Here is a 56825-nt window from a genome sequence, read left to right on the forward strand (position 1 = left end):
CGGGCGCGAGACGCCGCGTAGCCGGGAGCGGTGGCAGGAGCGGGTAGCGTACGGCTGGCGTCGGGTGCCGCCCGGCCGGTGGCTGCAGCGTCGGGGACGGAGGACACGCGGGGTGGAGACCGGGCTGACGGCCTGGAGGCGAGTGGCCTGGACGCGACGGCTCGCCCGGGCGTCGCGCGACGCGGCGGCGAGGGCGCGGAAGGCGGCAGGCCCGTGGGCCCGGCGGCACCGCTGGTTCCTGGCCGTGTTCGCGCTCGGCGCCCTGCTGCGGGCGATCACGATGCTGGGCTACCGGCCCGCGCTGTGGTTCCCCGACTCCTACACCTACATCGTCACCGTCTTCCACCCGCGCCCCGACCTGGTGCGCCCGGCGGGCTACTCGCTCTTCCTCAAGCTGCTGCAGCCCTTCCACAGCTTCGCGGCCGTGACCGCCGTTCAGCACCTGCTGGGCCTGGCCACCGGCGTCCTGGTCTACCTGGCCGCCCGCAGGGTGCCGCGGTGGGCGGCCACGCTGGCCGCCGTTCCCGTGCTGCTCGACGCCTACCAGATCGAGCTGGAGCACCTGCTGGTCTCCGACGCGCTGTTCACGTTCCTGGTGGTGGCGGCCGTGGTCCTGGCCATCAGGAAGAACCTGACCTGGCGTACGGCTCTCGCCATCGGGCTGCTGCTGGCCTTCGCCTCCCTCACCAGGACCGTCGGCCAGCCGCTCGTCGTGGTCATCGGCGCGTGGCTGCTGCTGCGCAGGCGGATCGGACCGGCCGGCGTCATGGCGGCGGCCGCGCTGCTGCCGGTGCTGGCCTACGGAGCCTGGTTCCACGCCACCTACCAGCGGGTCGGCATCGTGGGCGCCAACGGCGTCTTCCTCTACGCCCGCACGATGTCGTTCGCCGACTGCGCCAGGATGGATCCGCCCGCCGACCTGGCCGTGCTGTGCGACCCGCGTCCGGCGGGCCGGCGGCCGCCGTCGCAGGAGTACATCTGGGCCAAGGACGCGCCGCTGGTGAAGCTGCCCGGCATCACCTTCTCCCGGGCCAACGACGACCTGGCGGGCAGGTTCGCACTGCTGGCCATCCGCGCCCAGCCGCTCGACTACGCGGGCTCGGTGCTGTCGGAGCTGGCCCGCACGTTCGAGCTGGGCAGGCCGGTCTATCCGGACGCGGAAATCTACGGCTACTACGAGTTCCCTGTGAATCCCCCGGGACCGCCGGGCCGTTATCCCGCCCAAGTAGGCGCACAATTCGCACAAAAATACGAAAATGGCGCTATTGGCACGGACATCGTGGAGCCGTTCGCCGGCTGGATGCGCGCCTACCAGGACGTGGCGCACCTGCCGGGCGCCGCCCTCCTGGTGATCCTGCTCGTCCCGCCGGTCATGGCGATCAGGCGCAGGAGCTACCAGGGCGCGTGGCTGCTGCCCTGGTCGACGGCATGGGTGCTGCTGATCGTGCCGCCCGCCGTGGCCGAGTTCGACTACCGCTACACGCTGCCGGCCGTACCGCTCGCCTGCCTGGCCGCGGCGCTCTCCGGCAGCCCCAAACCGTAAAATTTTGCACATCCACATTCCATGAAATGTCCGAGTCTGAGTAAGCTCTGGGTCTGGATCATCACGCTCGGGTCACGACCGATTAGGTCGATCATGGCTCCGGCAACGCTTACAGTGACTTAGTCTCATGGCGCGATGAGCGATCGACCGAGCCAGCATGAAGCGGGCTCCGAATCTCCGGACGAGGAGGCCGTGGTGAGCAGCACGCCGAACACGGACTCCCCGCCCTCGGGTGAGGGGATCGTATGAGCAACCACAGGAGCGTCGACGTCCAGGATCGCCTGGTCGTACCGGCCGGTCCCGGCCACCGGTCCTCCCGCAGGGCCGGCGCCGCGTCCCCGCCCCCACCACCCCGTCCACCGGAGGAGCCCCGCGGCCACCGCGGCGGTGGCGGCGGCCGCAGGAAGCTGAGCGGCATGGCGTGGGCCAGCATCGCGGTCACCGGCCTGATGGTCGCCGGCTCGCTGACCGGCTACACGGTCTATCGCAGCGCGTTCAGCAACATCAAGACCGATGACGTCGACGGCAAGATCGTCAACAAGCGCCCGGTGAACGCCACCGGCGCGCTCAACGTGCTGATCGTCGGCTCCGACACCCGCCACGGCGACGGCAACGCCAAGTACGGCAAGATCGACTCGATGCGCGACTCCGGCAAGCGCACCGACACGATGATCCTGATGCACATCTCTCCAGCGCGCGACAAGGCCACGCTCGTCAGCTTCCCGCGCGACTCGATGGTCGAGATCCCCAGGTGCACGAAGGACGGCCAGCCCGGCGTGATCATGCCGGCCACCCGAGGCATGATCAACTCGGCCTACAACACCGGCGGCATCGCCTGCACGATCACCACGATCGAGAGCCTGACCGGCATCCCCATCGACCACCATGTCGAGATCGACTTCAACGGCTTCAAGAGCATCGTCGACGCCCTCGGCGGCATCGAGATCTGCCTGGCCAACCCCGTCGACGACCGGAAGTCCAAGCTCAAGCTGCCGGCGGGCCGCTCCACGCTGAACGGCGAGCAGGCCCTCGGCTACGTCCGCCTGCGCGCCTACGGCAACGGCAGCGACCTCCAGCGCATCAAACGGCAGCAGATCTTCGCCAGCCAGGTGGTCAAGAAGGTCACCAGCGGCGGGGTGCTGACCAACCCCACCGAGCTGATCAGCCTGATCAACGCGGCGGCCTCCTCGGTCACCATGGACAAGGAACTGGCCAACAACACCACCAAGCTCCTCGAGATCGCCCAGAGCGCCAAGTCGCTCACGGCGAGCAAGGTCCAGTTCTACACGGTTCCCGTCCTGGACGACCCCCAGGACAAGAACCGCGTCATCTGGAACACCGCCACCGCGCCGGCGCTCTTCTCGGCCATCAAGAACGACACCCAGTTGCCCGATCCGGCCCCGTCGACCACGGTCAAGAAGGTCGTGCCGAAGGTGCAACAGGTCAAGGTCCAGGTCATCAACGGCACCACCACCGTCGGCAGGGCGGGCGAGGTGGCCAAGCAGCTGTCCGACCTGGGCTTCCAGGTCGTCGGCACGGGCAACGCCCTCACCGCGGCCGGCACCAGCCAGCCGACCACCAAGCTCCTGTACGGCAAGCGCGACACCACCGGCCCCGACTACGCCGACGTGCTCGCCGGCAAGCTGTCCGGCACCAAACGGGCCGCCACCAAGGGCAAGGTCAAGGTCGTCAACCCGGCACCGTTCACCGGCGGCGGCGCCTCGACCCAGACCGTGTCGGACACCGGCGCCGACGCGGCCCCGGTCATCCAGCTGCTGATCGGTGACGATTTCACCGGTGTCCGCACGGAGATCCCCGACGGCATCAAGGAGACGGCCATCAAGGCCGATACCAAGAACATCTGCTCCTAGCGCCCGTCGATGGACGACCGTCACGGACGGGCACGGAGCGGGTCTTCTGACTCGCTCCCTGCCTGCCAGTCAACCTCCAGATTCCCTGTGGATTCCCTCCGTTTCCCCCGTCTCCGCCGCGACATCCGCCGCACAGGCCATTACTGTTGTCAGACCGCCAACGCGATTCGGCATCCTGCTAGGCGTGTGCATGAAGCCACGGTTACCGTGGCTTGCGATCACCGGCCCCGATAGATAGCTGAGCGTCCCCACCGTGAGTGACCCCCGATCGCCCTTCCCGGTTCCGGCCCACAGCAGCAACGGCACCGCGCGCGCCGCCGCGGGGGCGCCGCCTGCCGAGACGGGACGGGTGGACACCCGCCGGCCAGGGCCGGGCGAGCCGCCCCAGCAGGGCGCGATGTGGGGCGAGCAGCCGGCGGAGGCCTCCTTCTGGGGTTCGGCCCCCGCGCCACAGCAGCAGCGGCCCGGCGAGCCCGCGCAGGAGCGTCCCGCCGAAGGCGCGCAGGAGGGTCCCGGCGAGAGCGAGCCCGAACGGCCGAAGCCGCGCAAGCGCGAGCCGTACCTCGACAACGTCAAGTTCCTGCTGATCTCGCTCGTGGTGGTGGGCCACTCGCTGGTGCCCACGCTCGACGCCGACTCCTCCAAGGCGCTCTACGTCTTCGTCTACACCTTCCACATGCCGCTGTTCGTCATCATCAGCGGCTACCTGTCCAGGAACTTCTGGAACTCCAACGCCAAGACCAACAAGCTGGTCGACACCTTCGTCATGCCGTACGTGATCGTGGAGATCGGCTACGCGGCGCTGCGCTTCTCCCTCGGGCAGAAGTGGAGCCTGACGATCATCGACCCGGCCTGGCTGAACTGGTACCTGCTGGCGCTGCTGTTCTGGCGGCTGTCCACACCGGTGTGGAAGCGGATGCGGCAGCCCGTTCCCGTGGCCATCGCGATCTACCTGTTCGCCGGGTTCTCGCAGATCTCCGGCGACTTCAGCATGGACCGCTTCTTCGGCCTGCTGCCGTTCTTCGTGATCGGCCTGGTGATGCAGCCCGAGCACTTCGAGATGCTCAACCGCGTCTGGGTCAAGGTCGTCGCGGCCGTGACGCTGCTGGCCGCCGCGGGCGTGGCGATCTACATCGGGCTCGGCCCGTGGTCGCTGAAGCCGTTCTACTTCAAGCACAGCTTCCAGGACATGGACCTGTCGTGGTACATGGGTCTCGGGCTGCGGGCGGGGCTGCTGCTCGCCTCGCTGGCGATGTGCTTCGCCTTCCTCGCGCTGGTGCCGCGCGGCGAGACCTGGTACACCGACCTCGGCACCCGCACGCTCTACTGCTACCTGCTCCACGGCATCCCCGTGCTGATCGCCAAGGAGATGGGCTGGCTCGACCTGCCCTGGCTGCACGGGCCGCTGGGGGTGCTGGCGATCAGCACCAGCGCGTTCGCGCTCGCCATCGTGCTGTGCCTGCCCGAGACGCGCACGGTGTTCAAGTGGGTGCTCGAGCCGCGCCTGACGTGGCTCTACCGCCGGCCGTCCGGAAGTTAAACGGCAGTTCCCTTCGCATTCACGCAGGTGATGGCATAGCCGCGCACCATCGCCTTTATGCGCGTTTGCGTCGGCACCACCCTTCATCATCCCGAGGACGCCCGGATCATGCACCGGCAGATCAGGGCGCTGCTCGACGCGGGCCACGAGGTGACCTACGTCGCTCCTTTCACCCACTTCAACGTGACGCCCGTGCCGCCGATCACCGCGATCGACGTCAGGCGGGGCGGCGTGCCGCGGGCCGCGCTCAGGCGCGGGGCCAAGGACGCCGACCTGCTGATCCTGCACGAGCCCGAGTTGCTGCTGGCGCTGCCGTTCCGGCATCCGCCGGTCGTGCTGGACATCCGCGACGAGCCGGTGGGGACGCTGGGCCGCGGGCTCGTCACCCGGGCCCGGCGGCTGCACCACGTGCTCGAACCCGACGCCGCCGAGGCCACCCAGGCCGCCACCGCGCCGCCGCCACCCGGTGACACCAGGATCGTCCACATCGGACGGCTGACCACACCCAAGGGCGTCCAGGAGCTGATCGACCTGGCCCATCGGCTGGTGCCCCACGGGATCAGGCTCGACCTCATCGGGGCCGCCGACCGCGAGGTCAGGCCCCTCCTGCGCGACGCCCAGCGGGTTGGCCTGCTCGACTGGTACGGCTACGTGCCCAACCGGCACGCCCTCCGCATGGCCGAGGGCGCTCTCGCGGGGGTGTGCCTGTGGCGCGAGCCCTCCGCCAGACCGCCCACCAAGGTCCTCGACTACATGGGCCGCGGCGTGCCCGTCGTCACGACGCCCGTGGCCGCCGCTGTGGTGGAGCAGGCGGGCTGCGGGTCGGTCGTGCCGTACGGGGACGTTGACGCCGCCCTGAACGCGCTGCTGGACCTCAAGGAGGACCCCGAGCGGCGCGCGAAGCTGGGCGCGGCGGGCAACGCGCTCGCCCGCCGCCACCACCACTGGCCCGACCAGGCGGCGGCGTTCGTCGGGCGCCTGGAGAACTGGGCAGGCGTCGCCCACGAGCTGGCCGTCTGACGCCTTCCCCCGGCGGAGTTGCGGCAAGACGTGGACGGAGGGCCTGATGGTCACATGTACTGGAGCCATGGCTTCGCATCTGATCCAGGGCCGCACGATCACCATGCCCGTGAGGGTGACCGACGCCACGGTCTGCAGCGCCATGTACCCGGTCCGCGCCGACGCGGCCCGCGCGGTGATCGCCTACTCGGGGCTCGACGTGGCCGAGGTACTGCCCGGCAAGGCCATCTGCACGCTGGTGTTCGTCGAGTACCGCGACAGCGACCTCGACTCCTACCACGAGTTCGGCGTCACCTTCCTGGTGCGTCCGCCGGGCAGCCCGCGCCCGCGTACCGCGGGGCCCGCCACGCTGAGGTCGGCGGGCGCGTTCGTCCACTGGCTGCCGGTGGACCAGGGCTTCACGCTGGAGGCGGGCCGGACGATCTGGGGCTTCCCCAAGGAGCTCGCCGACATCGAGCTGCGCCTGTCGTCGCCCTACAAGCGGTGCATCCTGCGCAAGGACGGGCGGCTGGTCATCGACATGCTGGTGAAACCCGGGCTGCCGGTGCCCGGCGCGGCGGCGCCGCTGACGGCCTACACCCACCAGGACGGGGTCACCCGCCGCGTCCCCGCCAGGATGTGGGGCAGCGCGATGCGTGTACGTCCCGGCGGGGCACTCGTCCGGCTGGGCAACCATCCCGTCGCCAAGGAGCTCAGCGAACTGGGCCTGCCGAAGCGGGCGCTCATGTCGACGACCCTGCGGGCGTCCATGACCTTCGACGCGGCGAGCGCCGAGGATCCGGCAGCCGGCTAGTCGCGGGACCGGGTCAGACGATCGGGGGACGGCCCAGCTTCACCATGCGCCATGCCGTACGCCACGCCATCGGCCTGCGCTCGCCCGCCGGAGTGCGCAACCCCTCCAGGAAGCCCTCGAACCAGGCCCGCAGCGCGACCGGCGAACGCCGTTCGCGCCAGAGGGTGAGCACCACCCAGTCGAGCAGGTACCACGCCGCCAGCGGCCACGGCAGGTTGCGCCGCGCCAGCCACACCCGGTTGCGGGCGTTGAGCCGGTAGAAGTCCGCGTGCCTGGTCGGCGGCACCTGCGGGTGGTACATGACGGTCTGGGCGTCGTACTCGATGCGGTAGCCCTCGCCGAGCAGCCGCCAGGCCAGGTCGGTCTCCTCGTGGGCGTAGAAGAACCGCTCCGGCAGCCCGCCCACCTGGAGGAAGGCCGACCTGCGGATGGCGGAGGCGCCGCCGAGGAAGGTCGTGACGGGTGAGGAGCGCTCCGGGTCGCCCGCGCGCAGGCGCGGCACGTGGCGGCGCTGGCCGATGCCGCCGTCGGGGTCCATCACGCGGAAGGAGATGACGGCCAGGTCGGGCTCGGTGGCGAAGCGGTCGCGGACGTGGGCGACGACCTTCTGGCTGGCGTACCAGCCGTCGTCGTCGAGGAAGAGGACGACGTCGCCCGAGCACTCCTCGACCCCGCGGTTACGCCCCGCGGGAATGCCGGTGTTGTGCGCCAGGCGGACGGTTTTGACGGTCGCGGCAGAGCCCTCGGGCGGTGTCGCCGACAGCGCGGGCACGTCGGCACCGTTGCCCACGATGACCACCTCGACGTCGCCGTCGATCTGGTTGAGCGCGGACTCGACCGCCCGGTTCAGCTCGGCGACCCGGTTGCCCATGGTGAGGATGACGCACGAGATCTTCAACGGGTCATCGCCTTGACGCGTCGAGAGCACGAGCGGAGCATTCTTTCATGATCACCGAGTCTGCTGGGGTCTGCCAATATGCGGATTGATGGAGACAAGAGTATCGGAACCGTCAGTGAACCCCCACCGAACAGCGGGCGTCTGATCCCTTCGACGGGTACGGCGCCCCGACGGTTCCGACTCACGCTAGCCGCCTCGAAGCCAGAATGCTGACCAGATGAAGAATGACCTGGATGCCCGCGGCGACCACGCACGCCACGGTAAGCACCTTGGTGGCGGTGATGTCGCCGACGACCAGGTCGATCACGGCGGCCAGCACCGCGAGGATCGACAGCTCCACCGCCTGGACGATGCGGTGGAACTTGGTGGCGCCGATGACCCTGCGCGCCAGCCCCATCAGCCCTGACCGGAACTGCCCGGCCGACGACTCGGTCGCCGCCGGCAGGCCCGAGCGCGCCCTGGCCACGTCGACCAGGTCGGTCTCCGCCTTGATCAGGATCGCACCGAGCGCGGCGGCGACGCCGAGCACGGTGTACCAGTCGGGCAGCGTAGTCGAGGCCCGGAAGCCGAGCCCGATCAGCAGGGCCGCCTCGCAGAAGTAGTGGCCCACGCGATCGAGGTAGACGCCGGTGATCGAGGTGCGGCGCGTCCAGCGGGCCAGCTCGCCGTCCGAGCAGTCGAACAGCAGGTAGAGCTGGACGAGCAGGAAGGACGCGACAGCCGCGGCCAGACCAGGCAGCGCCAGCACCGCTCCGGCGACGAGCCCCGTGACGATCATCAGCCCGGTGGTCTGGTTGGGCGTGATCGGCGTCTTGGCGAGCGCCCAGGTCACGTAGATGGACAGCTTGCGCATGTAGAGCGAGCCGGCCCAGTGCTCGCCGCTCTGGCGGTCCATCGTGCCGGCGGGTTGGGCGACCGCCCGCAGCTCAGCTACCGAAGGCCCGGACATAGCTCTCCACCCGATCACGAACCTCGGTTTCCGACAGACGCAGGTGCTCCAGGATCGTGTAGCGACCTGGACGGGTGGCCGGCGCCAGCATGACGGCCTCGGTGAACTGCTCGGCGCTGAGACCGATGTCGCCCGGCGTGACAGGGAGCTGGTGCTGCCTGAGGCAACTCACCACCTGCGTCAGCCTGGCCTGGTCCTCCCTGAGGAAGAAGCAGAAGGCGGCACCGATCCCGGCGAGCTCGCCGTGGTTGGAGGTGCCCGGAAAGAGCTGATCCACGGCATGAAGGATCTCATGATCTCCGCCGCTGGAAGGACGGGATGATCCGGCGATCACCATGGACATGCCCGACAGGATCAGCGACTCGGCCAGAACGGTGAGGAACGCGTCGGACTCGATGGAGTCGGTACGGCCGATCAGCGCCTCGGCCGACGTGCGCGCCATCGAGCAGGCCAGGCCGTCGATCGGCTCGCCCCGCTCCACGTTGCCCAGCTGCCAGTCCTCGATCGCCGACAGGTTGCTGACCACGTCGCCCACCCCGGACCGCACCAGCGCGTCGGGCGCCGCGTGGACGAAGTCGAGGTCGACCAGGATGGCCAGCGGCATCGGCACGCCGAAGGAGCCCTTGCCGCCCTCGTAGACCAGCGACGCGGTCGGCGAGCAGATGCCGTCGTGGGAGAGGTTGGTGGCCACGGCCACCATCGGGATCCCCGCCAGCGAGGCGGCGTACTTGGTGGCGTCGATGGTGCGGCCGCCGCCCACGCCGACGACCACCTCGTAGGCGCCCTTGCGCAGGTCGGCGCCGAGCGAGACGGCCGCCTCGACCGAGCCGTCCGAGACGCGGAACACCTCGGCCTCGGTGAGGGTCGGCGCGATGAGACCCTCGATGTGGTCACCCTGGCCCGGGCCGACCGCCACGGCGACCCTGCCCGAGGTGGCCACCCTGCTGTCGGCGAGCAGCGCGCCGAGCTGGGCGACGGCGCCCCGCCGTACCTCCATGGTGAGGGGCGCCGGCAGCATCCTCGCTAGAAGCGGCATCGAGCCTCCTCTAGTAACGGGTGGCGATGTCGCGGGCCTTGGTCAGGTCGTCGTGGTTGTCGACCTCGACCCACTCGACCTTGCCGATCGGCGCGACGTGGATCTTCTCGCCGCGCCCGACCATCTCCTGGTAGCCGTCCTCGTAGTAGAGCTGCGGGTCGCGCTCGAAGGTCGCCTGCAGCGCGTCGGCCAGGCGCGCGGCGGCGCCGGGCCTGATCAGCGTCGCGCCGATGTACTCGCCGTAGGCCTCGGCGGGGTCCATGAGCTTGGTGATCCGCTTGAGCGCGCCGTCGTCGAGCGTGACCTTCATCTCCTCGTCGGCCAGGCTCTTGACGTCGTCGACGGCGAGCAGGATGTCGCTGGTCGCGGGCGCCGACAGCAGCGTCTCCTCGACCGAGACCGGGTGCACGGTGTCACCGTTGACCAGCAGCGCCCCCTGGGCGAAGTAGTCGCGCGCGCACCACAGGGAGTAGGCGTTGTTCCACTCCTCGGCCTTGTCGTTGTGCACGAGGGTGAGCTTCACACCGTGCCGCTTCTCCAGCTCGGCCTTGCGCTCGTGTACGGCCTGCGCCGCGTAACCGACCACGACGACGACGTCACGCAGGTCCACCGCGGCGAGGTTGCGCAGCGAGATGTCCATGATCGTCGTCTCTCCGTCGACCGGCACGAGCGCCTTGGGCAGCGTGTCGGTGTACGGCCGCAGGCGTCGTCCGGCCCCGGCGGCCAGCACCATTCCCAGCAACGTGCACTCCTCAGTCGAGCATGACTATGTAAGACCCCAAAGGTTAGTTCCCTCGAGGCCCTGATCGTGTCATCCGCACTTAGTCCGGAGTTCCCGTATCGGCCGCATCCAGCCCGGAACGCGGCGCGGCCAGCCAGCACGTCAGCGACTCCCACCCGAACAGGCACCACAGGTACAGGGCCAGCAGCACGCACACCGCGGTCACCTGGCCGACGAGGGCGCCCGCCGCCACGACCAGCATCCTGCCGTCCCATCCCAGGCCCGCGGTCGACAGCCACGGCGGAGGGTAGACGTGCTGCCGTATCCGGTAGACCACGTCGTAGTGGTGGAAGGCCATCGCGCCGAGCAGCATGAAGACGATCAGCGGGTGGACGTCGTGGCCGAAGCACACCGAGGCGATGAAGACGTACTCCGTCAGCCGCAGGATCGGCGGCACCAGCCAGTCGAGCCTGCCGTCGTGCGGGTGGGAGCTGCCCGGCCCGGACAGCAGCAGCGTCACGGCGGGCGCGAACACCGCCAGCCCGTCGGTGCCGCCCACCCCGACCAGCAGCAGGATGCCGATGACGAACGCGCCGGCGACCGCGGGCGGCAGCGGCGGCAGCTGCCCGGCCACGAGCGCGCCCATGCCGCGCGAGAGCAGACCGTCGTCGCGGTAGGCCACGACCAGGCTGCGCGGAACGGGAACCATCTGTACGGAGATCATCCGGTCGACCTCATGAGCCTGCCCAGGAGCTGGCAGAAGAGCGCGAGAGCACCCCAGGCGAGCAGCGCCGTGAACGTGACCTTCGCGTTGAACAGCGCGGCGGTGACCGCGATCAGCGCCATCCGCTCGCCGATCGGCAGGACGATCACCTTCTTGGCCCATCGGGTGAGCGACTGGCGGTCCATGCGCCGCACCAGGCCGCGCACGCCCTGCGCCGGCACCGCGACGCGCTCGGCGTCGACGGACTCCAGCAGCGACCGGCGCGACCTGCTCCAGGCGGCGCCGATCCGCCTGGCGTCGGCCAGCGCCCCCTTGAACGAGAAGTCCACCATGTGGCGGAGCGTCTGGAGGATCATGGCCGCCACGGCCAGCCGCCAGATCCCGTCGGGGCCGCCGTCGCCCGCCTCGAGCCCCGCGGTGTAGCCGACGGCGAGGCCGACGTAGACCGCGTACTCCTTGAACCGGTCGCCCATGCCGTCGGCCCATGCGCCCAGCGGCGTGAACCCCCTGGTGAAGCGGGCGAGCTGGCCGTCGACGCAGTCGAGCACGAACGACAGCAGGAGCAGCACGGCGCCGACGACCTGGGCGTTCCTGGTGCCCGCCGAGAACCACACGGCCGCCAGCACCGCCAGGCCCACCGAGATGCCGGTCACCGCGTTGGGCGTCAGCCCCAGGCGCACCGCCAGGCGGACCAGGTGGGGGGACCAGGAGCTGACGAAGTAGGTGGTGAAGAAGCCGTCCTCGCTCTTGACCGCGGCGTCGAGCCGTACCTGGGTCTCGTCGACGTCGGCCAGCCTGCTCACGGCCAGGTCGGCGGCGGACTGCGCGGCCACGCGGTCGGCGTGCAGCCGTCCGATCTGCGCCGCCCGCACCGGCAGCCCTGACCGCACCAGCCCGACCAGCAGCAAGTCGACGGCCTCGATGGGGCTCACGGGGCCGAACCGTCCGGTCTCGGCCAGCTCGGCCAGCTCGTCGGCGACGTCGGCCAGGGTGGCGAGATCGGCCTCGCTCACCTGGAGCACGCCCCGGAACGTGGCGTTCGCGTCCGGCACGGTGTGGAAGGAGCTTCCGGCGGCGACGACCCTGTTGCCGGCCGTCCTGACGGGCGGGCGCAGCGGCCCCACCGTGGCGTCCGAGCTGACCAGCGCGCCCGTGCCCCGGGCGGGGTGCTCCATGAGCAGGGCGAGCGCCTCGGTGTGCGCGACGAGGTCGGCGGTCAGCAGGACGACCGGTCCGGTGCAGATGCGCGCGATCTTGGCCACGCCGCGCAGGTCGGCGCCCAGGCCGCCGCCCTGCGGCACCAGGTGCACGTCGCGCACCGGCAGCAGCACGAGCTGGTCGTTGATCCGGTCGAGCAGGGTGCCGTCCGCGCATGACAGGTGGGCGGCGGGGGTCGTGGCGAGCACCACGGCCGCGGCCGTGACGCCTGTTCTGGCGGTCGTGGATTCTGGCACGCGCAGTTCTCCTTCGGACACGAGGAGTGCGTTGCCCAGCGTAGCGATCGGATGACGGCAATTCACGGGCCACGCCCGTGTCGGAAGAGACCGTTACGCTCGCCATATGGAATCTCGACTGCGGGTCGTCGGAGTGCTCCTGGCGGGCGGCGTGGGGCAGCGGGTCGGGCTCGACACCCCCAAGCAGCTCGTCACGGTCGCCGGAAGGTCGATCATCGAGCACACGCTCGCCGTGTTCGACGCCGCGCCCGAGATCGACGAGGTCGTCGTGCTGATGACGCCGGGATTCACCGCCGAGGTCGAGAAGCTGGTGGCCGCCCGCGGCTTCGCCAAGGTGAGCAAAGTGCTCGAGGGCGGCGCCTCCCGCACCGAGACCACGTGGCGGGCGCTCGACGCGCTGGGCCCGGAGGAGTGCGACGTGCTCCTGCACGACGCGGTACGGCCGCTGCTGGAGCCCCGCATCATCACCGCGTGCGTCGAGGCGCTGGAGCATGACAGCGCGGTCGAGGTGGCGATCCCGAGCTCGGACACCGTCGTCGTGGTGGAGCCGGGGCCGCGCGGCGACGTCGTGCGCGAGGTGCCGGAGCGGGCGCGGCTGCGGCGCGTGCAGACACCGCAGGGCTTCCGGCTGTCGGTGATCAGAGCGGCCTACGAGCGCGCCTTCGCCGACCCCGGCTTCGGCGACCGGCCGCCGACGGACGACTGCGGGGTGGTGCTGCGCTACCTGCCCGAGGTGCCGATCGTGGTGGTGGAGGGCAGCGAGCGCAACATCAAGGTGACCCACCCGCTCGACCTCCAGGTCGCGGACACGCTGTTCCGGCTGGCCGCCGCGCCCGTGCCGCGGGCGTCCGCGACGGCGCTGGAGGGCAGGACGGTGGTGGTCGCCGGCGGCGACCGGGGGATCGGGGCGGGCGTGGGCGAGCTGGCTCGGGCGCACGGGGCCGCGCGGGTGCTCCATCTGCCGTCCGCGGGCGGCCACGCGGCCGTCTCCGCGGCGCTGGCGGAGGCGGGGAGGGTCGACTGCGTGGTCCACGCCGCCCCCGTACGGCCAGGCGACCGGCTGGCGGCGGCAGGCGACGCCTACCTGGAGGCGGTGGGCGTGGCCAGGGCCGCGCACCCGCACCTGCGCGACTCCGGCGGGCGGCTGCTGCTGCTCACCTCGTCGCGCCTGACGGGCGAGGGGATCGCCCGGTCGGCGGCCGCCGCGGTGGCCGAGCTGTCGCGGGGCCTGGCCGAGGAGTGGGCGCCGGACGGGATCGCGGTGAACTGCGTCGCAACCGCGGGCACGGACGCCCCGGGGATCGCCGTCGACCTGCTGGCCACCGACCGCACCGGTCAGGTGATCGACGTCTGACCGCGGCCCGGACCGGCGCCGGCGAGCCGGAGCCGCGCGACGTCAGGCGGCCCGGAGGCGCGCGGCGTCAGAGGGGGCCCGCGAGCGGGCCCCCGGGGAACGTGCTCAGTGCTGAGGGCGGGACAGCTCGCGGGGGCTCGTCAGGAACCCCCAGCCCCACGACAGGTGCATCGCCGCGTACACCAGCGGCAGCACCGCCCTGGCCCGTCCGGGCAGCCCGCTGCCGGTCAGCACCGACCCCGCGACGATCGCCAGCGCGTAGCCGCCGGGGATGACCAGGCCCAGCGGGAAGAACGGCGAGACCAGCAGCCCCAGCGCCATCGCCACCACCGCCGCCGGCGGGGCCAGGTAGCGCAGGTTGATCGTGCCCTCGTGGGTGCGGGCCACCACGCGCCGCCAGCGCCCGTAGTGGAAGTACTGCTTGGCCAGCGCCCTGAGGTTGGGCCGCGGCCGGTAGGTGACGCGCATGCGCGGCTGGAACCACACCAGGCCGCCCGTCGCGCGGATGCGGTGGTTCATCTCCCAGTCCTGGGCGCGCTGGAAGTGCTCGTCGTAGCCGCCGACGCGGTCGAGGGCGCTGCGCCGGAACACGCCGAGGTAGACGGTGTCGGCCGGCCCGGCCGTACCGCCCACGTGGAAGGCGGCGGCGCCGACGCCGATCTTGGAGGTCATCGCGCGGGCGACGGCCTGCTCGAAGGGCGTGATGCCCTCGGCCGCCATGACCCCGCCGACGTTGTCGGCGCCGGTCTCCTCCAGCGTCTCGACCGCCACCCTGAGGTAGTCGTCGGGCAGCATGGCGTGCCCGTCGACCCTGGCGATGATCGCGTGTCTGGAGGCGGCGATGGCCGCGTTGAGCGCGTTGGGGGTGCGGCCGGTCGGGTTGGCCACCACGGTCACCCTGGGGTCGGCCGCCGCGATGGCGTCGGCGACCTCCTGGGTGCGGTCGTGGGAGGGGCCGACGGCGAGCACCACTTCGATGGGGCCTGGGTAGGCCTGGGCGAGGATCTGGGCGACGGCCTCGCGCAGGTGACGCTCCTCGTTGAGGATCGGCATCACGACGGAGATCGGCGGCCAGGCGCGCGTCTGCGGGAACGCGGGCTGCGCGGGCGAGTCGGGGAACTGCTTCATGGCGGGCCTCACGCTACTGTACGACCAGGGGAGGAGGGCAATCCAAAGCCCGATTCCGGCGGCGCTTGGAGGGGGCGGGCATGCGCGACCCGGAGGAGGATGACGCGGGTGTGCACGTGGGCGGTGACGCCCCCGGGGGTGTCAGGCTGGCGCCCCGTCGCACGCCGCGCAGGCCGGGTCGCGGGGCGCGGGCGCGGCGGCGCAATCTGATCATCGCGGGCGGCCTGTCGAGCGTCATCCTGGCCGGCACCGGCTGGGTGTGGGCCACGCCCCGGCAGATCGGCTCGGTCGACGCGGGTCTCGGCGCGGTCGAGCAGGCCCCTCGCGGCGCGATGAACATCCTGCTGGTCGGCGTCGACAAGCGCGACGACCTGACCCGCAAGGAGCAGAACCGGCTCAAGCTGGGCCGCGAGTCGGGCGAGCGCACCGACACGATGATGGTGATCCACCTGTCGGAGGACCACCGCAGGGTGACGGTGGTGAGCCTGCCGCGCGACACCTGGACCACGATCCCCGGCAAGGGCCAGCACAAGATCAACTCAGCCTACCAGTTCGGCGGCGCCAAGCTGGCCGTCAAGGCGGTGCAGCAGGTGACGGGGCTGCCGATCACCCGGTACATCGAGGTGAACGTCCTGGGCTTCGTCGACGTCGTCGACCGGCTCGGCGGCGTGACCGTCTGCACGCCGGTGCCGATCGACGACCCCAAGACCGGGCTCGACCTGGCGGCGGGCACCCACCGGCTCGACGGCGCGAAGGCGCTCGGCTACGCCCGCACCAGGGCGACCGCCCGTTCCGACCTCGACCGCATCGACCGCCAGCAGCAGGTCATCTCGGCGATGCTCAGCGAGGCGCTGGCCAACCCGGCCAACCTGATCTCCTTCGTCAACGCCTCGCTCGCCACGATCAAGGTCGATCCCGACGACGGGCTCGTGCCGCTGGTCGAGCAGCTCAAGGGTGTCTCCCTCAACGACGTGAAGTTCGCCCACGTGCCGCTGGCCGACGTCGACTTCAAGACGCCGACCGGCGAGTCGGCCGTGCTGTGGGACAAGGAGCGGGCCACCGAGCTGTTCCGCCGCATCGCCGCCGACCAGGACCTGGCCAAGCCCGCGCCGAAGCCACCGCCCACGCCGAGCACGCGGGCCGTACCGGCCAAGGACATCACGGTCAGGGTGCTGAACGGCACGCTCATCACCGGGCTCGGCGCGCGCACCAAGGCGGGGCTGGTGGCCTACGGGTTCAAGGTGCCGGACGAGCCGGGCAACACCCCGCGCAAGGACTTCGCGACCACGGTCGTACGGTACGCGCCCGACCAGGCGGAGGCGGCGAAGACGGTGGCCGCGGCGATTCCGGGCGCCGAGCTCAAGGAGAGCGACATCAAGGGCATCGAGGTCGTGGCCGGGCGGGACCAGCCGAAGATCCGCAAGCCCGCGTCGGCCACCACGCCGTCCGTGTCGCCGTCGCCGGAGAGTACCCCGGACACCCGCACGGCAAGGGAGAACATCTGCAAAAAGGGGGCATAGCTCCCGTCCATTGTGGGCAGGGGAAGACCGCATGAGCGGAGGTGTCTGAAATGGTGGTCAGGTCCTGGACGGACGGTCGGTTCGCACTCCTCCAGGCGGTCGGGGATCTGGATCTGACGACGGTCCCCCGGATGAGAGCCGAGATCGACACCGTGCTCGCTGCCATGCTCGCCACCATGGAACAGCCGCACCTGGCCATCGACCTGAGCCAGGTGCCGTTCTGCGACTCGGTCGGTCTCGGGCTGCTGGTCTCGACGCTGACCAGGGTCCGGCAGCAGCGCGGCAGGCTGATGCTGATCGTGGGCGACGGGATGATCCCCCACCTGCTGACGATCACCAACCTGGACCGGCACTTCGAGGTGACCGACTCGATCGACGAGGCGCGGCAGGCGCTGGCGGCGTGACCTTGCCGCCGGCTGAGAGCGTTCACTAGCATCGGCGACGCTCGCGCGCCAGCCTGAGGCGCGGCCCCGACCGTCGGAGGATGGCCTGATGAGGCTTGGCGTGATGTTCGACCGCGACCTGCCGCCCGAGCGGCTCGTCCCGTTCGCGCAGGCGCTCGACTCCAGGGTGGACGACCTCTGGGTGGTCGAGGACCTCGGCTGGACGGGCGGCCTCACCTCGGCCGCCGTCGCGCTCGCCAGTACCTCGCGGCTGCGCGTCGGCCTCGGCATCGCGCCGGCCCCGCTGCGCAACCCGATGCTGCTGGCGATGGAGTTCGCCAACCTGGCCAGGATGTTCCCCGGGCGCTTCGTCGGCGGCGTCGGGCACGGCGTGCAGGAGTGGATGCGCCAGGTCGGCGCCGCCGCCCCCTCGCCGCTGGCGCTGCTGGAGGAGACGATCACCGCGGTGCGCGGGCTGCTGCGCGGCGAGAGCGTGACCATGGACGGCAGGTCCGTCCGTCTCGACGAGGTACGGCTGGTGCACCCGCCCGCCGTCGTCCCGCCGGTCGTGGCAGGCGTGAAGAGCCCTCGCTCGCTGGCCCTGTCGGGCCGGGTGGCGCAGGGCACGATCCTGCCCGAGGGTTTCGGCCCCGAGGCGATCGGTCCGGCACTGGAGCGTATCTGCGCGGCGGGCGAGCACGAGCTGATCGTCTTCACCCACCTGTGCGTCGACGACCCGGCCGGGCTGGACGGGATCCGCGAGGAGGTGGCGAGCTTCCTGGAGGTCGACAGGGCCGAGGTCTTCGCCGCCGACGGCTCCCCCGCCCAGGCCGCCGCGGCGGTCAGGGCGCTGTGGGCGGCCGGCGCGAGCACCGTCGTGCTCCGCCCCGTCGGCGACGATCCCCTCTCCCCCGTCGAGAAGCTGCTGTCCGCGCTCCACAGGTAGGGACGATCGGCCGATGGCGGATCGTCCACATGGCCGATAGCAGCGCCGCCGATCGGCGCCACGATCGGCTTCATGAAGCGGATGATCGCACTGGCCGCGGTGGGCCTCGTCACTCTGACCGCCTGCGGACTCCAGCTCGACACGACAGAACGGCACCAGGCCACGACCTTCCCTCACCCGGGAGGCACGCTCACCGTCAAGGCGAGGGTGGGCGATCTGCGCGTGGTCCCCGGCGACGCCTCGGGGGTGAAGGTCGACAGGTGGCTGCAGGGCTCCGCCGGTGAGCCGGGCAAGTCCACGTGGGCGCTGGAGAACGGCCAGCTGTCGCTGCGCACCGACTGCACGGTCTTCTTCGCCACCTGCGGCGCCCGCTACACCGTGCACCTGCCGCCGGGGGTGAAGCTCCTGGTCGAGGGAGGGGACGAGCGGGTGACGCTGTCCGGCCTGGACCAGGACGTCACGGTCGCCACCACCGGCGGCGACATCCTCGCCGACGGCCTGTCGGGTGTGCTGCGGCTGCGCACGAGCGAGGGGCTGATCAGGTCGAGGGCCACCCGGTCGGCCGACGTGCGGGCCCACTCGCGTGACGGCGCCGTCCGGGTGCAGTTCGCCGCCCCGCCGGGCAAGGTCGACGCCCTGTCCCGCGAGGGCGGGGTGGTGGTGACCGTGCCGGAGGGCGAGTACGGGATCACCGCGGAGAGCCGCAACGGCCGTACCGATGCGGAGCTCAAGGACGCGGGCAAGGGAAGTGAGAGGACCATCGTGGCCAGGAGCGTCGACGGCGACGTCAGGGTCTCCCGAACGTAACCGGCGGGCCTGCGCCGGGGGTGCGCTCGGCGGTACGGCGGGCGGTGCCTGGTACGTTCGCGCAATCGCTACTGTGCGCGAGGGGGATGAGCCAGATGGCGGAGATTCGACCGTTCCAGCCGTACGATCTGCCGGGCATGTACCGCGTGTGTCTCCAGACGGGAGATTCGGGCAAGGACGCCACCGCGCTCTACCACGACCCCGACCTGCTCGCCCACATCTACGCGGGCCCCTATCCGGCCGCCGATCCCGGCCTGAGCTTCGTCGCCGTGGACCGGCGGGGCGTGCTGGGCTACATCATCGCCACCGCCGACACCCCGGCCTTCCAGCACTGGCTGGAGGAGCACTGGTGGCCCGGCCTGCGGGCCCGCTATCCGCGCACGATGGCCGCCGACCCCGGCGACGGCACGCTCGACTGGTGGTGCGTGGAGCGCATCCACGACGCCAGGCCGACACCCGACGAGCTCTACGACCGCTACCCCGCCCACCTGCACATCGACGTCCTGCCGAGGGGGCAGGGGGCGGGTCTGGGCCGGCGGCTGATGCGGACGCTGCTCGACGAGCTGCGGGCCCGGGAGGTGCCGGGCCTGCACCTCGGGGTGGGCGCGGGCAACGCCGGAGCGTTCGCCTTCTACCAGGCCATGGGGTTCAGCGTGGTCCGGCCGGATTCGTGGGGCGCGACCATGGCGATCTCAATTCTAGACGTATAATATCCAGGATATGCGGATGAGCGAGGGCGTCGAGTGGGCGCTCCACAGCTGCCTCAACCTCTCGTGGATCGAGACGGGCGAGGCGATGACGGCGGCCAAGCTGGCCACCTTCTACGGCCTCCCCACGGCGTACCTCAACAAGCAGTTGCAGGCGCTGGCGCGGGCGGGCATCCTCAGCTCGACGTCGGGTCCCAAAGGCGGGTTCCGGCTGGCCCGTCCCCTCGACCGGATCACGCTGATGGACGTGGTGACCGCGATCGAAGGCGCGGACGAGGCGTTCAGGTGCGAGCAGATCCTGCGCCAGGGCCCCGGCGGCAGCCCGCACGTCGACTACCGGGAGTCCTGCGTGATCGCGCAGGCGATGCGCAGGGCGGAGCTGGCCTGGCGGCACGAGCTGGCGAGCCAGACGCTGGCCGACATCAGGCAGACCGTCGAGGCGCGTTACCCCGCGACACCCGCAGGCACCCGATCGTGGTTCGCGAACCTGCGGACCTGATCGTCCCATGACACAATCCTGGATATCTGACATCGAGAACGGTGGCTGATGGTGAACCTTCTCCTCCCCGGGGACGCAGGCTTCGAGCAGGCGACCCGCCCCTGGAACCTGGCCGTCGACCAGCCCGTCAGCGCGGTCGCCGAGGCGCACGACGCCGACGACGTGGCCGACGCCGTCAAGCTGGCCCGCAAGCAGGGGCTGGCGGTGGCGGCCCAGCCGAGCGGGCACGGCGCGAGCGGCGACGTCGACGGCGTCCTGCTGCTGCGTACCCGCGGGCTGTCCACCCTGGAGATCGACGTGCCGGCCAGGACCGCGCGTGCCGGCGCCGGCGTCGCGTGGGGCCAGGTGCAGGCGGCGGCCGGCCCGCACGGCCTGACCGGCCTGCCGGGCAGCTCCCCCGTGGTGACCGTCACCGGGTACACCCTGGGTGGCGGCCTGTCCTGGTTCTCCCGCGCGCACGGCTGGGCCTCCTCCAGCGTCCGCTCCTTCGACATCGTCGACGCCGAGGGACGGCGCGCCACCGTCACCCGCGACGACGAGCTGTTCTGGGCGCTGCGCGGCGGAGGCGGCGACTTCGCGCTGGTCACCGCCATCGAGTTCGACCTCCACCCCGCTCCCGACCTGTACGGCGGGCGCGTCCTGTGGCCGGCCTCCCGCGCCCCCGAGGTCCTGGCGGCCTTCAGGGAGATCACCGCGACCGCGCCGGACGAGCTGACCCTCTGGTTCGAGCTGCTGCGGTTCCCCGGCGCCCCGCCGCTCGTCGCGGTGGACTCCACCTACCTCGGGCAGGACGCGAGCCGGCTGCTCGCGCCGCTCGACCGGATCGGCGGCGCGCTGTCCGACACCCGCGGCCGGATGCCGATCGCCGCGCTCGGCGACATCACCGGCGAACCGACCGACCCCTCCCCCGGCGCGTCCAGGGCCCAGCTGATCAGCGAGCTCGACGGGATCCTGGACCGGCTCATGCCCATCGACCCGCTGATCGGCGTGCAGATCAGGCACCTGGGCGGGGCCCTCGCGCGGCCGTCCGACAGCGCCGCGGGACAGCTCGACGACCCCTACCTGCTGTACCTGTTCGGCATGCCCGGCGTCGAGGACCGGCAGCGGGAGCTCATCGAGGGCGGGCGCAAGCCGTTCACGTTCCTGTCGCCCGGAGAGAGCGCCGAGGCCGCCTTCCCCGCCGAGACCCTCGCCCGGCTGCGCGACATCAAGCGCCGCCACGACCCCGACGGCGTCTTCCGCAGCAACTACCCGGTGCTCGGCCGAAACTGAGATGACCCCGGCCCTGTGGCCTCTCTACGCTCGCCGACATGGAACTGAACGTCGTCGACGTCGAGGCCACCTGCTGGGACGGCCGGCCGCCGCCGGGATCGGTCAGCGAGATCATCGAGATCGGGCTGACCGTCGTCGACCTCCGCACGCGTGAGCGCCGCTCCCGCCACCGCATCCTCGTACGGCCGGCACGGTCCACGGTCAGCGCCTTCTGCACCGACCTGACCGGGCTCACCCAGGCCGAGGTCGAGACGGGAGTGGGTTTCGCCGAGGCGTGCAGGATGCTGGCGGCCGAGCACGCGGCGGGGTCGCGGCCGTGGGCGAGCTGGGGCGACTACGACCGCCACCAGTTCACCCGGCAGTGCGCGGCCACCGGCGCGGCCTACCCCTTCAGTCGCCGTCACACCAACGCCAAGGCGGTCTTCACCGAGGCGCACGGGCTGCGCAAGCGGCCGGGAATGGCCGAGGCCCTGCGGATCGCGGGACTTCCCCTGGAGGGACGCCACCATCGCGGCGAGGACGACGCGTGGAACATCGCCGCGCTGGTGCTCAGCCTGGCCGATCAGGACGCCTGGCCGATGACCTGAGCACTCCCCCTCGTGGCGACTACGCTGCGTGATCGAGCGAATACTACATTGCCGACATGGGGTCGTTGACCATGACTCCACCCGCTTGATCGCTCTCTCAGGAAGGAACCTTCCGTGAAGATCATCGTCGCCCTGCTCGGCTTCGCCCTCCTCGCTCTCTTCGGCCCCGTCTCGCCCGCCCACGCCGCCGCGACCCCCACCTACACCTGTGTCATCGTGAACCTCGGCGAGGACGGCACGCTGACCGGCGCCTACTGCCAGGGCACCGACGGCGCGCCCGCCCAGGGGCCGATCCTCGAACCGTTCGCCGTCTGGTCGCCGTTCCAGCTGACCCGCATCATCCTGTGCACGTCAGGGGAGGCCGACACGCCCACGGGGATCACCGGTTACGGCTGCCAGCGCCTCTTCTGAGCCGTCCGGGCCGGCACGCCGCGCGCAGGGGGACGGCGCCGCGCTGCCCGCCGCCACGCACGCCGAACGGTGGCATGCCCGCCGCCAGGCCCGACGGACGGTCGCATGCGGGGGCGCTGCCACCGACGGACGGTCGCATGCGGATCGCCGCGCCCGACGGACGGTGGTGCGCTGGTCGTCGCGGTCGCCCGGTGGGCGGTGGCGCGCTGGTCCTCGTCGCCGCGCCTCCGTCTCATTCATGAACGCGGCGGCGCCGGCGAGGAGGCGCTGGAGACGAGGAAGGGAGCCAGGAGCCCGGGAACCGCCTCCTCGGCGAACACCACGCCCTCCCCCACGCCGACGTCCTTCACCCGGTACGCCCCCGCCGCCGTCGCCGCCGTCAGCGTCATCAACCCCCTGCGCCGCTGCGCCGGCGACGTGCCGAACGTCCAGCCGATCACCCCGTCCCTGCGCAGCGCCACCGTCCTGCGCAGCGCCGCGCCGTACCGGGTCACCAGGTACGGCCCGGCCAGCCCGTGCCCGAGGCTGCGATAGGCGCCGACGGCCAGCGGCACGGTCACCAGCGCGCACGCGGGAGCGAACAGCCACAGCGCGCCGGGAACCCAGCTCAGCCACGCCCCGAGCCCGGCCAGCGCGAGCGCCGCCGGCACGAGCGGCCAGACGGCCCGCAGCAGCCGCCGCCGCAGCGCCGCCCGCGGATGGGGGCGCAGCGGCACCTCCAGCGCGGGCCCGCCGAGAACCTGCGCGGCCACCCGCAGCGCGGTCACCCGGGGCGCGGGCGGCAGCAGCGCGGCCGACGTCCGCTCCTCGCTGTCGTCGGGCTTCATGCCGGCGACCAGCGCGCGCAGCCTGGCGCCGCCGCCCCAACGCAGCGGCACCGGCTCGACCAGCTCGACCCCGCGCAACCGGCTCTCCTCCAGCGACAGCGACCGCGTGGTGAGCAGGCCGCGCCGTACCCGGTAGGCGCCGTCGGACTCGCGCGACAAGCGGAAGCGCCACCACACCTCCACGTACAGGGCCAGCGCGCCCACCAGCCCGATCACCGTCACGGTCACGACCGCCGCCACGACCAGCAGCGCCGGCGAAGTCGCGCTCGCCGCGGCCCAGGCGTCACGCAGGAACCCGACCTCGGCGGGCTCGACTCCGAAGATGTCCAGCACGCGGAAGAAGGCGCCGAACGGGGCCAGCCCGATGAGCGGCGTCCAACTGCTCAGCAGCGCGAACCCGATCCAGCGCGGGCGCAGGGCCGCGAGCGTGTTGTCCCGCTGCGCCGCCGTCCCCCCGCCGAGCAGCAGCCGGCGCAGGTGCTCGGCCCTGGGTCCGGCGATCGCGTCGAGACGGAGCCCCGCCTGCTGCTCGCCCGCGTCGACGCGCACCACCGCCAGGCCGAACAGCCGGTGCGCGGGCCCGGCCGTGAGGTCGACGGACCTGACGCGGTCGCGCGGGATCGAGCGGTGCCGCCTGAACAGCAGCCCGGCGCGCAGCTCGACCCGCTCGTCGCTGACGCGGAACCGGGTGGTGGCGTACCGGAGCGTGACGAGCACCGCGATGCCGGCGAAGACCGCCAGCAGGGCGAGGAGCGGGATGACCGTCCGCGGGCTCGGCCCCGCGAGGGCGACGACGGCCGTCGCGGGGATCGCCGGGCCGATCACCCAGCCGAGCCCGGTCCCCACCGTCCGCCGGTCGAGCCGCTCCCACCCGCCGGACACGTCACGCCCCTCCGCGCCACGCCCGGTCACGTCCCGCCCTGTGATGTCCCGCCCTACCATGTCGTGCCCGGTCGTCTCGCGCCGGGTCATGTCGCGAGCGGTCACGTCGCGTCCCCCGGGACGGCCTGCGTCCTGCACATCCCGCCCGGTCACGTCACGCCCGGTCATGTCACGCCCGGTCACGTCGCGTCCCCGGGGACGGCCTGCGTCCTGGCCGTGAGCCGCTCGACGAGGTCGGCGGCTAGCACGTGGTCGAGCCCCTGGATGGTGATCGAGCCCGCCGCCGAGGCCGTGGTGACCTTCACCCCGGACAGCTTGAAGATCTGCTGCAGCGGCCCCCGCACGGTGTCGACGGTCTGGATGCGCGACATCGGCGCCACCCGCGCCTTGTACCACACCCAGCCGGAAGCCGCGTAGACCGCGTCCTCGGTCGTCTCCCACCGGTGCAAGCGGTAGCGCCGGCGCGGCATGATCGCCGCGTACGCCACGCCGGGCACCGCCACCACGGCCAGCGACAGCAGGAGCCACACCCGGGCGGGCGGGATCAGTAACGCCAGCAGGCCCAGCACGAGAACCGGTGGCACGACGGGGACCAGCGCCTGGGTCGTCCACCACCGGACCGCTCGCGGGTCGACCTGGTGCCGGGGTGGCCGAAGTTCGAGTCTCATTCCGTCTCCTTGCGGGGCCCAGCTCTGGCCGGTCAGCTCAATTTCTGACCACTTGGCCAAAATTTAGCACGAGCGAACCACACGGCGGAGCCACCAGTGGGGGTACCGGCCCTGTCGCCCGCCGCGTGTGGGAAGGTCAGGGCCGGTAGGGGCCGGAGACGACCTCGTCGATGTACATGACCATGTTCGAGTAGCCGGGTGTGCCGATGAGCAGGCCGAACCAGGTCCGCGGTCGCGTCGGGACGTAGGGGTTCGGGGCCACGCTCACCCGGCCCGTGGCACAGCACTCGCCCCGGGCTCCGGCTTGACGAACGGGACGGCTCCCCCAGGTCCTGCCGCCGACCGCGTGAAACCGCCGTCGATCTCACGGCCCTCCGTGTCGTCGAACGGGTCGCCCACGCCGTCGGCGCCGACGATCCGCCCCGAGGTGCGCGCCCAGCTCCCCTTCTCAGGGAGCGGCGAGGCTGCCGTTCCGCCCCGGCCGCCGGCGAGGTGCCGAGGACGCCGAGCCGGGCGGCGGCGGTCGCGCTCGCGAGGAGCGTGCGATACATCGTGCCGCCCCCTGCCCTCGGGCCGGGGACGCCTGATCACCAGGCGGGAACCGGAATCCGTTCCGCTGTCTCACCTCGTCCAGGACCGGGCAATCGCCGAGCCCGGTGCCCGCGCGGCCCGGCGGCGGTCAGGCCGGCCCGTCGGACGATCAGGCCGGCCCGTCGGACGATCAGGCCGGGTCGGGCGGCCAGACCGACCCCTCAGACGATCACACCGGCCCCTCAGACGATCAGACCGGCCCGTCGGGCGGTCAGGCCGGCCCCGTCGGACGATCAGGCCGACCCGTCGGACGATCAGGCCGACCCGTCGGACGGTCAGGCGGGCGTGCGCGCGGTCTCCGGCTCGCTCTCGCGCGGCCGCAGCTCGACCTCGAGCGACTCGACCGGCGGGGCGGCCTTGTCCCTGCGGTAGGCGCGAACCGAGTGCGTGATCGCCCCGGCCCAGATCAGCGCGATGGCCAGGTAGGCGAGGGTCTGCACGCCCCCGGGAGCGGCGATCCAGTCGCTGCGCAGCAGCGTGCGCAGGTTGGTGAGGATGATGACGCCGCCCACGGCCGAGCCGAGGATGCGCGGCGGGATGTGCCGTACCAGCCAGGCGGCGATGGGCGCGGCGAGGATGCCGCCGAGCAGCAGGACGCCGACCCAGGTGAAGTCGATGTTCTGCGAGCCGATCCCGACGAGGAAACCGGTGCTGGCCGCGAGGGCGACGAGGAACTCGCTGGTGTCGACCGAGCCGATCACCTTGCGCGGCTCCAGCCGGCCGCTCGCGAGGATGGCGGGCGTGCCGACCGGGCCCCACCCTCCGCCGCCCGTGGCGTCGACGAACCCGGCCAGCAGGCCGAGCGGCGCCAGGAACCGCTTGCGCAGCGGCTTGCCGAAGTCGGCGCGGGGCAGCCCGAACCTGCGAGCGCGCTGAGCGAAGTGGCCTCGCGCGCACGCCAGCTGTCAAGAGCGTATTGACGCGGCAACGGCTCCCTCTCAGGTGCGCTGGTCTCGCAGGGTCTGCAGCAGATCGGCGGCTCGGGCTTCGGCGGCCGCGGCCTGCTGGTTGGCGGTCTGCGCCGCGGCCTGGGCGGCGGTGAGCTGCCCACGCACCTCCCCCAGCTGTTGCTTGGCGACAGCCACCTGCACCACTACCTCGCGGGCTCCGACGGCACGTCCCCAGGCCGGGCGGAAGCTCCAGGTAAGAGCGAGATTTCCGAACCAGGAACACTAGGGTGCTGCCATGACTGACACCCTCCTCCGCGGCGGCCGCCCCTGGGGTCTCGACGAGCCGGCCGACGTCCTGATCCGCGACGGCGTCATCGCCGGGATCGGTGCGGCGGCCGACGCACCGGGGGCGCGCGTGGTCGACGTCTCGGGCCAGCTGGTGCTGCCCGGTCTCGTCGAGGCGCACTGCCACCTTGACAAGACCCTGTACGGCGGGCCGTGGGTGCCGCACTCGGCCGACGACACGCTGGCCGGGCGCATGTCCAACGATCTGGGCCGCAGGGCGGAGCTGGGGGTGCCGAGCGTCGAGCGCGTCATCGCCCTGCTGGAGCGGATGAGCGCGTTCGGCACCACGCACGTGCGCACCCACACCGACGTCGACCCCGCCGTCGGGCTGCGCGGCGTCGAGGCGGTACGGCAGGCCGCCGAGGCGCTGAGCGACCGCGTCAGCGTGACGCAGGTCGCCTTCCCCCAGCACGGCCTGCTGACCAACCCCGGCACCGCCGCCCTGCTGGAGGAGGCACTCAAGAGCGGCGTCGAGGCCATCGGCGGCCTCGACCCCGCCGGTATCGACCGCGACCCCGTCCGTCACCTCGACGTCGTCTTCGGGCTCGCCGAGGCGTACGGCGCGCACATCGACATCCACCTGCACGACGGCGGCTCGCTGGGCATGTGGGAGCTGGAGCTGATCGCCGAGCGCACCGCGGTCACCGGGCTGGGCGGCAGGGTCACGGTCAGCCACGCCTACGCCATGGGCCAGGCCGACGAGACCCAGCAGGGCCGTCTGGCAGAGAAGCTCGCGGCGGCGGGCGTGACGATCGCGACGGCGGCCGTCTACAGCTTCCCCGTCCCCGCGGTGAAGGTCCTGCGCGCGGCCGGGGTCACGGTCGCGTGCGGCCATGACGGCATCCGCGACCTGTGGGGGCCGTACGGCTCGGGCGACATGCTGGAGCGGGCGATGCACCTGGCCTACCGGAGCACGTTCAGGCGCGACGAGGACATCGAGCTCGCGCTGGAGGCGGCGACGTACGGCGGAGCCCGCGCGCTCGGCCTGTCCGGATACGGCCTGGCCCCGGGCCACCGGGCGGACCTGGTCGTGGTCCCCGCGGGCGGGGCGGCCGAGGCGGTCGTCGTCCACCCGCCGCGCACGCTGGTGATGAAGGAAGGCGTGATCCTCTGACCGCCACGACGTACCAGGGACAGCCGTACCAGGGGCAGCGGCAGCAGTGGCAGGCAGCCGGCTGACGGGTAGGGGCAACCCATGAACGTCGTGGTGCTGTCCGACACGCACGCGCCGCGCCGCTGGAGGTCGTGCCCGCCTCCGGTGGCCGACCGGCTGCGCGGCGCAGGACGCGATCCTGCACGCGGGCGACGTGAGCGTGCCGTCCGTGCTGGACGCGTGCGCGCCCGTGCACGTGGTCAAGGGGCGGATGTCGGTCAGCGGCTCTGTGGCGCTCGGTGGGGCTGAAGCCGTGTTAGCGAATTCCAGAACCCCCGGTGCGATGGAACGGAAACGTACGCCAGCGCTCTCTACCTGAAGACGATCACGCACCCTCGGTGGGCTGGGCGAACCGGCTTAGCGTACGTTTCCGTTCCTTCACACTCCGAGGGCCGCGTCCAGGCCGTGGTGGCGGAGCCGCTTGGCCTCCTCCACCCGGCCTAGCCTGTGCAACGTTTTGATCAGCCCTTGGGCGGCGTCCCTATCACCAGCTTGGGTTCGCTCCCACAACTCCTCCACCCGGCTCGGCCAGCAGAGCGGCTACTCGCCAGGAAGCGTCGCTGTCACCGGCGGCTTCCCGATCCCGCCACATCGCCAGCGCCTCCTCCTCCCGGCCAAGCCTGGCCAACAGGGCGGCCAACTCCCAAGAGGCGCTCTCGTCACCGGCGCCAGCCAGCTCCCGCCATACCGCCAGCGCCTCCATGGGCACTCGCACCGATGGCGCCTGTCCTGACTCAGTCGAAGTGATGCCCGGCGTGGGGCGCCTACCCGCTGTGCCCTGATGAACATTCCGATTCGGTGATCATGGGCTGGACCCCTTACTGGCCGTCATGCGGCGAGCATGTCGAGCGGTCCGCCGATCAGGACCAGGGCGAACGCCGCCCAGCGGAACACATGCAGCGGCCGAGCGCGATGCAGGAGCGCGCCAAGGAGTATCTCGGCCGCGCCCATCAGCGCCCACCACGCTGCTTTGGCGAGCAGCCAGCTCCGGATCGCCTTCACGTACCGGCGCCGATCACTGGGCACGTGCTCCGTCAGGAACGAGTCGATCCGCGCTTGAATGTGACCACGCTGTGCTGAGCACAGACCGTCGTGTTCGCCGTCGCATGAGTGGACGCGGGCCAGCTCTGCGATGACGCTTCGATGGAATGCCTGGTACTCCTCAAGCGAGCAACCCAGCGCGCGGGGGACGTAATCCGGACGACTGTACACAGCGCTGTGGCGGTCGCCGCGCTGGCCGGTTATCCCCCACTGGTCATGGGAGACGCCTGGGGAGGTGGACATGAAGTGCCCCCGGATACTCGTGGAGAGGCCGGCCACGCCAGCTTGAGACAACCTAAGCCGGGCACGGGAGAGGGCGTCTGTAGCGCGGACCTTCAATCCGCCGCCCCGCTCCCGCAGCTTTTCGGGGTCGAGGAGGTCCAGAACGATGGACAGCGCGGCGAAGTACAGCATGACCTTCCCCACGCGGCCCCACACCAGCATGGGCCACCCCCACACCACCATGCTGGTGGTTGAATGGCCGTCGAACCAGGTGGCGATGACGTCAAGTAATTCGTTCACGGGCGGCCCCTTCGCGTGCGCAGCGGGTTTCACGCAGGGTTCCAGTCTTCTCTCGTTCGCCGGTATGCGCCGGTCGTTGGCTGACGCGGAAGGAGCAACGACTTGATGTCTCGACGCAGCCAACCCAATGCCGCCCAGGCCGGGCTGCTGGCTGTCCTGGCGGGCACGCTGGCACTGTTCTGGCTGGTCAGCGGCAACCAGGTGGCCGCGGCGATCATGACCTTCGCCATCGGCGTGCTGGCGTTGGCGATCATCCCGGGCATGCAGACCCGCGTCCTGACCACGGCCGGCACGGCCCCGACCCTCGCCGTGGCGGTCAACGCCTCGGGTTTCCAGGTCGCCGCCGCCTTCGCGGGCTGGCTCGGCGGACAGGTGATCAGCGGCGGCCCCGGGCTGCGCTCGATCTACCTCGTGGGCGCGCTCCTCACCGGCGCCGGCCTGCTCCTCGCCCTGTACGGCCTGCGCCGCGACCGCCGCCCCACCCCTGCCCCCGCCCGCACCTGACCCACGCAGCACGCGACCCCCGCCTTCGCGAACGCCGAGGTCGCCGTCCAGCCGGGCGCGGGACACCATCCGTGGATCGACGACGCCGAACGGTTCGTGACGGCGACCGCGCCACTCCTCGGACAACGGCTTTTCGGACGACGGCCGCCTTTTCCGGCCGGCCGACTGTATCGAAGAACACCATCGCTGTGTATCCGGCGAGACAGACCTCGCCGGCTCTTCCGGATGCACTGGTGCTGTTCCGAAAAAGCACCCGGGCGCGTGCCCGAGGGGGAAAGGAAAAGCGATGAACGGAATTCTTCGATGGGCGGCGCTGCCGGTCGCCATCGCCGCGCTGGCGGGCGCGACGCTGCTGCCGGCGGCGTCGGCGACCGCGGCGACCGCCGCGACGGGCGCCACGACGTACACCATCGAGCTCATCTCCCTGACCTGCAACAAGAAGCAGGACAGCGTCGGCGAGGACGAGCCGCAGCTGTTCATCAACGGGGTGAGCAAGTTCGGGCCCGGCAAGATGGGCAAGGGCGACACGGAGATCCTCACGGGGACGACGTTCGAATTCTCCAGCACGGCCACGATGGAGCTGTTCGACGTGGACAAGGGCAGCAACGACGACTTCCTGGGCAGCGTCGTGGTCAGCTCCAGCGAGGCCGGTGCCGGGATCCAGGTCGAGAAGTTCGACCATCTGAACGGCGCCGAATACACGATCGTGTACGAGGTCGACTGACGAAACGGGACGAGGGCAGGCACGCGAGGATGCGGTTCATCCGAATTCCGGAAATCGGAATGTCTTCGCTGCCTGCCGTATTCGCGAGCTGAATGCGGCGACTTTCTCGGCATGAACACCTATGAGCGGCCCCGCGGCGAATGTAGCATCGGGGCACGTGCACGGGGTCATGCCGACGGGGGTCGCGGATGGACGACTTGCATGTGCGTGTGCTGCGGGCTTCGTCACTGACCGCCGGGGACGGTTCCGCCGTGCCGGTGACATCGGTGAAGGCGCGGGCCGTGCTGTTCTACCTGATCGTCGAGAGCACACCGCACACCAGATCCGCCCTCGCCGGGCTGTTATGGGGCGACCGCTCGGAGGCGAAGGCACGCGGAAGCCTGCGGCTCGCCCTGATGGAGCTGCGCCGCGCCGTGGGCGATCATCTGATCATCAGCCGGACCCACGTCGCGTTCGACCGCGGCCGGCCGTACTCGCTGGACTGGGCCGACCTGGTCGAGAACGGCACGGTGCCGGCGGACTACCGGGGCGGTTTCCTGGACGATCTCGCGGTCCCGAACGCTCCAGGGTTCGACGACTGGGTGGCCGAGCGCCGGCGGCAGGCCGAGCACGCCGCCGTACAGGCGCTGAGCGTGCGGGCGCACGCGGCGCGGGAGCGGGGCGACTGCGCGGACGCCGTACGGCTGGCGCACCGGGTCCTGGACGTCGACGCGCTGGACGAGAGCGCGCATCGCCTGATCATCGAAGCGCTCTGGGCGACGGGCAACCGCGCGGGCGCCCTGGCGCAGTACGAGGCCTGCCGCCGGACGCTGGACCAGGAGCTCGGCGTCGCGCCCGACCCCCGCACCGAGGCGCTGCGGCAGCGGATCGCCCCCGCCGGGCCCCGAGCGGGTGCGCGCCGGGAATCACGGGGCGCCCCGGCGAGCGGACCGGCCGCGCGGCGCGGGCTGCCGCGTCCGCTGACCCGGCTGATCGGCCGCGAGGCCGAGGTGGAGAGGGTGTCGGCGAAGCTGCGTGATCGGGAGGTGCGGCTGCTCACGCTGACCGGTCCGGGTGGCGTGGGCAAGACCCGGCTGGCCGTCGCCGTCGCCGAACGAACCGACTGCGAGGTGCTGTTCGTCTCGTTCGCCGGAGTCCGGTCGCCCGATGCCCGGGCGGCGGCCACGAGTGGGACGGACGTGGTCGTGACGACGCTGGCGGAGGCCGCCGGCGTCGACCTGACACCGCCGAGGCCCGCCCGCGACCTGCTGCTCGCCGCCGTCCGGCACCGGAACCTGGTCCTGGTCCTGGACAATCTCGAGCACCTGCCCGGCATGGCCCCGCTGGCCGGGGCGATCCTGGCGGTGGCGCCTGCCGTACGGATCCTGGCGACCTCGCGGCGCCGGCTGGGCATCTGCGCGGAGCACGTGCACGAGGTGCCGGTCCTGCGCGGGGCCGCCGCGCGAGCACTGTTCGTGGAACGTGCCAGAAGCCTCGACCCGCGCGTCGACCCCGACGCGCGCTCGCTCGACCGCATCTGCGGCGCCGTCGGCGGACTGCCCCTCGCCGTCGAGCTGGCCGCGACGCTGACCAGGGCGATGACCTGCGAGGAGATCGCCGACCAGCTGGAGGCACACGCTCCGCCGGAGCGCGCCGCGGAGGCTCCGGCGGCGCTGCTGGTGCATCCGGCACCGGCGGCCGCCGCGCGCCACGCGAGCATGCAGCACGTCTTCGACACCTCGTGGCAGTTGCTCACCACCTGTGAACAGCGGGCCCTGGCCGCCGTCTCGGTGTTCGCCGGCGGCTTCACGCTCCCCGCGGGGATCGCGGTCGCGGCCACGACCGTCCTGGCCGTCGCACGGTTGACCGATCATTCGCTGGTGCGCCGCGACGACGACGGCCGGTACCGGGTGCACGAGCTCGTACGGCAGTGCGCGGTCGCGCGCCTGACCGACGAGTCGCCCCGGGTCCGCCATGCCCACTGGTACGCCCGGTTCCTGCGGGAGCGCGCCGGCCGGCTCCGCGACCATGCCGACCGGGCCGTGCTCGACGAGTTCGAGCCGGAGATCGACGACATCCGGCAGGCCTGGCGGCACCTGGTCCACCGGCTCGCCGACGCCGAGCGGGCGGCGTTCGCGGAGGACTACTGGACGCTGTGCCTGCGCCGGCACCGCTACGCGGAAGCGCTGTCCGTGGCCTCCGACATGATCGCGACGGTGCGCGGCGAGCGGGCGGCGGCGGCCCGATGGCACCGGCTGGCCGGAATCGCGCACTTCCAGTTCGAGCGCGGCGCGGAGAGCCTGGGAGCGTTCAGGGACGCGCTGGCGGTCGCCGATCGCCCGCTGCCCTCGACGCGGGCCGGAAAGGCCGGGGCGGTCGCCGCGGCGTTGACCCGTCAGGTGGTCCACCGCGCCACCGCGCTGAGCGGAGTCGCCCGGCACGAGCCCGGGCGCGAGCTGGCCGCCGAGGCCGCGCGGACCCTGTCCGTCCTGGCCGAACTCGGCTACCACCGGCAGGAGGGCGGCACGATGCTGCTCAGCGTGGTGCGCCACCTGGACGCGGCGGAGCGGGCGGGCGGGGCCGTCGAACGCGCCGAAGCCTACGCGAACTTCGCCGTCGTCACCGCTCTCGCTGGTTTCGAGACGGCGGCCCGCTACTACGGCCGTCTCGCCGACGAGGAGATCGCCAAGGTCGCGGACCCTGTGGCGGTCTCCCGCGCCCGCCTCGCGCGGGGGCTGCGGCTGGCCGCCGAAGGACGGTTCACCGCCGCGCAGCGGGTCCTCACCCTGGCCCGCCGGCATCCCGCCGATCCCCGCCTGGCGGAGCACTGCCTCGGGCTCCTCGCCGACCTGGAGATCCAGCGGGGCCGCTACACGGCCGCCGCGCCGCTGATGGCGGCGGTGGCCGAGGCGTCGATCGCGCGCATGGGGGAAGAGCTGTCCGGTTACTGGTGCCTGACCGGACAGGCCGAGGCGCTGCTACGGCTCGCGGACCAGGAGGCCTCCGGCGTGGGCGCGGTGTTGAAGGCCGCCGAGGAGGCGACACTGGCGTTGCCCGCGCTCGGCGAGGACCATTTCGCCCGGGCCGGCGCGAAGATCCCGACGATCCAGCGGGTACGGCTCGGCGTGGCCCGCGCCCGGTTCCACCTGCTCGGCGGGGATACCGCCGCCGCCCGCCTGGCCATGGACGACGCGTTGCGCACGGCCGCGCGGCCGGACATGCCGCTCAGGGGCACCCTCGAAGCGTGGGCGGGGCTGGCCGAGGTCCTCTGGGCGCTGGAGGCCGACGATCCCGCCGTCGCGATGGTGCTACGTCACATGGACAGGCTGACCCGCCTGACGCCGTCGGCGGCGGCCCGCATGGGCTGGGCGGCGGCGCTGGTGCATCAGGTCACCGGCCGGCGGGCGGCGGCCGGACGGGCCGCGACCGGCGCCCTGGCCGCCGCCCGCCGGTTGGGAATCGCCTTCGACGAGGCACGGTCGCTCGAAGTCCTGGGCGAGACGGAGGCGGCCGCCCGGCTCCACGCCGACCTGGGCACCGCGCCACTCGCCCGGCCAGGCTGAAGGGCCTCTCCGCCCGGCCGTACCCAAGACACCAGGCATCCCGGGAGATCATCCGGCGGCGCTGAGGTCGCGTGCGGCGGAGGGCGTTCCGGCGGCGCGGCGCCGGAGGGCGTCGAGATCCCGGATGACGATCTCCCTGCGGCCGGTCTCGATCCAGCCACGGTCGCGCAGGACGCGCAGCGCCTTGGCCGTCGCGATCCGGGACGAACCGGTCCATCCCGCCAGCTCCTGCTGCGACAACGGGAGAGTGATCCGCAGCCCGGCCGGGCAACGCGCCCCGAACCGGTCGGCGAGTTCCACCAGACGCCTGGTCACGCGACCCAGCGTGTCGAAGGAGTTGAACTCGGCCAGCTTGTCCTCGGCGTCCCTCAGCCGCCGGCCCAGCAGCTTCACCAGGGAGATCGCGACGAGGGGCCGCGTCCGCAGGTGCCCCGCGAACGCCGCGGCGGGAAGGCACAGCCCGGTGACCGGTTCGAGCGCCGTGGCCGACACGGGGCGGATCCGTTCGCCCAGCACCGACGACTCCCCCAGCAACTCGCCGGGACCGAGCAGCCACAGCACGACCTCGATCCCGGCCGCGGTCGAACAGGTGACCTTCACCCTGCCCGATCGCAGCGACACGACCCAGTCGGCGTGGTCGCCCTCGCGGAACAGCACCGCGCCCGCGGGCCAGTGCCGTACCCGTCCACCCAACTCCGCCAGATCCTCTTCCCACCGGTCCACCGCCGCCTCCTTCCGAGGAGAGCATGATGGCGGTCGCGTCAGCGGATCGTTTGCCCGGCGTCAGCGCCTGCCGTACGGCGCCTGCCGCCCGAGGTCAGCCCGTCATTGCCCGGCGTCAGCGCCCGCCGTACGGCGCCTGCCGTCCGGCGCCTGTCACCCGGGGTCAGCCCGTCCATCCCAGGAACGCCTCCCCGGCCGAGACGGCGCCGAGCCAGACGGCCACCGCGAGCACCGGCACTCCCAGCCCCCAGGCCGAGCGCCCGCGAACGGCCCGCACGGCGACGCCCAGCAGGCCCGCCCACACCACGAGAAGGACGAGGACCGCCCAGAGTGGCGCCACCAGCCCGCTCGCCAGGTAGAAGGGCAGCGTGCACAGGTGGCCGACCAGCCCCAGCCAGCTCGCCACGCGGGACACCATGGGCACCTCCAGCCGACGGGGACCAGGTCGCCACGCGTTCACCGTACCGGCGACAGGCCGGGGCCGGGCGGACGCCCGCGCTCCGGCGCGGGCTGCTCGGGTTCGCGGACACCCGACCGGCGGGGCCCCGTGTGGGGGCCCCGCCGGATGTGGCACTCGCCGCGCATCCGGCCACGGGCGCACCTGCCCGCGGAGGCTGGAGCGAGGCTCAGCGGGACGTGCCGGCGGAGGCGTGGCCGGGCTCGGGACGGGACAGGGTCGCGACCGGACCGGCCCAGTGCAGCGGGCTCGACGGCCACGCCGGGGCCTGCCGCTTGGCCATGGTCTCGGCCGCGGCCACGGAGCAGCGGGTGCCGGGCGCGGGCACGGTCAGCGAGATCAGGTACTCGTCGAAGTGCCGCGTGCTGCACTCGTCCTTGCCGTAGATGCGGTGACCCCACCCCTCGTAGGTCAGCAGCACCGCCTTGGGGCCGAGCTGGCGGGCCACGTTGGCGGCCCAGGTGGAGGGGGTGGCGGGGTCGTGCATCGAGGTGCCGATCAGCAGCGGAGCACTGCCCTTGTAGCGCAGCGGGTGCTGCGGGTTGGTGGCGCGCTGGTTGAGGCAGATGGGCAGGTCCTCGATCGGCATCGGGTTGTACCGCATGTCGGGGGCCAGGCGGGCGGAGCTGCGCATGAGGGCGGCGTACTGTCGGTAGTCGCGCACCCGCAGGTCGTAGTCCTGGCAGAGGATCACGGTCGGCAACTGCGCGAGCTCCCCCGGCACGGGCTGTCGGCCGGGCGGCGGCGGCACGTCCTCGGGCACTGTCCCGCCGTCCAGGGCTATGAGCATATCGGTCAGCAGGCGCCAGTTCGGCCCCTCGTTCCCCAGTACGCCCTGGTAGATGAGCTGCAGCTCGCTCATCGGACGGTCCTTGACGCCCGGGTAGTACACCTCGCCGCGCCGTACCTTCGCCAGCAGGTTCTCCCAGAACGCCCGGATGTCGCGCCCGTGCAGGGCGCAGCCGGAGTCGGCCTCGCACCAGGCGGCCCACTGGTCGAACCCGTCCTCGGCCGCGGCGCTCTCGGTGTCGAGGAACGCCTTGACGCCGAGGCTGTGGTCCATGGTGCTGTCGAGGGCGAGGGCCCGGATCCGGTGCGGGAACAGCTCGGCGAACATCTGACCGATCAGCGTGCCGTACGAGAGCCCGTAGTAGGTGAGCTTCTCCTCGCCGAGGGCGGCGCGGACGGCGTCCATGTCACGAGCGACGTCGACCGAGTCGACGTGGTCGTAGAGGGGGCCGGTGCGGGCCCGGCAGTCCTTGTGCAGCTTCCTGGTGTAGGCCTTCCACGTGTCGAAGTCGGCCTGGCTCGCCATGACGGGGTACGGCATCTGGTTGTACAGGGCCGCCGAGCAGACCACGGGATGGCTGCGACCCACGCCCCTGGGGTCGAAGCCGACGATGTCGAACCGCCGCTGGATCTCCTCGGTGAAGAAACCGGGAGCGCCGTAGGCGGCCTCCACGCCCGACCCGCCCGGACCGCCCGGGTTGACCAGCAGGGATCCGATGCGGGCCGCGGGGTCGGTGGCCTTGCGGCGGGCGATGGCGAGGTCGATGGTGGGCCCGCCCGGATCGGACCAGTCGATCGGGACGGCCAGCTTGCCGCACTCGGCGGAGGGTTCCTCTTCGCAGGGCGCCCAGGTGATGGCGCCTGTCCCCGCGGCCGCGGTGACTCCGTCCTCAGCGGCCGTCCCCAGGGCCGCGGTGACTCCGTCCTCAGCGGCCGTCCCCAGGGCCGCGGTGACTCCGTCCTCAGCGGCCGTCCCCGGGGCCGCTCCTGCCGTCGAGGCGGGTAAGAGCACCGCCATCACCGCGAAGGCGGCCGCGAGCAGAGAAGATCGTGTGCGCATGTTCCCCCAATCGTCGTTCGGGTGGCCCGCTCATGCGGCACGGGCCAACCTTGATCATTCCGGGTCAACGACGCACATGACGGCAATACCGGAAATTTCTGACAACGGAGGTTTCTTCCGTCTCGCGGAGGACTTACGGACACGGCGAAGCGGCCCCGCCCGTCGCGGGCCGGCCCGGCGTCACCGGCCTGGACGGTCGACCCCCGGTTCCGCGAACTCGGGGGTGACGCCCGGGAACGAGCCGTCGCCGAACAGGATCCGCGCCGCCAGAGCACGACCGGCACGACCACGCAGCACGGCCACGGCCGCCTCCGCCGCGGCCGGGGATCGGATGCCGGCGAACACGCGGCGCAACAACAGCCGGCCGCGGAACCTGGTCCGCAACGCCTCCCCGTCGTACCGGCGCAACACGCGCCGGTCGCCCGTACACAGATACTCGGCGGCGACCGTCGCCGCCTGTTCTGACATGCGGAAGCAGGGGTCCAACCCCCCGGCCGTCAGCGGCGACACCGCGCCCGCCGCGTCTCCGACGAGCAGCCCGGCGGGGCACGCCAACCGGCGCAGCACACCGCCGACCGGGATCGGACCACCTCGGCGCTCGACCGGGCCGGTCGGCGCCGCGCGGCCGGGCGCGTCCGCGGCGAAAGCCTCCAGCAGGTGACGGATGCCGGCGCGCATGGCGTCCGGATATCCCGCGACGCCGACATGCGCATGCCGACCGTCGTCGATGACCCACCCCAGGTACCCCGGAGCCACCCGCGGGTCCAGCACGCAGTGGAACGCCGGGGTCGTCGTACCCGACGCGACCGGATGGACGATCTCGGCACCGACGAGGAAGCGCCGGTTGACGTCCAGGCCGAGATCACGGGCCACCCGGGAGCGGGCGCCGTCCGCGCCGACGACGAACCGGGCGGCCACCGGCTCCGCCCCCGCGAACCGCACGAAACCCTTCGACGCGTCGAGGTACCGCACGCCCAGCATGACCCGCGCCCCGGCCGACTCCGCCGCGCGGCGCGCGTGGTCGTAGACGGCCGCCATATCGGCCACGCGGTACTCGTCCCGGTCGCTGGTGAGCCGGATCGGCGCCCGCCGCGACGGCGGATACAGCAGCACGTCCCGCACACCGGGCCCGAGCAGGCGGTCCGGCAGGTCGAAGTCATCCAGGGTGCGGCGCACGAAGATCCCGGTCGTGCGGATGCCCGTCGACAGCGACCTGCGGCGGTCGACCACCATCACGTTCAGCTGCCGTCGCGCGAGCAGGCGGGCCGTGCACAGGCCGGCCAGACCCGCACCCACGACCAGTACGTCCACTGTCTGCATATCCTGCGACGGTAAGGGCGATCCCGCAGCAGGGTGACCGTTTGCACACGACCTGCCCAGTACTTTCACACCGTCGCCACACATCCACCTGGCTGCCCACCGAACAACCATGCGGGGCCGCCCGCTGCCTGCGGGGGCGTCACGGGGACAGGCGGCCGGCCGGGGCGACTACCTCGGCCGACCGCCTGCCAGGGCCGGAGGGGCGCCGATCCTGCGCTCCTTCTCCGGCCGTGGCGCTCAGGAGCTGTACGCCTCCAGCTCGGACAGTTGCGCCGCCGCCCAACCGGTGTTGCCGGTGAACTCCACGCGCAGGTGCCTGGCCGCCGCCATGGTCGGCAGCGTGATCGTCACCTGGTTGCCGGACGCCGGATCGAAGGTGTAGTCACGGCTGTCCACGACCGTGTCGTACGTGGTGCCGTCGGTGCCGGCCTTGACCGAGAGGGTCTGGGTGCGGGCGGCCCAGGCCGGGCTGGGCGGGATGCGCAGCACGAGGCGCTTGACGCCGAGCGTGGCGCCCAGGTCGACGGTGAGCGGCTGCGGCCAGGCGTGGGACGGGCTCTCCCAGTAGGTGTTCGGGGCGCCGTCGATGGCGTTGGCCGGCACATAGCCCGGGTGCGAGTCGCCGGTGACCGAACGCCCGAGGGCCAGGTTGACGGGGACGTCCGGCGGGAAGCTCTCGCTGTACACCGCCAACTCTGACAACTGAGCGGCGCTCCAACCTGTGTTGCCGGTGAAGGACAGCCGGACCTTCCGGGCGAGGACCGGGCTGGACAGGCCGATCCTGACCATGTTTCCGGAGGAGGGATCGAAGGTGTAGCCCTGGGTGGCGACCGCGGTGCTGTAGGTCTTGCCGTTGATGCTGGTCAGCACCGTGATGCTCTGGGTGCGGGCGAACCAGTCCTTGCTCGGCGGCACCTGCAGGATCAGCCCCGTCACGTGCCGGGTCCGGTCCAGATCCACGGTCAAGTCCCCGGGCAGGCCGCTGCTCTCCCAGTAGGTGTTCGGGTCGCCGTCGGAGGCGTTGGCCGGCACATGGCCCGGGTGCGAGTCGCCGGTGACCGAACGCCCGAGGGCCAGGTTCTTCGGGGCACCGACGGCAGAGACCTTCCAGGTGGCGCGCTGCGGCGGAGTCTGCTGTACGGCCTGGCCGCCCGATGGCACCACGATCAGCTGGGTGATGGCGTTGACGAGCTGCCCGTCCCGGAACTCCCAGCGCTGCAGCCTGCTGCCGGACGTGCAGGGGCGCAGCTCGACCTTCGTGCCCGGCTGCTGGAACATGCGCGGATCGGTCACGTCACCGGGGTACGGCACGGCCAGGCACTGGCCGCCGGTCCAGTCGGCGATCGTGTAGTACCCGTCGGCGGTCGCCTTCAGCTTCCAGACGGAGGGCTTCTTGCCGACACCGGTGTAGGTCAGGTACGTGGAGCCGGAGCCGAGGGTGTAAGTGCCGTCCGCGTAGGGAGTGTCCCGGCCCCGCTCCCAGCCGGGCGCGCGGCCGAGCGCGGTCACCCTGGCCTGGAAGGCGTCGAAGGTGGGCTCGGGGTAGGTCGCCCGCCAGGTGAGCTGGGCGATGTACCGCGTCGGCCCGAAAGCCTCGTCCTCGACCTCGCGCTCGGTCTGCGCCGAGGAGTAGTCGGGCCAGATGCTGACCTTCGCGCCGGACAGTCCGGGCTGGTCGTCGACCTTGACGTCACCGGCGAACGTGGTGGGCATCCAGCGGTTGTCGTAGAGCCAGCGCGGGTTCATCCAGGAGCCGCCGCGTACCAGGTAGAGCGCGCCGGTGCTGTTCATGACCTGGTGTCCCCGGTCCATGAGCTGCTGCGGGCTGAGCGTGCCGGGGATCGTGGTCCAGTGCTCGACGACCACCCTGGAGTTGAGCTTCACCTTGGCGGTGGCGTGCAGGCCGTCGTTCCACATGCGAAGCCGCTTGCCGCGCTCGGCCGCGTACTCGTCTATCTGGTTGATCAGATCGGTGACCAGGTCATCGTACGTGGCCCCGGCCCCGAACTTCGCCTCGGCGGCCTGCTTGAGCTGCGGATAGTCGTCCGGGTTACGGGCGAGCATGTACTCGTCCGAGCCGATGTGCCAGTCGGGCCCGAACAGGGGCGCGTAGGCGTCGAACATCTTCTTGTAGGCGTCGAGCACGGCGGGCTTGCTGACGTCGACCCGCTCGTAGTCGACCTTGCCGTTCCGGTCCTTGAGCGCGATCTGGTCCTCGGTGAAGCCGGCGGGCGCCCGGAAGTGGACCAGGTTGATCTCGGGGGACACCGTGATGTGGTACTTGTCGGCGAGCGCGACGACCTGGCGGATCTCCTCGGGCGTGTACCACGTCCAGTCGGTCGTGGGCATGGTCTCGTCCTTGATGTTGACCACCCAGGTGAGATGGTTGAGCTTGACGTACGCCATGTCCCTGATCAGGCGTTCCAGAGCGGTCATGGAGTGCCTGACCCGGCACGAGCACAGCGTCACCCCGCGCTCGCCGTACTTCGGGGTGTCCTGGAGGGTACCCCCGGGCAGCGTGGCGCCCTGGTGCAGCATCTGCAGCAGCGTCCGCGTGCCGTTGAACACGCCGCGCTCCGAGAAGCCGACGATCCGCACCCGGTCGGTGACGGAGATCGTGTATCCCTCGGCGCCGAGCGCGCTCTGGCCGGGGTCGATCGCGAGCGACACGTCGCCCGCGTCTGCGGAGGGCTGGGTGACGGACGCGCGGCCCGCGGGCGGCCGGCCCGCCGCGGTCAGATCCTCGACCAGGGTCTGGGCCACCTTCCCCACGGCGGGCGAACCGGTCTCGGCGACGACGCGGGTGCTCGCGCTGTAGCCGTACGAGCCGGAGCCGGCGGTCCAGGACGAAGGCGAGGGGATCAGCTTGAGCGGGTCGGCCACGGCCTCCGCCGTGACCGCGGCGGCGGGTGCGGGGACCGCGAGCGGCCCCGCCAGCAGCCCCGCGGCGAGGAGAAGAGACGGAAGGAGTCGCAAGGGGGGTGTGCTCCTTATTTGAGCGCGCCAGCGGTGAGGCCGCGCTGGATCTGACTTTGGAAGAGCGTGTAGACGATCATCACGGGGAGGATGGCCGTGCTGAGCGCGGCGAACAGCGCGGCCCAGTCCGCGTCATAGCCCGCGGCGGTGGAGATCTCGGCGATGCCCTGCGTGAGGACCCACTTGTCCTTGGCCCCGCTGAGCAGCACGAGCGGGAGCTGGTACTGGTTCCACTGGCCGAGCACGTTGAAGATCGTGATGCTGACCAGACCCGGCTTGGCCATCGGCAGCATGACCCGGAAGAACACTCGGGCGTGCGAGGCTCCGTCCACGAACGCCGCCTCGGCCACGGCCGTGGGCAGCGTGCGGAAGAACGCGGCCAGGAAGAACACGGTGAACGGCAGTGAGTAGGCGATGTAGACCAGGATCAGGCCGCCGTGGGTGTTCAGCCCGAGGAACGGGAGGGCCCGCCCCACGTTCTGCACCACGAAGAAGAGCGGGGTGAGCGCCAGGTAGGTCGGGAACGCCATGCCGGAGACGAACAGCAGGTACAGCGGCCGGTTGCCGCGGAAGGGGTAGCGGGCCAGCACGTACGCGGCCATGGAGCCGAACAGCATCGTGCCGAACGTGCCGAGGGACACGACGACGATGCTGTTGAGCATGTACTGCCCGATGTGCGCCTGCTCCCAGGCTCGGACGTAGTTGTCGAACCTCGGGACGGCGGGCAGCGACCAGGCGTTGCCGAAGATCTCGTCTTCGGTCTTCACCGACGCCAGGAAGGTCCAGACGATGGGCACGACCGTGAGGGCAAGCCAGGCCAGCAGGGCGAGATGGCTCAGTCTGCGATGCATCAGAACTCGATCCGTTCGCGCCGTGACAGCCGGAGGGTCAGCGCCGAGAAGCCGATCGTGAAGAAGAACAGCACGACGCCCATGGCGGAGGCGTAACCGAACTTGAAGTACTCGAAGGCGTTGCGGTAGACCTCGGCGGCGATCACCGTGGTGGAGGAGTCGGGCCCGCCCCGCTCCGCCGTCATCACCCAGACGATCGCGAACGCGTCCATCGCCGTGATGCCCAGGTAGATCCAGCCTGTCTGCACGGTGTCGCGCAGCAGCGGCAGGGTGATCCGGAAGAAGATCCGCGCCCGGCTCGCCCCGTCCATCTCCGCCGCCTCGACCACCTCGGCCGGGATCGAGGCCATGCCCGCGGTGAACAGCACCACGTAGAAGCCGACCGCCTGCCAGATCAGGACGGCGAGCACGGCCCAGAAGGCCACCGACGTGTCGGAGAGGAAGCCGATCGGCTCCAGCCCCAGCGCCACCAGCGGCGCGTTGAGCATGCCGCTCGCGTCCGGCCGGAACACCTGCTGGAACAGCACCGCGACGACCACGACCGAGAGCACCTGGGGGAAGAAGAACATGACCCGGTAGAACCGGTGGCGCTGGGTGAGGACCGCGATCACCAGCGCCAGGGCCACCGTGACGGAGGGGAGCAGCACCAGCAACAGGGCGTTGTGCCAGAGGGCCTTGAGGAAGACCCTGTCGCCGGCCAGCCTGGCGAAGTTGTCCAGGCCGACGAACCGGGGACTGGCGCTGACCCCGCGCCAGTCCGTGAGCGCGATGGAGAACGCCTGGCCGTACGGGGCGATCACGTAGACCAGGTAGAGCGTCACCGGGACGGCGAGGAACCCGATGATGAAGCCTGTCCTGCCGCGAGTCATCGGGTGAATGTCCGCACGGAGGAGTCCGCCTTGATCTCCGCGGCCTTCCGGTCGATCCGCTCCGCCCACGCGTCGACGGCGAGCTTGCCCGCCATGAGCTGGCCGGTGGCGGCGACCACCTCGTCCTCCAGCGGCTTGTACCAGGAGTTGAACAGGAAGTAGACCGTGTTGTCCCCGGCCGTCTCCAACGCCTTGGCCGCACTGGCCAGGCCCGGCTTCAGCGAGCGGCCCTCGGTCGCCCCCTTCACGATGGTGAGGGTGGAGACCAGCTCGGTGAACCGGCCGGCGCCCTCCTTGGACAGCATGACCCGCAGGTACTCCAGCCCCGCGCCGCCGTTGGCCGACTTGGCCGGCACCACGTACGGCTCGCCCGGCTGGGCGTGCAGGGTGCCGTACGGCAGGGCATCGGACGGGGAGAAGTCGGGCAGCGGGAACATCGCGTACCCGAAGTCGGACGGGGTGGCGTCCTTCTGCTCGTTCTCCAGCCACGACCCGCAGGGCAGCATCGCGACCTGGTACTTGTTGTGCGCGGTCTGGGTCTGCACGTGGTCCAGGCCGGCGGTGCCGGGCAGCAGGTAGGGCTGCAGGTCGGCGAAGGCCTTGGCGGCCTGCTTGACCGGCTCGGCGGTCCACGCGCCGGGCTCCAGGTTGTCGATGCGCTTGAGCACGTCGCCGCCGCCGATCTTGGCGGCCAGAGTCAGGATCGTCTCGTAGATGTAGAACGGGTACTTGCCGGCGAAGGTGAACGGGGCGGCCTTGCCGGACTTCTTGATCGTCTCGCAGAGCGCGGTGAAGTCGGCCCAGGTCTTCGGCACCTGCCAGCCGTTCTCCTCGAACAGCTTGGTGCTGTACCAGATGCCCCAGACCGTGTTCACGTAGTTGATCGCGCGGGGGACGCCGTCGTACGAACCCTGGGCGATCGCGCCAGGGTCGACCGTGTCGCGCACCTTCTTGGACGGGTCGTCCCAGCTCGGCGCGTCGAGCAGCGGGGTCAGGTCGGCGAGCTGGCCGTCCTGGACGAGCGCGCCGAGGTCCATCTTGCCGTCGCCCGAGTTCATCACCAGCTCCGGCGGGTTGCCGCCGGCGAACCTCGGCTGCAGCGCCTTGCCGATCTCCTTGGCCGCGTTGTGCTTGATCTCCAGGCCGGCGTACCTGCTCTTGAGCATCGGCTCGTGGATGTCCCGGGCGTACGCGTCGCCGAAGCCGCCGTCGAAGATCCAGACCTCGAACGGCTTGTCAAGGGCGACGCCCAGCGGGTTGGCGGAGCTGGTCGGGACGGGGGCCGCCGGCGAGCCGCCGGAGGCGACCGGCTGCGCGCAGGCGTTCAGTGCGGGCAGCGCGAGCCCGGCGAGGACGGCGGAACGCAGCAGGTCGCGGCGGGTGAGGTGCTTCATGGGGGGTTGCTCCTTGTCAGGCGCCGCGGCGGATGCGGCCCGCGTAACGCGCCTCGATCGCGTGGTTGTGCTCGTCGCCCCCGGCCATGTTGGCCGAGAGGTAGACGGGAGGCTCCTGGCCTCGGTCGAGCAGGTCGGCTACCACCTGCTCGACCACCAGCTGGGCGAGCAGTGCCGAGGTGATGGTGGAGACGGCGCCGAAGGCGCCGCCGCCGGGCAGCGGCAGCACCGCGTCGCCGTAGGGGGCGAGGTTGTCCAGGACCACGTCGGCGAGGTCCATGAGCTTGCGCCCCGAGGCGTGCCGCGAGGTCATGCGGCTGCTGTGCGCCACGGAGGTGATGGCGACGAGGGGGTGACCGCGTTCCTTGACCAGCGTGGCCAGCTCGACGGTGGAGCCGTTCACGCCGGAGTTGGAGATCATCACGAAGGCGTCCTGCGGCTCGACCGGGGCCAGCTCGTAGACGCGGTGCGCCACCTCGGGGTCGCGTTCCAGCTCGGGGGTGAGGATGTCGGGCGAGGCTCCGCCGTACTGGACCAGGTCCCTGGGCGTGAGCCGGTTGGTCGGCACCAGGCCGCCCGCGCGTCCGGCGATCTCCATGGCGATCGCCTCGGAGTGCCCGGTGCCGAACGCCTGGATCACGCCTTCCCTGACGAGGGAGTCGGTGATCAGATCGGCGGCCGCGCGCACGGCTGCCGCCTGGCTCTCGATCACTTCGTCCATCAGGGCGCTGATGCGCTGGGCGAACAAGAAGATCAGTTCCTTTCGACTCGGTGGCCTTCCAGCGCCTGGATAGTGCGCCGGAAGGCTTCATTGGTGCGCTCCTGAGTGCGCTGGGCCACAGCGACGAAGAGCGTGTCCAGCACGTAGAGCTGGGAGTGCACGGCCTGGAGGCTGACCGGACGCAGCGTCACCTCGGGGCTGCCGGTGATCAGCGTGTGGTCCGCCAGCGTCGCCAGAGGCGAGCGCGGGAAGGAGGTGACCGCGACCGTGGTCGCGCCGTGGTCGCCCGCCTCCCCCACGATCTCCAGGACCTCACTCGTGCGGCCCTGGTGGGAGACGCCGATGACGACGTCGCCCGCGCGCAGCATCGCGGCGTCGGCCAACCCCTCGTGCGGGTCGGCGTGCGCCCAGCAGGGCAGTCCGATCCTGCGCAGGTGGCCGCCGATGAACTGGGCGACCACACCGCTGGAGGAGGAGCCGAACAGGATCACCCGGTTTGCCGCCACGACCGCGTCGGCGACCGCGACGACGGTGGCCGCGTCCAACTGGGCGGCGGTCTCCTGGATGAGGCGCGTGTCCGCGGCGGCCACCGACTGGATCACCGTCTCCACCGGGTCGTCCGGGCCGATCTCGTGGCCGACCGCGACGTCCCATTTGGCCTGCTCGGCACGGCCGGTCTCGGTGGCCAGCGCCACCCGCAGATCCGCGAAGCCGGCGAAGCCGAACTGGCGGCAGAAGCGGGTCACCGCGGCGGGCGAGGTGCCGCTCTGCTCGGCCAGCACCGGGCTGGTCACCCTGGTCACCGCGATGGGATCAGCCAGGATCGTCTGCCCGATCCGGCGAAGCGCCTCGGGTAGGCGGTCCAGCTCCGCCTGGATCCGACCAATGATCACGATAGATCCTTTCACTCCGAGCAAGTGTTGATGAAAGTTAGTATTGCCTCCAGGTCGCGTCAAGCCCCAAGATGTCGGGATATGGACCTGGTTCTCGGCATCGACGCGGGCGGCACATCATCCCGCTGCGCGGTCCACACCCTCGACGGGGACCCCGTCGGCTACGGCCGCTCCGGAGGCGGCAACCCCACCGCGCACGGCGCGGCCACCGCCCGATCGAACCTCGCGTCGGCAGTGCGTCAGGCGTTGGGCACCCGCGACCCGGCGTCGGTACGCGCGGCGGTGGCCGGTGTGGCCGGCTTCTCGGCCTCTCCCGGCGACCTGACCGAGCTCTGGTCCGCGCTGGGACTCCGCGTGTCACCCCGCGTGGTGGGGGACGTCGAGATCGCCTTCAGCGCCGGAACGGCGGCCCCCTCGGGAACGGCGCTGATCTCGGGGACGGGAGCGATCGCCGCGGACATCACGAACCGCTCGGCCGCAGCGGTCTCCGACGGCTACGGCTGGCTGCTCGGCGACACCGGCTCCGGCTTCTGGCTCGGCCGCCAGGCGGTCGGCAGGGTGCTCGACACGCTGCGCCACGGTGCGCCCCCGTACGGGAGGCTGGCGGAGACCGTGGTGGAACGGCTGCTGGAAACCACGGGAACGCCACTCGGTCCAGATCGGGTGGATCAGGTGATACGGGCGGTCCACGCCCGCGCGCCCCTGGCGCTCGCCGAGCTGGCACCGCTCGTCACCGCCGCGGCCGAAGCCGGGGACGCCGCCGCCGCGAACCTGATCACGCAGGCGGCCGGCCATCTGGTCGACACCGTCGCCAAGGTACGCGCGCAGGGGGAGACCAGCCCGATCGTCCTGGCGGGGAGCGTGCTGACCAGGGGTGGCCCGCTCGGCCACGCCGTACGGGACCGGTTGGCCCGGCACTGGCACGCCCCGGTGACGGTGGCGGGCGACGCGGCGTGCGCCGCCGCGTGGCTGGCCGCCCGCGACCTGGTCCCCGACCCCGACGCCCTGCACACCCGGATCATGCGGGCGCGTACCCACGGAACAGGGGGATAGTTCAGGATCTTCGCGAACGCGCGAAACCCGGTCCCCTCACCGACAGAGACCGGGTTTTCGCAGCTCATCGCCTACTTGAGGAGCTGCCTGGCCATGACCATGCGCTGGATCTGGTTGGTGCCTTCGTAGATCTGGGTGATCTTGGCGTCGCGCATCATCCGCTCGACCGGGAACTCGCGGGTGTACCCGTACCCGCCCAGCAGCTGCACCGCGTCGGTCGTGATCTCCATCGCCGCGTCGGAGGCCGCGCACTTGGCCGCGCTCGACAGGAACGTCAGGTCCTTCTGCGGCTGTCCGTGCATCGCCAGCTCCGACTTGGCCGCCGCGTGGTAGGTCAGCTGGCGGGCCGCCTCCAGCTTCATCCCCATGTCCGCGATCATGAACTGCAGGCCCTGGAACTCGGCGATCGCCTTGCCGAACTGCTTGCGCTCCTTCACGTACCCGATCGCGTAGTCGAGGGCGCCCTGGGCGATGCCCAGCGCCTGGGCGGCGATCGTGACGCGGGTGTGGTCGAGGGTCGCCAGGGCGGTCTTGAAGCCGGTCCCGGGCGCGCCGATCATGCGGGACGCCGGGATGCGCACGTCCTCGAGGATGACCTGGCGCGTCGGCGAGGCCTTGATGCCGAGCTTGCGCTCCTTGGGCCCGAAGGAGACGCCCTCGTCCGACTTCTCGACGACGAAGGCGGAGATGCCGCGCGCGCCCGCGGAGGGGTCGGTGACGGCCATGACCGTGTAGTACTCGGAGATGCCCGCGTTGGTGATCCACATCTTGACGCCGTTGAGGACGTAGTGGTCGCCGTCGAGGACCGCGCGGGTCTTCATGGCCGCCGCGTCGGATCCCGCCTCGGGCTCGGACAGGGCGTACGAGAACATCGCCTCACCCGTCGCGACCGGCCTCAGGTAAGCGGCCTTCAGTTCCTCCGAGGCCGACAGCAGCAGCGGGACGGTGCCCAGCTTGTTGACGGCGGGGATCAGCGACGAGGAGGCGCAGGCGCGGGCCACCTCCTCGATGACGATGACCGCGGCGAGCGCGTCGCCGCCCGCACCGCCGTACTCCTCGGGGACGTGGATCGCGTGGAGGTCAGCGGCCACGAGCGACTTGTAGACGTCCCACGGGAACTCCTCGCGCTCGTCGGCCTCGGCGGCGCGGGGCGCGATCTTCTCAGCGGCGAGGGCACGGACGGTCTCGCGGAGCATCTCGTGCTCCTCGGTGAGGGCGTAGGTCATACCTCGAATACTAGGACGTCCAAGCATCTTGTTACCAGTCGGTACGATTTGTCGGTTTACCCAGGTGGCACAGTGGAAGTTACGGGGACCGGTAACATGCCTTGGCGATGAAAGGAGCTCACTCGTGCCATATCGCCTTACGGTGATCGGAACCGGGTATCTCGGCATCACTCACGCGGCCTGTATGGCGGACCTCGGCTTCGAGGTTCTCGGCCTTGACATCGACGCGGACAAGATCCGCCGGCTGCAGAGCGGTGAGCTGCCGATCCACGAACCCGGTCTGGAAGAGATCCTGAGGCGAGGGCTCGCGTCGGGACGGTTGCGCTTCACCACCTCCTACGAGGAGGCCGGCGCGTTCGGTGACGTTCATTTCCTCTGCCTGGGCACACCGCAGAAGCAGGGCGAATACGCCGCCGACGTGTCCTTCCTCGACGCGGCCGTCGAGTCGCTCGCGCCGTACCTGGAGAGGGAGTGCCTGGTCGTCGGCAAGTCGACGGTCCCCGTCGGCACCGCGGCCCGGCTGGCCGCCAAGCTCGCGCGCCTGGCACCGGTCAACGCCGCCGCCGAACTGGCCTGGAACCCCGAGTTCCTGCGCGAGGGCTTCGCCGTCCAGGACACGCTCAAGCCCGACCGCATCGTCATCGGCGTCGCCTCCGCGCACGCCGAGAAGATCCTGCGCGAGGTTTACGAGCCGCTCGGCGACATTCCGATGGTGGTCACCGACTACCCGACGTCCGAGCTGGTCAAGAGCGCGGCCAACGCGTTCCTGGCCACCAAGATCTCCTTCATCAACGCGATGGCCGAGGTGTGTGAGGCCTCCCACGCCGACGTGCAGCAGCTGTCCAGGGCGCTGTCGTTCGACGACAGGATCGGCGGCCGCTTCCTCAACCCGGGCCTCGGGTTCGGCGGCGGCTGCCTGCCCAAGGACATCCGCGCGTTCATGGCGCGGGCCGGCGAGCTGGGCGCCGACCAGGCGCTGACGTTCCTGCGCGAGGTCGACGCCATCAACATGCGCCGGCGGGCGCGGATGGTCGACCTGGCACGGGAGCTGGCGGGCGGCTCGTTCCGCGGGTGCACGGTCGGCGTGCTGGGCGCGGCCTTCAAGCCGAACTCGGACGACATCCGCGACTCCCCCGCGCTCGACGTCGCCGTGACGATCGGGCAGCAGGGCGGGCAGGTCACCGTCTACGACCCGATCGCGCTGACCAACGCCCGCAAGGCGCACCCCGAGCTGTCCTACGGCGAGTCGGCGCTCGACGCGGTGCGCGGCGCCCACGTGGTGCTGCTGCTGACCGAGTGGCAGGAGTTCGTCGAGCTGGACCCGGAGGAGCTCGGCGAGGTGGTCGCCACCCGCAAGATCGTCGACGGGCGCAACGCGCTCAACTCCGAGGCCTGGCGCTCCGCCGGCTGGCACTACCGCGCCCTCGGCCGCCCGTAGTCCCTTTCGTTCCCCGGGCGGCGGCGCACCCTGCGCCCGCCGCCCGGCGGCTTTCCGCCCGACGGCTTTCCGCCCGACGGCTTTCCGCCCGGCGGCTTTCCGGCCGACCCTGCGCCCGCCGCCCGGCGGCTTTCCCGCCGATCCTGCGTCCACGGGAGCCGCGGTGCCGCGCGGCGATCCGCGCTCGGCCACGACCGCTGAGCTAGCGGCCCATCTCCGCCGCCTCGGCGCGCAGCTTCTCGCCCTTGGCGTGCGCCTGGTCGCGCAGGGTCTCCTGGAAGGCCTCCATGCGACCGCGCAGCGCCGCGTCGGAGGCGGCCAGAATGCGGACGGCCAGCAGCCCCGCGTTGCGCGCCCCGCCGATCGCGACCGTCGCCACTGGCACGCCCGCGGGCATCTGCACGATGGACAGCAGGGAGTCCATGCCGTCGAGGTACTTCAGCGGCACCGGCACACCGATCACCGGCAACGGCGTGACCGAGGCCAGCATGCCGGGCAGGTGCGCCGCGCCACCGGCGCCCGCGATGATCACCTGGACGCCGCGGGCCGCGGCCTGCCTGCCGTACTCGATCATCTCGGCCGGCATGCGGTGCGCGGAGACCACGTCGGCCTCGAACGGCACGCCGAACTCGGCCACGGCCTCCGCGGCCAGCCTCATGACCGGCCAGTCGGAGTCGCTGCCCATCACGATGCCGATCATGCGTACTCCCCGGTGGTGAGGTAGACGGCCGCGTGCTTGGCGCGGGCCCGCGCGTCGTCGAGGTCGGTGCCGAGAACGGTGACATGCCCGATCTTGCGCCCCGGCCGTACCTCCTTGCCGTAGAAGTGCACTTTGACGCCCGGATCGTGGGCCATCACGTGCTCGTAGCGCTTGAAGATGGCGGGGTCGTCGCCGCCGAGCAGGTTCGCCATGACGACGTAGGGGGCGGCCAGCGAGGGTGAGCCGAGCGGCAGGTCGAGCACCGCCCGCAGGTGCTGCTCGAACTGTGAGGTGCGGGCGCCCTCGATCGTCCAGTGGCCGCTGTTGTGCGGACGCATGGCCAGCTCGTTGACCACGAGCCCGTCGGCCGTCTCGAACATCTCGACCGCCAGCAGGCCGGTCACGTCCAACTCGTCGGCGATCTTCAGCGCGATGCGCTGGGCCTGGGCGGCGTCCTCGGGGTCGAGGTTCGGCGCGGGGGCCAGGACCTCGACGCAGATGCCGTTCTCCTGGACGGTCTCCACCACCGGATAGCTGACGCCCTGACCGTGGGGCGAGCGCGCGACCAGCACGGCCAGCTCCCGCTCGAACGGCACGAACGCCTCGGCGAGCAGCGCGACGCCGGTCGCGACCACCTCGGCGGCCTCGGCCGCGTCGGCGCACACCCACACGCCGCGACCGTCGTAGCCGCCCCTGACCGCCTTGAGCACGACCGGCCAGCCGTTCTCCCCGGCGAACTCCTCGACGTCGGCGACCGTCTCCACGGTCCGCCAGGCGGGGCACGGCGCGCCGAACTCGCTCAGCCGCCTGCGCATCTCCGCCTTGTCCTGGGCGTGGACCAGCGCGTCGGCACCGGGATGCACCTCGACGCCCTCGTCGGCCAGCGCCTTGATGTGCTCGGTCGGGACGTGCTCGTGGTCGAAGGTGACGGCGTCGCAGCCCGCGGCGAACTCGCGCAGGACGGCCAGATCACGGTAGTCGCCCAGCCTGGTGTCGACGATCACCTTGGCCGCGCTCTCGTCCCGCGCGTTGGCGAGGAGGCGCAGCTCGACACCGAGCGGGATGGCGGCCTGCTGCATCATGCGGGCCAGCTGGCCCGCCCCGACAACGCCCACCACGGGGCCGACATGCGAAGAGGTGCTGCTCACGTGCCCGAAGCATACCGTCCGGCGGAACCTCGGTCCCCGCGACCTGCGCGCCGGCGTAAGGGTGGTCGCGCGCCGTCCGTCGTGGAACGCCTGTCCGCGCGACCTGCGCGCCGGCGTAACGGCCAGGCGGTTCACACAACCGCCATGAGACGATATTTCAAGAAATGCTGGTTGAGCGTGTGCGATGCATGGTGCTCTGGGTAGCTTTGCAGGGTCTTCGCGCCCGGCCGCCACCCGTGGCCGGTAACCTGGTGCCGTCGGAGCCGGCTCGAGGGTGCGGCTGGCGAACCCGGAAAGGACCGTGCAGGAGACGTGGAGTTCCTCAAACGCGCCTACAGCCGGGTCGTCCACCTGATCCATGAGCTCGCGAAGTTCGGGACGATCGGTGGCATCGCGTTCTTCGTCGACATGGGGGCGACCAACCTCTTCCGGTTCGGCTTCGGCTGGGGTCCGCTGGTCTCCGCGGTGCTGGCCACCTGCATCTCGGCGACGTTCGCCTACATCGGCAACCGCTACTGGACCTTCCGGGACCGGGAGCAGAGCGGGCTGGCCAGGGAGTACGCGCTGTTCTTCCTGCTCAACGGGATCGGGCTGCTGATCGCGCTGATCTGCATCGGGTTCACGACCTACACGCTGGGCCTGCAGGACCCGCTCAGCTACAACATCGCCAAGATCGTCGGCGTCGCGTTCGGCACGCTGTTCCGGTTCTGGTCCTACAAGCGGTGGGTCTTCCTCGCTCCCGAGGACCCGCCCGTCGAGCCCGCGACCGGCCTGCCCGAGGCCGTCTCCCCCCGACGCTAGCCCTCCCCCGGACTCCGGCTGCCCGGAATCACCCGCCCCCGGACGTCGCTTCCCCGAAGATCCGGACGCCGGGCCGTGAGCCGGTCAGCCCCACTGCCCCGCTCTCCGGCGTCGAGCGGTCTCCGGCGCTCCGGCGGCCCGGGTGCCGGTCTTCGCCGCACGAAACGGGCCCGGGCGCCGCCCCCTCCATGACCTGCCGTTCCATGGCGGCGCGCCCGGGTGTCGAGCGGTTCAGGCCGGGCCGGTCACCACGCGGCGGCTCGGGTTGTCGGCCGGGCGCAGGAAGATCGCGAACACCGCCGGCCTGCGGCGCACGAGTTCGAGCCGCCCGCCGTCCGCGGCGGCCAGCGCGCGGGCCAGCGTGAGCCCGAGGCCGGTGCCGCCGCCACCGCTGACGTTCCGTTCGAAGACCTTGGGCGCGATCTCGTCGGAGATGCCGGGCCCTTCGTCGGCCACCTCGATGACGATGTAGTTGTCGCTGCTGCTGGTCGACACCGAGACGGCGCCGCCGCCGTGCTGGATGGAGTTCTCCAGCAGCGAGGCGATGACCTGGCCGAGACCGCCGCCGGTGGCGAGGGCCTTGAGGCCGCGGGCACCGCCGAGGGACAGCGACCGGCCGGCGCGGCGGAAGGCGGGCTCCCACTCGGTGACCTGCTGGACGAGGACCTCGTCGACGGAGATCGGCTCGGCCTGGGCGATCCGCTGGCGGCGGGCGGCGGCAAGCAGCTCGTCGATGACCGCGGTGAGGCGTTCGGCCTGGATGATGGCGGCCTCGCCCTCCTCGCGGACGATCGCGGGATCGTGGGAGGCGGCGACGATCTCCTCCAGGCGCATGGTGAGCCCGGTGAGGGGGGTGCGCAGCTGGTGGGAGGCGTCGGTGGCGAACTCGCGCTCGCGGGTGATCAGGTCGGAGATGCGGGTGGCGCTGCGGTCGAGCACCTCGGCGACGCGGTCGAGCTCGGGGATGCCGTAGCGGTGCTTGCTGGGCCGAGCGTCTCCGGAACCCAGCCGGTCAGCGATCTTGGCGAGGTCCTGCAGGGGAAGGGTGAGCCGGCGGGACTGCACGATGGCGAGACCCACCGCGACCGCGAGTGCCGCGGCGGCCAGTGCCACGATGAGGAGCAGGCGAGCACGAACGTCTCGCTCCACCTGGTCCCTGTCGCGGCTCACCCTGACGTAGATGCCGCTGTCCGACTTGGCTTCCTCGTGCATGGAGTGGCCGGACGGCGGGGAGGCGCCGACGACGGTAGCCGTCGGCGGGTTGCCGTTCACATAGATCTGGATGTATCGGTCCGGATACTTCTGTTTCAGCTGCTGCGGGTCGAGCGGTGTCTCCTGGATGCGGGCGTATTCCACCTCACCCACGAGGCGGGTCGCCTCCGCCCTCAGCTGCTGGTTGGCGTCCTCGACGATCAGCCGGCTGACCACCACGCCCAGGGGCACCCCGAGCAGGAGGACCGCGATGACCGCGACGACCAGGGTGGAGGAGAGTAGGCGGCGGCGCACTGCCTACTCTCGCTCGAATCGGAAGCCGACTCCCCTGACAGTGGTGATGTAGCGCGGCTTGGCGGCATCGTCGCCGAGCTTGCGCCGGAGCCAGGAGATGTGCATGTCGAGGGTCTTGGTGGAACCCCACCAGTTGGTGTCCCAGACTTCACGCATGATCTGTTCGCGGGTGACGACCTTGCCGGCGTCGCGCACGAGGACGCGCAGCAGGTCGAACTCCTTGGTGGTCAGGTGGAGCTCCTTCTCGCCCATCCACGCGCGACGGGAGTCGGCGTCGATGCGGACTCCCTGGACGACAGGGGTCTCGGACGTGCCGCGCCGGAGCAGCGCCCGGACGCGGGCGAGGAGTTCGGCGAGGCGGAAGGGCTTGGTGACGTAGTCGTCGGCACCGGCGTCGAGGCCGACGACGGTGTCGACTTCGTCGACGCGTGCGGTGAGGATGAGCACCGGCGTGCCGTGCCCTTCGGCGCGGATCCGGCGGGCGACCTCGAGGCCGTCCATCTCGGGCAGGCCAAGGTCGAGAACGATGAGGTCGATGCCTCCCGACAGAGCCCTCTCGAGGGCCTGCGGGCCGTCGGGGCTCACCTCAACCTGGTAGCCCTCGCGGCGCAGGGCGCGCGCGAGTGGCTCGGAAATCGAGGTGTCATCCTCGGCGAGAAGTACGCAGGTCATGAAGCGATCGTAGGACCTTAGGCGATCGTTTCCCGGGCACAGCGCGCGGTTTGACTCGCGTTTGACCTATCTATTGACCTGGGCAAACGCTGATAAATGACGGCTAGTGCGGGTTTAATGCCCCACACATTCCCCGGTCTCCAGCGTCCGCTCTTGTCTGCGGTACGGCAAGCCCCCGTCCCTCCCTCCGGTACGGCAAGCCGTCCCACGGCCACCGTGGTCACCGCAGGCCGTCCGTCCTTCACGCCACTCCCGCGGACTCCGCTTCCCGCCGCTACGCCGTCCGGAAGCGCCTGGTTTGCCCGGACGGCTGGACGGCGGCCCGAGGGAGGCCGGACCGGCGTGTCGGGGCCGAAAGTAAAACCGACATGTCACGCATAGCAGACCCAAGGCAGCCGAACGCCCGCCGGAACGGACGTCACGGCGGGCGGGGCGGCCTGGTGCGACCCGGTGCGGGCTAGTCGGACGGCGGCTCGGCGTAGCGGGCGAGGTAGAGCTGCTCGCCCAGGCTCTGGATGAGCCCCAGCTCGGTCTCGAGGTAGTCGATGTGCTGCTCTTCGTCCTCGAGGATGTCCTCGAAGAGGCGGGCGGAGGTCGTGTCGCCCTTCTCGCGCATCAGCTGGATGGCCGGCTTGAGCCGGTTGACCACGCTCAGCTCGACCTCGAGGTCGGCCCTGAGCTGCTCCTCCACGGTCTGGCCGATGTGGAGGGTGCCGAGCCGCTGGTAGTTGGGCAGTCCTTCGAGAAAGAGGATGCGGTCGGTGAGCCTCTCGGCATGGCGCATCTCGTCGATCGACTCGTCGCGCGTGTGCTTGGCCAGCCTCGTGTATCCCCAGTTCTCCTGCATCTTCGCGTGCAGGAAGTACTGGTTGATAGCGGTGAGCTCCGCGGTCAGCTGCTCGTTGAGCAGCTCGATGATCTGCTTGTCGCCCTGCATTGAACTGGGCCCCTCGTGCTATGCGGTCGGAATCAGGTCCTCGGACCGCTTCAGGATCGCACAGATCTTGCGAACGCAAGAGGCACAGTCGCTGCCGGCACCCGTGGTGTCGCGGATCTGCCGTGCACTCTTGGCGCCCGCGGCGATGCAGTCGTGGACCTCGTTCTCGGTCACGGCTCGGCAGACGCATACGTACATTGGGGGACAGACCTCTCGCAGGAACGGAGCCTTAAGGTTAGGCACACCTAAGATAACTCACGTTGGTTAGGCTTGCCTACATGAGGTGCGACACAGGCATAAATCCCCCATAAGAGGACATTGCTCCTCCGGGGATAGGTTTCGCCAGGTAGCGAGCCGGCTACGCAGCGCCCGGCCGGCACCCTCATGATCCCCGTCGGCTCTCGCGCGATCCGGCACGCATGCGTACCCGTCACCGGCGGCACACGCCGGCCCACGACGTCCGCGCCGCGCGGCGTGCGCCTCCGGAGGGAGGTGCCACTCCCCCCGGAGGTGTGGAGAGGGACTCAGGAAGCCCCTAGAAGGACGCGCTCTCCGCGCCGATGGTGGTGGAGGCGCCGTGCCCGGTGTGGACGACGGTCTCCTTCGGCAGCGGCAGCAGCCTGGTCCTGATCGAGTCGACCAGCGTCTCCCTGGAGGAGAACGACCTGCCGGTCGCGCCGGGACCGCCCTCGAACAGCGTGTCGCCGGTGAAGACCGCGCCGAGCTCGGGCGCGTAGAGGCACACCGCGCCCGGCGCGTGCCCCGGCGTGTGGATGACCTGGAGCTCCACCCCGCCCGCCGACAGCACCTGCCCGTCCTCCAGCGGCCGGTACGGCACCGCGTCGCCGTACTCCATCTCCCACAGCGGCTGGTCGGCGGGATGCAGCAGGATCGGCGCGCCCGTCAGCTCCGACAGCGCGGCGGCGGCGTTGATGTGGTCGTTGTGGGCGTGGGTGCAGACGATCGCCGTGACGGTCCTGCCGCCCACCCGCTCGGCGATCCTGTCGGCGGAGTGGGCCGCGTCGATGACGACCACCGAGCGGGCGTCGCCGACCAGCCAGACGTTGTTGTCGACGTCCCAGGTGCCGCCGTCGAGGGAGAACGTGCCCGAGGTGATGACCCTGTCGATCACAGCGTCACCACCGAGCGCAGGACCTCGCCCCTGTGCATCCGGGCGAAGGCGTCCTCGACCTGGTCGAGGGCGATGGTCTCCGACACGAACCGGTCGAGCGGGAGCCGTCCCTGCAGGTAGAGGTCGATGAGCATGGGGAAGTCACGGGAGGGCAGGCAGTCGCCGTACCAGGAGGACTTCAGCGCGCCGCCGCGGCCGAAGACGTCCAGCAGGGGCAGCTCCAGCCGCATGTCCGGCGTCGGCACGCCCACCAGGACGACGACGCCCGCCAGGTCGCGGGCGTAGAAGGCCTGCTCGTAGGTCTCGG

55 protein-coding genes (1 of these 55 cut by a window edge) are annotated in these 56825 nt (G+C 71.3%); 22 read left to right on the forward strand and 33 right to left on the reverse strand.

Annotated features, from left to right (window positions below; genetic code table 11):
• Positions 1-142 precede the first annotated feature (142 nt).
• The 5 genes from ACWENQ_RS29170 to ACWENQ_RS29190 all read left to right on the forward strand — a co-directional run bounded on the left by ACWENQ_RS29170 (position 143) and on the right by ACWENQ_RS29190 (position 6767).
• Positions 143-1543: a hypothetical protein gene (locus ACWENQ_RS29170; RefSeq protein WP_452417097.1), complete on the forward strand. Its 1401-nt coding sequence runs from the start codon at positions 143-145 to the stop codon at positions 1541-1543.
• Positions 1544-1788: 245 nt separating this feature from the next.
• Positions 1789-3414, forward strand: a complete 1626-nt coding sequence (locus ACWENQ_RS29175) for an LCP family protein (protein WP_452417099.1) — start codon at positions 1789-1791, stop codon at positions 3412-3414.
• 253 nt (positions 3415-3667) lie between these two features.
• The gene (locus ACWENQ_RS29180) at positions 3668-4954 is read left to right on the forward strand and encodes an acyltransferase family protein (protein ID WP_452417101.1); all 1287 of its coding nucleotides are present in this window, start codon (positions 3668-3670) and stop codon (positions 4952-4954) included.
• A gap of 57 nt (positions 4955-5011) precedes the next feature.
• A complete protein-coding gene (locus ACWENQ_RS29185) occupies positions 5012-5974 on the forward strand; it encodes a glycosyltransferase (protein WP_452417102.1) in 963 nt (320 codons plus the stop codon).
• A 67-nt stretch (positions 5975-6041) separates the two neighbouring features.
• Complete coding sequence (locus tag ACWENQ_RS29190; protein WP_449920383.1) at positions 6042-6767, forward strand: acetoacetate decarboxylase family protein; 726 nt, start codon at positions 6042-6044, stop codon at positions 6765-6767.
• Positions 6768-6780: 13 nt separating this feature from the next.
• Here ACWENQ_RS29190 and ACWENQ_RS29195 read toward each other — a convergent pair whose 3' ends face one another.
• From ACWENQ_RS29195 to ACWENQ_RS29220, 6 genes are all read right to left on the reverse strand, one after another.
• Entirely contained in the window at positions 6781-7665 is an 885-nt protein-coding gene (locus tag ACWENQ_RS29195) for a glycosyltransferase family 2 protein (protein ID WP_449920582.1), read from the reverse strand.
• Positions 7666-7846: 181 nt separating this feature from the next.
• Positions 7847-8614, reverse strand: a complete 768-nt coding sequence (locus ACWENQ_RS29200) for a CDP-alcohol phosphatidyltransferase family protein (RefSeq protein ID WP_354906038.1) — start codon at positions 8612-8614, stop codon at positions 7847-7849.
• Positions 8592-9632, reverse strand: coding sequence for an iron-containing alcohol dehydrogenase family protein (locus tag ACWENQ_RS29205; RefSeq protein WP_354906491.1), 1041 nt, complete (start codon positions 9630-9632; stop codon positions 8592-8594). The genes ACWENQ_RS29200 and ACWENQ_RS29205 overlap by 23 nt, the downstream gene beginning before the upstream one ends.
• A gap of 28 nt (positions 9633-9660) precedes the next feature.
• Positions 9661-10392, reverse strand: coding sequence for a phosphocholine cytidylyltransferase family protein (locus ACWENQ_RS29210; protein WP_452417104.1), 732 nt, complete (start codon positions 10390-10392; stop codon positions 9661-9663).
• 79 nt (positions 10393-10471) lie between these two features.
• Positions 10472-11095: a DUF5941 domain-containing protein gene (locus tag ACWENQ_RS29215; RefSeq protein ID WP_354906040.1), complete on the reverse strand. Its 624-nt coding sequence runs from the start codon at positions 11093-11095 to the stop codon at positions 10472-10474.
• Positions 11092-12549 carry a CDP-alcohol phosphatidyltransferase family protein gene (locus ACWENQ_RS29220; protein ID WP_452417105.1) on the reverse strand — a complete coding sequence of 486 codons (1458 nt, stop codon included), beginning with the start codon at positions 12547-12549 and terminating at the stop codon, positions 11092-11094. Before ACWENQ_RS29220 ends, ACWENQ_RS29215 begins: the two co-directional genes overlap by 4 nt.
• Before the next feature lie 106 nt (positions 12550-12655).
• Between ACWENQ_RS29220 and ACWENQ_RS29225 the strand changes: the two genes are divergently transcribed.
• Positions 12656-13903 (forward strand): 2-C-methyl-D-erythritol 4-phosphate cytidylyltransferase, encoded by a 1248-nt coding sequence (locus ACWENQ_RS29225; RefSeq protein WP_452417106.1) that lies wholly within the window; start codon positions 12656-12658, stop codon positions 13901-13903.
• Between the two features lie 105 nt (positions 13904-14008).
• Here the strand turns inward: ACWENQ_RS29225 and ACWENQ_RS29230 are convergent, their stop codons facing one another.
• On the reverse strand, positions 14009-15031 hold the full coding sequence (locus tag ACWENQ_RS29230; protein WP_452417108.1) for a glycosyltransferase family 2 protein: 1023 nt from the start codon (positions 15029-15031) through the stop codon (positions 14009-14011).
• A gap of 80 nt (positions 15032-15111) precedes the next feature.
• Here ACWENQ_RS29230 and ACWENQ_RS29235 point away from each other — a divergent pair, with 80 nt between their 5' ends.
• The 9 genes from ACWENQ_RS29235 to ACWENQ_RS29275 all read left to right on the forward strand — a co-directional run bounded on the left by ACWENQ_RS29235 (position 15112) and on the right by ACWENQ_RS29275 (position 22163).
• On the forward strand, positions 15112-16551 hold the full coding sequence (locus ACWENQ_RS29235) for an LCP family protein (protein ID WP_449920367.1): 1440 nt from the start codon (positions 15112-15114) through the stop codon (positions 16549-16551).
• Positions 16552-16601: 50 nt separating this feature from the next.
• Positions 16602-16955 (forward strand): STAS domain-containing protein, encoded by a 354-nt coding sequence (locus ACWENQ_RS29240; protein ID WP_354906047.1) that lies wholly within the window; start codon positions 16602-16604, stop codon positions 16953-16955.
• An 88-nt stretch (positions 16956-17043) separates the two neighbouring features.
• Complete coding sequence (locus tag ACWENQ_RS29245; RefSeq protein WP_452417110.1) at positions 17044-17880, forward strand: LLM class flavin-dependent oxidoreductase; 837 nt, start codon at positions 17044-17046, stop codon at positions 17878-17880.
• A gap of 72 nt (positions 17881-17952) precedes the next feature.
• On the forward strand, positions 17953-18687 hold the full coding sequence (locus ACWENQ_RS29250; RefSeq protein WP_452417111.1) for a DUF4097 family beta strand repeat-containing protein: 735 nt from the start codon (positions 17953-17955) through the stop codon (positions 18685-18687).
• 95 nt (positions 18688-18782) lie between these two features.
• Positions 18783-19397, forward strand: coding sequence for a GNAT family N-acetyltransferase (locus ACWENQ_RS29255; RefSeq protein WP_452417113.1), 615 nt, complete (start codon positions 18783-18785; stop codon positions 19395-19397).
• A gap of 16 nt (positions 19398-19413) precedes the next feature.
• Positions 19414-19893 carry an RrF2 family transcriptional regulator gene (locus ACWENQ_RS29260; protein WP_452417115.1) on the forward strand — a complete coding sequence of 160 codons (480 nt, stop codon included), beginning with the start codon at positions 19414-19416 and terminating at the stop codon, positions 19891-19893.
• Between the two features lie 48 nt (positions 19894-19941).
• Positions 19942-21165: an FAD-binding oxidoreductase gene (locus ACWENQ_RS29265; RefSeq protein WP_452417117.1), complete on the forward strand. Its 1224-nt coding sequence runs from the start codon at positions 19942-19944 to the stop codon at positions 21163-21165.
• A 38-nt stretch (positions 21166-21203) separates the two neighbouring features.
• Positions 21204-21752, forward strand: coding sequence for an exonuclease domain-containing protein (locus ACWENQ_RS29270; protein WP_452417119.1), 549 nt, complete (start codon positions 21204-21206; stop codon positions 21750-21752).
• A gap of 114 nt (positions 21753-21866) precedes the next feature.
• Entirely contained in the window at positions 21867-22163 is a 297-nt protein-coding gene (locus tag ACWENQ_RS29275) for a hypothetical protein (protein ID WP_354906060.1), read from the forward strand.
• Between the two features lie 236 nt (positions 22164-22399).
• Here ACWENQ_RS29275 and ACWENQ_RS29280 read toward each other — a convergent pair whose 3' ends face one another.
• The 5 genes from ACWENQ_RS29280 to ACWENQ_RS29300 all read right to left on the reverse strand — a co-directional run bounded on the left by ACWENQ_RS29280 (position 22400) and on the right by ACWENQ_RS29300 (position 26216).
• The gene (locus ACWENQ_RS29280; protein ID WP_452417121.1) at positions 22400-23977 is read right to left on the reverse strand and encodes a PH domain-containing protein; all 1578 of its coding nucleotides are present in this window, start codon (positions 23975-23977) and stop codon (positions 22400-22402) included.
• 74 nt (positions 23978-24051) lie between these two features.
• On the reverse strand, positions 24052-24540 hold the full coding sequence (locus ACWENQ_RS29285; RefSeq protein ID WP_452417122.1) for a PH domain-containing protein: 489 nt from the start codon (positions 24538-24540) through the stop codon (positions 24052-24054).
• 136 nt (positions 24541-24676) lie between these two features.
• Entirely contained in the window at positions 24677-24808 is a 132-nt protein-coding gene (locus tag ACWENQ_RS29290; protein WP_452417124.1) for a hypothetical protein, read from the reverse strand.
• 598 nt (positions 24809-25406) lie between these two features.
• Positions 25407-26033, reverse strand: a complete 627-nt coding sequence (locus tag ACWENQ_RS29295; RefSeq protein ID WP_452417188.1) for a sulfite exporter TauE/SafE family protein — start codon at positions 26031-26033, stop codon at positions 25407-25409.
• 36 nt (positions 26034-26069) lie between these two features.
• On the reverse strand, positions 26070-26216 hold the full coding sequence (locus ACWENQ_RS29300) for a hypothetical protein (protein ID WP_452417126.1): 147 nt from the start codon (positions 26214-26216) through the stop codon (positions 26070-26072).
• Positions 26217-26316: 100 nt separating this feature from the next.
• Between ACWENQ_RS29300 and ACWENQ_RS29305 the strand changes: the two genes are divergently transcribed.
• Positions 26317-27480 carry an amidohydrolase gene (locus ACWENQ_RS29305; protein ID WP_452417127.1) on the forward strand — a complete coding sequence of 388 codons (1164 nt, stop codon included), beginning with the start codon at positions 26317-26319 and terminating at the stop codon, positions 27478-27480.
• Positions 27481-28347: 867 nt separating this feature from the next.
• On the opposite strand, the gene ACWENQ_RS29310 is transcribed toward ACWENQ_RS29305, so the two are convergent.
• Entirely contained in the window at positions 28348-29082 is a 735-nt protein-coding gene (locus tag ACWENQ_RS29310) for a hypothetical protein (protein ID WP_452417129.1), read from the reverse strand.
• A 105-nt stretch (positions 29083-29187) separates the two neighbouring features.
• Here ACWENQ_RS29310 and ACWENQ_RS29315 point away from each other — a divergent pair, with 105 nt between their 5' ends.
• The 3 genes from ACWENQ_RS29315 to ACWENQ_RS29325 all read left to right on the forward strand — a co-directional run bounded on the left by ACWENQ_RS29315 (position 29188) and on the right by ACWENQ_RS29325 (position 33852).
• Positions 29188-29586, forward strand: a complete 399-nt coding sequence (locus ACWENQ_RS29315; protein WP_452417131.1) for a hypothetical protein — start codon at positions 29188-29190, stop codon at positions 29584-29586.
• A gap of 286 nt (positions 29587-29872) precedes the next feature.
• The gene (locus ACWENQ_RS29320; protein ID WP_452417132.1) at positions 29873-30310 is read left to right on the forward strand and encodes a hypothetical protein; all 438 of its coding nucleotides are present in this window, start codon (positions 29873-29875) and stop codon (positions 30308-30310) included.
• Positions 30311-30561: 251 nt separating this feature from the next.
• Positions 30562-33852, forward strand: a complete 3291-nt coding sequence (locus tag ACWENQ_RS29325) for an ATP-binding protein (RefSeq protein ID WP_452417134.1) — start codon at positions 30562-30564, stop codon at positions 33850-33852.
• Positions 33853-33900: 48 nt separating this feature from the next.
• Here ACWENQ_RS29325 and ACWENQ_RS29330 read toward each other — a convergent pair whose 3' ends face one another.
• The 11 genes from ACWENQ_RS29330 to ACWENQ_RS29380 all read right to left on the reverse strand — a co-directional run bounded on the left by ACWENQ_RS29330 (position 33901) and on the right by ACWENQ_RS29380 (position 45905).
• Positions 33901-34575 carry a Crp/Fnr family transcriptional regulator gene (locus tag ACWENQ_RS29330; RefSeq protein ID WP_449920324.1) on the reverse strand — a complete coding sequence of 225 codons (675 nt, stop codon included), beginning with the start codon at positions 34573-34575 and terminating at the stop codon, positions 33901-33903.
• A gap of 38 nt (positions 34576-34613) precedes the next feature.
• A complete protein-coding gene (locus ACWENQ_RS29335) occupies positions 34614-34751 on the reverse strand; it encodes a hypothetical protein (RefSeq protein ID WP_452417136.1) in 138 nt (45 codons plus the stop codon).
• Positions 34739-34981, reverse strand: coding sequence for a hypothetical protein (locus tag ACWENQ_RS29340; RefSeq protein ID WP_452417138.1), 243 nt, complete (start codon positions 34979-34981; stop codon positions 34739-34741). The genes ACWENQ_RS29335 and ACWENQ_RS29340 overlap by 13 nt, the downstream gene beginning before the upstream one ends.
• Positions 34982-35201: 220 nt before the next feature.
• Complete coding sequence (locus tag ACWENQ_RS29345; protein WP_452417140.1) at positions 35202-36881, reverse strand: alpha/beta fold hydrolase; 1680 nt, start codon at positions 36879-36881, stop codon at positions 35202-35204.
• A gap of 180 nt (positions 36882-37061) precedes the next feature.
• Positions 37062-38201 (reverse strand): FAD-dependent oxidoreductase, encoded by a 1140-nt coding sequence (locus ACWENQ_RS29350; RefSeq protein ID WP_452417142.1) that lies wholly within the window; start codon positions 38199-38201, stop codon positions 37062-37064.
• A gap of 237 nt (positions 38202-38438) precedes the next feature.
• A complete protein-coding gene (locus ACWENQ_RS29355; RefSeq protein ID WP_452417144.1) occupies positions 38439-41177 on the reverse strand; it encodes a discoidin domain-containing protein in 2739 nt (912 codons plus the stop codon).
• Between the two features lie 14 nt (positions 41178-41191).
• On the reverse strand, positions 41192-42028 hold the full coding sequence (locus ACWENQ_RS29360) for a carbohydrate ABC transporter permease (protein WP_449920313.1): 837 nt from the start codon (positions 42026-42028) through the stop codon (positions 41192-41194).
• Positions 42028-42897: a carbohydrate ABC transporter permease gene (locus ACWENQ_RS29365; RefSeq protein ID WP_449920312.1), complete on the reverse strand. Its 870-nt coding sequence runs from the start codon at positions 42895-42897 to the stop codon at positions 42028-42030. Before ACWENQ_RS29365 ends, ACWENQ_RS29360 begins: the two co-directional genes overlap by 1 nt.
• Positions 42894-44291, reverse strand: coding sequence for an N-acetylglucosamine/diacetylchitobiose ABC transporter substrate-binding protein (ngcE, locus tag ACWENQ_RS29370; RefSeq protein ID WP_452417145.1), 1398 nt, complete (start codon positions 44289-44291; stop codon positions 42894-42896). Before ngcE ends, ACWENQ_RS29365 begins: the two co-directional genes overlap by 4 nt.
• A 16-nt stretch (positions 44292-44307) precedes the next feature.
• Entirely contained in the window at positions 44308-45039 is a 732-nt protein-coding gene (locus ACWENQ_RS29375; RefSeq protein ID WP_452417147.1) for a sugar isomerase domain-containing protein, read from the reverse strand.
• A 5-nt stretch (positions 45040-45044) separates the two neighbouring features.
• The gene (locus ACWENQ_RS29380; RefSeq protein WP_449920306.1) at positions 45045-45905 is read right to left on the reverse strand and encodes a MurR/RpiR family transcriptional regulator; all 861 of its coding nucleotides are present in this window, start codon (positions 45903-45905) and stop codon (positions 45045-45047) included.
• Between the two features lie 81 nt (positions 45906-45986).
• Between ACWENQ_RS29380 and ACWENQ_RS29385 the strand changes: the two genes are divergently transcribed.
• A complete protein-coding gene (locus tag ACWENQ_RS29385; protein WP_452417148.1) occupies positions 45987-46958 on the forward strand; it encodes an N-acetylglucosamine kinase in 972 nt (323 codons plus the stop codon).
• A gap of 71 nt (positions 46959-47029) precedes the next feature.
• Here the strand turns inward: ACWENQ_RS29385 and ACWENQ_RS29390 are convergent, their stop codons facing one another.
• Positions 47030-48184: an acyl-CoA dehydrogenase family protein gene (locus ACWENQ_RS29390; protein WP_449920303.1), complete on the reverse strand. Its 1155-nt coding sequence runs from the start codon at positions 48182-48184 to the stop codon at positions 47030-47032.
• A gap of 124 nt (positions 48185-48308) precedes the next feature.
• On the opposite strand from ACWENQ_RS29390, the gene ACWENQ_RS29395 reads away from it, so the two are divergent.
• A complete protein-coding gene (locus ACWENQ_RS29395) occupies positions 48309-49622 on the forward strand; it encodes a UDP-glucose dehydrogenase family protein (protein WP_449920301.1) in 1314 nt (437 codons plus the stop codon).
• A 202-nt stretch (positions 49623-49824) separates the two neighbouring features.
• On the opposite strand, the gene purE is transcribed toward ACWENQ_RS29395, so the two are convergent.
• Positions 49825-50322 carry a 5-(carboxyamino)imidazole ribonucleotide mutase gene (purE, locus tag ACWENQ_RS29400; RefSeq protein ID WP_449920299.1) on the reverse strand — a complete coding sequence of 166 codons (498 nt, stop codon included), beginning with the start codon at positions 50320-50322 and terminating at the stop codon, positions 49825-49827.
• Positions 50319-51470, reverse strand: a complete 1152-nt coding sequence (locus ACWENQ_RS29405) for a 5-(carboxyamino)imidazole ribonucleotide synthase (protein WP_449920296.1) — start codon at positions 51468-51470, stop codon at positions 50319-50321. The genes purE and ACWENQ_RS29405 overlap by 4 nt, the downstream gene beginning before the upstream one ends.
• A 312-nt stretch (positions 51471-51782) precedes the next feature.
• Between ACWENQ_RS29405 and ACWENQ_RS29410 the strand changes: the two genes are divergently transcribed.
• A complete protein-coding gene (locus tag ACWENQ_RS29410) occupies positions 51783-52271 on the forward strand; it encodes a GtrA family protein (RefSeq protein ID WP_449920293.1) in 489 nt (162 codons plus the stop codon).
• Positions 52272-52502: 231 nt separating this feature from the next.
• On the opposite strand, the gene ACWENQ_RS29415 is transcribed toward ACWENQ_RS29410, so the two are convergent.
• The 6 genes from ACWENQ_RS29415 to ACWENQ_RS29440 form a co-directional block, all read right to left on the reverse strand.
• Positions 52503-53777, reverse strand: a complete 1275-nt coding sequence (locus ACWENQ_RS29415) for an ATP-binding protein (RefSeq protein ID WP_354906091.1) — start codon at positions 53775-53777, stop codon at positions 52503-52505.
• Positions 53778-53780: 3 nt separating this feature from the next.
• Positions 53781-54449 (reverse strand): response regulator transcription factor, encoded by a 669-nt coding sequence (locus ACWENQ_RS29420; protein ID WP_043620820.1) that lies wholly within the window; start codon positions 54447-54449, stop codon positions 53781-53783.
• A gap of 457 nt (positions 54450-54906) precedes the next feature.
• Positions 54907-55386: a bacterioferritin gene (gene bfr, locus ACWENQ_RS29425; protein WP_354906092.1), complete on the reverse strand. Its 480-nt coding sequence runs from the start codon at positions 55384-55386 to the stop codon at positions 54907-54909.
• Between the two features lie 18 nt (positions 55387-55404).
• Positions 55405-55584: a (2Fe-2S)-binding protein gene (locus ACWENQ_RS29430; RefSeq protein WP_354906094.1), complete on the reverse strand. Its 180-nt coding sequence runs from the start codon at positions 55582-55584 to the stop codon at positions 55405-55407.
• 337 nt (positions 55585-55921) lie between these two features.
• On the reverse strand, positions 55922-56518 hold the full coding sequence (locus tag ACWENQ_RS29435; protein WP_354906096.1) for an MBL fold metallo-hydrolase: 597 nt from the start codon (positions 56516-56518) through the stop codon (positions 55922-55924).
• Positions 56515-56825, reverse strand: the 3' portion of a protein-coding gene (locus tag ACWENQ_RS29440) for an S-(hydroxymethyl)mycothiol dehydrogenase (RefSeq protein ID WP_449920288.1). Its footprint extends 775 nt past the window's final position; the window shows 311 of its 1086 coding nt (coding positions 776-1086); the start codon falls outside the window, past its right edge; it ends in the stop codon at positions 56515-56517. The genes ACWENQ_RS29435 and ACWENQ_RS29440 overlap by 4 nt, the downstream gene beginning before the upstream one ends.

This window comes from Nonomuraea sp. NPDC004354 (genome assembly GCF_053602555.1).

Coding starts and splice junctions, on each gene's coding strand:
- purE (WP_449920299.1), bottom strand. CDS start 50,322: ATGATCGGCATCGTGATGGGCAGCGACTCCGACTGGCCGGTCATGAGG.
- ACWENQ_RS29360 (WP_449920313.1), bottom strand. CDS start 42,028: ATGCATCGCAGACTGAGCCATCTCGCCCTGCTGGCCTGGCTTGCCCTC.
- ACWENQ_RS29320 (WP_452417132.1), top strand. CDS start 29,873: ATGAACGGAATTCTTCGATGGGCGGCGCTGCCGGTCGCCATCGCCGCG.
- ACWENQ_RS29185 (WP_452417102.1), top strand. CDS start 5,012: ATGCGCGTTTGCGTCGGCACCACCCTTCATCATCCCGAGGACGCCCGG.
- ACWENQ_RS29225 (WP_452417106.1), top strand. CDS start 12,656: ATGGAATCTCGACTGCGGGTCGTCGGAGTGCTCCTGGCGGGCGGCGTG.
- ACWENQ_RS29305 (WP_452417127.1), top strand. CDS start 26,317: ATGACTGACACCCTCCTCCGCGGCGGCCGCCCCTGGGGTCTCGACGAG.
- ACWENQ_RS29245 (WP_452417110.1), top strand. CDS start 17,044: ATGAGGCTTGGCGTGATGTTCGACCGCGACCTGCCGCCCGAGCGGCTC.
- ACWENQ_RS29255 (WP_452417113.1), top strand. CDS start 18,783: ATGGCGGAGATTCGACCGTTCCAGCCGTACGATCTGCCGGGCATGTAC.
- ngcE (WP_452417145.1), bottom strand. CDS start 44,291: ATGAAGCACCTCACCCGCCGCGACCTGCTGCGTTCCGCCGTCCTCGCC.
- ACWENQ_RS29200 (WP_354906038.1), bottom strand. CDS start 8,614: ATGTCCGGGCCTTCGGTAGCTGAGCTGCGGGCGGTCGCCCAACCCGCC.
- ACWENQ_RS29230 (WP_452417108.1), bottom strand. CDS start 15,031: ATGAAGCAGTTCCCCGACTCGCCCGCGCAGCCCGCGTTCCCGCAGACG.
- bfr (WP_354906092.1), bottom strand. CDS start 55,386: ATGCAGGGCGACAAGCAGATCATCGAGCTGCTCAACGAGCAGCTGACC.
- ACWENQ_RS29190 (WP_449920383.1), top strand. CDS start 6,042: ATGGCTTCGCATCTGATCCAGGGCCGCACGATCACCATGCCCGTGAGG.
- ACWENQ_RS29385 (WP_452417148.1), top strand. CDS start 45,987: ATGGACCTGGTTCTCGGCATCGACGCGGGCGGCACATCATCCCGCTGC.
- ACWENQ_RS29315 (WP_452417131.1), top strand. CDS start 29,188: ATGTCTCGACGCAGCCAACCCAATGCCGCCCAGGCCGGGCTGCTGGCT.
- ACWENQ_RS29205 (WP_354906491.1), bottom strand. CDS start 9,632: ATGCTGCCGGCGCCCCTCACCATGGAGGTACGGCGGGGCGCCGTCGCC.
- ACWENQ_RS29345 (WP_452417140.1), bottom strand. CDS start 36,881: ATGCGCACACGATCTTCTCTGCTCGCGGCCGCCTTCGCGGTGATGGCG.
- ACWENQ_RS29250 (WP_452417111.1), top strand. CDS start 17,953: ATGAAGCGGATGATCGCACTGGCCGCGGTGGGCCTCGTCACTCTGACC.
- ACWENQ_RS29420 (WP_043620820.1), bottom strand. CDS start 54,449: ATGACCTGCGTACTTCTCGCCGAGGATGACACCTCGATTTCCGAGCCA.
- ACWENQ_RS29430 (WP_354906094.1), bottom strand. CDS start 55,584: ATGTACGTATGCGTCTGCCGAGCCGTGACCGAGAACGAGGTCCACGAC.
- ACWENQ_RS29215 (WP_354906040.1), bottom strand. CDS start 11,095: ATGATCTCCGTACAGATGGTTCCCGTTCCGCGCAGCCTGGTCGTGGCC.
- ACWENQ_RS29175 (WP_452417099.1), top strand. CDS start 1,789: ATGAGCAACCACAGGAGCGTCGACGTCCAGGATCGCCTGGTCGTACCG.
- ACWENQ_RS29265 (WP_452417117.1), top strand. CDS start 19,942: ATGGTGAACCTTCTCCTCCCCGGGGACGCAGGCTTCGAGCAGGCGACC.
- ACWENQ_RS29235 (WP_449920367.1), top strand. CDS start 15,112: ATGCGCGACCCGGAGGAGGATGACGCGGGTGTGCACGTGGGCGGTGAC.
- ACWENQ_RS29390 (WP_449920303.1), bottom strand. CDS start 48,184: ATGACCTACGCCCTCACCGAGGAGCACGAGATGCTCCGCGAGACCGTC.
- ACWENQ_RS29260 (WP_452417115.1), top strand. CDS start 19,414: ATGAGCGAGGGCGTCGAGTGGGCGCTCCACAGCTGCCTCAACCTCTCG.
- ACWENQ_RS29270 (WP_452417119.1), top strand. CDS start 21,204: ATGGAACTGAACGTCGTCGACGTCGAGGCCACCTGCTGGGACGGCCGG.
- ACWENQ_RS29335 (WP_452417136.1), bottom strand. CDS start 34,751: ATGGACGGGCTGACCCCGGGTGACAGGCGCCGGACGGCAGGCGCCGTA.
- ACWENQ_RS29350 (WP_452417142.1), bottom strand. CDS start 38,201: ATGCAGACAGTGGACGTACTGGTCGTGGGTGCGGGTCTGGCCGGCCTG.
- ACWENQ_RS29285 (WP_452417122.1), bottom strand. CDS start 24,540: ATGAGACTCGAACTTCGGCCACCCCGGCACCAGGTCGACCCGCGAGCG.
- ACWENQ_RS29365 (WP_449920312.1), bottom strand. CDS start 42,897: ATGACTCGCGGCAGGACAGGCTTCATCATCGGGTTCCTCGCCGTCCCG.
- ACWENQ_RS29240 (WP_354906047.1), top strand. CDS start 16,602: ATGGTGGTCAGGTCCTGGACGGACGGTCGGTTCGCACTCCTCCAGGCG.